We start from the raw sequence: 57671 nt of genomic DNA, 5'->3' as shown, positions 1-57671 counted from the left end.
GTCCCCGCCCTCCTCGGAGGAAGCTGGGATGACCAACATGGAGTCGCCCATTTCGCCGAGCTCTTCTGCAAGGCCGGCGAGAAAATCCACCGACGCAGGGTCTTCAAAAGCGAATGGGAGGTGCTCGGTGAACAGCACGCCGATGGCGCCAACCCGGCGCATGCGCAGACCCCGAGCCATTGGGTCCGGCCCCGGATAGCCAAGCCGCTCCGCAGTTTCCAGGATGTGCTCGCGCAACTTCTCTGAGAGCTGGTCAGGGCGGTTGTAAGCATTGGACACAGTCGTGCGCGAGACCCCAAGTTCTGCTGCGATGGAAGCCAAGGTGCCACGACGACGCCGACTTTGCACGGAATACCGACCCTTCTTGAAAAACCAACAGCGACTGCCCGCTCAGATATCTTCGTCCAGCTACCTCAGGTAGAAAACCTCGATTTTATGGAAAAGAACTACAACGAGCATCACACGCATCTAATCGCGGACAACTTTACCCAACGAATGTGCGCGACTGTCATTTCGGCCACTCCGGCAGAGGCCCGCCTTGTGACTGGGTCTCCGCAGCCCCTACTATGTTCTTTGAACTAAAAGACAACTGTTTTCAATAGCGGTTAATGCTCAGGAGCTGAATAAAAGGAATAATTCAGCCCGCAACAGGATTGGATACATACATGAAGGCACGCTTTTCCACGCGCATCGCGGCGCTAGTCGCCAGCGCCGGCCTCGTCGCAGGTCTCGGCGCATGCTCCAGCAATGATGACAGCGCTACGTCCGCGGGCAAGTCCGAAGACACCATTAAGGTGGTCACCTCCACCAAGGTCTGGGCAGACGTCGCCGACGCAGTCACCGACGACGAGAAGGTCTCCATCGACCCGATTATCGCGTCCAACGACATCGACCCTCACTCCTACGAACCGGCCGCAGCCGACATGGCAAAGGTAGAGGACGCCGATATTCTCGTCGCAGGTGGCGGGCATTACGACGCATGGCTGACCTCCTCTCTGCGTGACGCAAAGGACAAGGTCATCATCTCTGCGCTGCCGCAGGAAGAAGGCCACGACCACGATCATGACCATGATCACGAGGGCCACGACGACCATGATCACGAGGGCCACGAGCACGACCATGAAGGCCACGAGCATGATGGCGAAGGTCACGACGACCACGAAGGCCACGAGCACCACCACCATGACGGCGAAGCCAACGAACACGTCTGGTACGACACCGATGCGGTTGAAGAAACTGCAGAGCAGCTCGCCGAAGCTCTGACCAAGCTGGGCGCCAAGGCCGACACCAAGGCCGTCGATAAGGAAATCAAGGACATCGAAGAGGCCAAGAGCAAGCTCAAGGCCGCTAAGGTTGCTCAGGTTCACCCGCTGGCCGATGACATCCTGAAGGACACGAAGGTCGAGGACATCACCCCGAAGGGCTACCGTCAGTCCACACTGAATGAGTCCGAGCCGTCGGCAAGCGATGTCAATGAAATGCTGAAGCTGATTGAGTCCGGCGAGTTGGACTACCTCATCGACGCACCGCAGACCCACGACCAGGTCTCGCAGCGACTCGTCGAGGCTGCCAAGGCAAAGGGCGTTAAAATCGTCGATGTTTTTGAGTCGCCGAGCGCTGACCAGTCGTTCTTTGACCTCTACAAGAAAACCCTTTCCGATATGGAGTCCGCATAACTTTGCCCTCACTGACTTTTACTGACGCAGCCGTCGAGCCGCTGTGGTCCGGTCTCAATTTGAATATCGAGCCCGGCGAGTTCTTGGCCATCCTGGGCCCCAATGGCGTCGGCAAATCCACGCTGCTGACCGCTGCCCTTGGCATGCGCCAGCTGACTCACGGTTCAGTAAAAGTCGACGGGAACCTCGGCTACATTCCACAGCAGCGGATGTTCGAGCCCTCACTGCCCATTCGGGTTCGCGACCTCGTCGAGTTGGCGGCCGGCAAGAACCGCTCCGCCACCGACGAAATGCTGGACTTTGTCGGCGCGGGCGGTATTGCAGGCCGTCGCGTCGGCACGCTCTCTGGCGGTCAGCAGCAGCTTGTCCGTCAGGCGCAGGCGCTCGTTTCGGCACCAGATTTTTTGCTTTGCGACGAGCCTCTGCTCTCCCTCGACCCTGCGGCGCAACGGACCACGGTCGAGCGCCTGGACCGGCATCGGAGGGAAAACGACACGGCAGTCGTCTTTGTCACCCACGACATCAACCCCATCCTGGGCGTCTGTGACCGGGTGCTCTACCTGACGCCGCACGGACATGCGGTCGGGTCAGTCGAGGAAATTATCACTTCAGAGACGCTCTCGGAGCTCTACCAAACCAACATTGCGGTTGCCCGTGTCGAGGGAAAGCTGGTTATCGTCTAATGACCCTACTGACTCAGTATTTCTCCGACACCGCTGCTCTGCTCCAAGTCGGGTTCGTCCACAATGCTCTCATCGCGGCAGCTCTACTCGGGCTAATCTCCGGCATCATTTCGCCCCTGATCGTCATGCGACAGATGAGTTTCACGGTCCACGGCACCAGCGAGCTGGCACTTATGGGTGCATCCGCGGCCCTACTACTTGGTGTCAGTGTCAGCAGCGGTGCCATTATCGGTTCGGTGCTCATCGCAATAGTCCTGGCGGCACTGTCGCTTCGAGGGCGCCAAGATGCGGTCGTGGGCGTGGTCTTGAGCTTCGGCATGGGCTTATCGGTGCTGTTTATCCACCTCTACCCCGGCCGGACAAGTACCGCGTTTTCACTTCTCACCGGCCAAATCATTGGTCTGACTGACACTTCTCTATGGACGATGGCCATCGTCGCGGTCATCGTCGTCGGCGGCGTTACCTGGAAATGGCGCCCGCTGCTATTCGCCTCCGCCGACCCCATCATGGCCGCCGCCTGTGGTGTCAACGTGAAGGCGCTATCGATTTACTTCGCGATTCTCACCGGTCTCGTCGCCGCCCAGGGCGTACAGATTGTCGGCTCTCTGCTCGTCATCGCCCTCATCATCACCCCTGGTGCTGCGGCCGCATTCGTCACCGCCTCTCCTGTAAAGGCCATCATCCTGTCGACCATCTTCGCCGAGGTCGCGGCCGTCGGCGGCATTGTTCTCTCACTCGCACCGGGCATCCCGGTCAGCGTTCTAGTGACGACAATCGCATTTGTCATCTACCTGATCTGCTACGCCATCGGAACGGTGCAATCGCGCAAGGCAACGCGTGACGACGTCCAGGCTGCCAAGTGGAGCAAATAGACACATACGCTTTTCGGAGTGGCTTTTAAAACAACAAAAACATCGGGCAGCCCCTCGAGTGACGATTGCGGAGAAGGTGCGCACCTTCCCTCTCGCCACCGAGGGGCTGCCCGTATTTTTGCTGGATTCTCTAAAAGCAGACTCCAATACCCCCAGCTCTTTTTAAGACTGCGAGACTGCCGAAATGGGTTGCCCCGGCAGACAGAAAAACTAACGCTGAGGATGTCGTGGTCTGACATCTCAGTGACCCAAAGCTAGCTGTACAAGCCACCGCTAGGTCCGTGCGCTTCCCTAAACTACGGCCAATTACGCCCCCATTTCTAGGAGCATGATATGCCCGCCCTCCCCTTCAGGAAACTACGGATAATTTTCTGTTGGAAGTGATAATAACGCCGTCATTTCTGCAGCGCACGCCGGAAATAGAATTATCTTTAAAGCGCTGAACTACTGGGGGTAGCCATAAGTACCGGCCGCCATTTAGAACGCAAAATACCCCACGTAAACGCCATTACTATAACGAATTGATAATGGCGCCTACGGGGGTATCAAATGCGCTACTGACTGCTCTTAGCCCGGCGCTGGCGGGCAAACTCACTCAGAGTCACGCCGGCAGCAACGGAAGCGTTGAGCGACTCAACCCAACCGGTCATCGGAATGGACATGATGGTGTCACAGGTATCGCGCACCAGGCGCGAAAGTCCCTTGCCCTCAGAGCCGACGACCATAACCACCGGGGTGGTGCCGTCGTAAGTGTCCAGAGTGTGATCGCCACCGGCATCCAGTCCAACGACCTGGTAACCAGCCTTCTGGAACTGCTTGAGCGAGCGCACCATGTTGGTCGCCCGCGCAACCGGCAGACGCGCAGCAGTACCAGCAGAGGTACGCCAGGCGACGCCCGTAATGGCAGCCGAGCGACGCTCCGGAATCACCACACCGTGACCACCAAAGGCCGCCACCGAGCGAATGACCGCACCCAGGTTACGCGGATCAGTGATGTTATCCAGGCAGACGATAAGGCCCGGCTCACCGGTCTGGGCCACAGAATCAATCAGATCTTCGACAGATGCGTACTTGTACGGCGGAATCTGCAGGCCGATACCCTGGTGCATGGTGTTGCCGGTCATGGTGTCCAACTCGTGGCGGGGTACCTCGCGAATCGGGATACCACGGGAGTTAGCAATACGCACTGACTCCTGCAGGCGCTCGTCATTGTCGGTACCCAGCGCCACAATCAGCGCGGCCGCTGGCACCTTTGCATGCAGGCACTCCACGACCGGGTTACGGCCAACTACCAGCTCGGTGCCATCCCCCTTGCGCTCATGACGCCCCGAGTCACGGCGGCGCTTCTCTTTCGCCCGCTTATGAGCTGCGTGATAAACGCGGTCCTCTGCTTTCGGGGTCGGCCCCTTGCCACGCAAGCCACGCTTTTGGCCACCGGAGCCGCCAACGTTCTTCTTGCTTGCCTTGCGCACTGCACCACGACGACCGTTGCCTGCCATAGCTACCTGCTTCCTGTTGTTAATAGTTTTCTTTAGCCTAAAGCCAGCTTTTCAGCCCTAGTCAGCGACAGACCATGCTGGACCATCCGCGGTATCAGTTACCTCGATACCCGCTTCCTTCAGACGGTCGCGCACAGCATCAGCCGTAGCCCAGTCCTTCTCTGCACGAGCCCGGGTGCGTTCCTCCAACTGGTGCTCAACCAGCACACCGAGCGCATGCATTGCCGCATCGGAACCGGAATCGGAGGTTGCCCACTGCTCATTCAGCGGATCGAACCCAAGGACTGCGGCCATAGCGCGGACAGCACCGGCAATCTCCTTGGCCTTGGTCTCGTCGCCGTCGGCAAGCGCCTGATTGCCTCCACGAACAGCGTTGTGGATTTCTGCGAGCGCGCGCGGGACAGCGAGGTCGTCGTCGAGCGCTGCTTCGAACGCCGGCGTCCACTCACCGATTTCGATATCGCCGAGCTTATCGACGGCACGGTGCATAAACGCCTCGATACGACGGTAGCCCGCTGCCGCTTCCTGCAGAGCCTCCTCGGAGTACTCCAGCACGGAGCGGTAGTGCGCACTACCGAGGTAGTAACGCAGCTCAACCGGACGAACCATGGTCAGGATATGCGGCACGGACAACACGTTACCGAGCGACTTCGACATTTTTTCGCCGGCCATTGTGACCCAGTGGTTGTGCATCCAGTAGCGAGCAAAGCCGTCGCCGGCTGCGTGCGACTGCGCAATCTCGTTTTCATGATGCGGGAACTGCAGGTCGAGGCCGCCACAGTGGATGTCGAACTCCGAGCCCAAGTAGTAGGTGGCCATGGCGGAGCACTCCAGGTGCCAGCCCGGCCGGCCATTGCCCCACGGCGTCGGCCACGAGGGCTCGCCCGGCTTGGCAGCCTTCCACAGTGCGAAATCGTGCGCACCGCGCTTGCCCGGAGTATTGGTCTCGCCCTGCTCCATCTCGTCGACGCGGTTGCCGGACAGGCTGCCGTAGTCGCTGCCTTCAGCCTTGGACCAGGCATCCACGTCGAAATAGACGCTGCCATCGACAGCGTAGGCGAAGCCGTTATCCATCAGACGCTGCATATACTCCACCATCTGAGTGACATGCCCGGTAGCGCGCGGCTCAACGCTCGGCGGGAGAACACCGAGCTGGTTGTAAGCCCAGGTAAATTCGCGCTCAAAGCGAGAGACCCACTCCCACCAAGGACGGCCGTGCTCGGCGGCCTTGTTCAAAATCTTGTCATCGATATCGGTGACGTTGCGCACAAAGGCGACGTCATACCCCTTGGCGATCAGCCAACGGCGCAAGATATCAAAGGCCACGCCGGAGCGAACATGGCCAATGTGCGGCTGAGCCTGCGGGGTCGCACCGCACAGGTAAATGGAGGCATGCCCCTCGCGGAGAGGCTCAAAATCCTTCAGTTGGCGGGTTGCGGTATCGAAGATTTGAAAAGTCACAGCCCCGAGCATAGCGGGGAAATAGATACGGGTGAAAAAGAGAAAACGGCTAGCGCACACGGGCAATGTATGTGCGCTAGCCGTTAACCGGAAAAGTGCAGAAAATCCCTACTGGAAGGAACCGAGGAAGGGAAACGACTTATGCGTCTGCGTCCAGGTCCACCGGCTTATCGTCGGCCTCGTCCTTCTTCTCACCGGCGGTACCTTCCTGTGCCAGCGCGCGGTGACGCTCGATAGTGGCATCGACGCGGGCAAAAACTTCCTCGACCTTGGCCTCATCAACGCCGTCGGCAAGCGCGAGCTCACCGACGAGAACCTGGCGAGCCTTGCTCAACATACGCTTTTCGCCGGCGGACAGACCGCGATCCTGATCGCGGCGCCACAGGTCACGAACTACCTCAGCGACCTTGTTAATGTCGCCCGAACCCAGGCGCTCCTGGTTGGCCTTGTAGCGACGGGACCAGTTGCCGGCCTCTTCTACGTCGGTCTCACGCAGAACGGAGAAGACCTTCAGCAGCCCCTCTTCACCGACAACATCGCGGACACCGACCAGCTCGGCATTCTTGGCGGGCACCTGGATATTCAGATCACTCTGCAGAATCTGCAGTACGAGGTACTGAACGGTCTCACCGTTAAGCTCTCGTTCAATGATGTTTTCGATTTTCGCAGCTCCGTGGTGCGGATAAACTACGGTATCCCCAATGCTGAATTCCATGTAATGCACACGCCCTTTCCAACGGCCTTCCACCCTATCATGTCCCCCCATGATTTTACGGGTAGTATGAGAACATCTTAGGAAGACACTAAGGTGTTCTTTAAATACTGAAAATCCTATCGCCCATCCTCAAGCTACTGGAGGAAATCTAGTCATGGCCTTCAAGTCCGTACTTCGCCGCAGCGCCCTCATCACCGTCTCCGCAGCATCCGCAGTTGCACTTGCTGCTTGTGGCGCCGGTCAGATTTCGCAGACCGCAAATCAGCACCCGGCTGTAGACGGTGCGATGAACGGCGGCGAAGATGCTGCCGGCAAGGGTGCTGAGAACACCAACTCGGCTCTTGGCTTCGTCAACATCCGCGACGCTCATATCCTGGTTGACCCGGAGGCTGGTACCGCTGGTCTGAAGTTCTCCGCCAGCAACCAGCAGCGCGCTACCGAGTCGGTCTACAAGCTGAAGTCCGTCACCGTTGAAGGTATCGGCGAGGTTGAGCTGAAGAAGGTCGCTGAGACACCTTCCTTCGCTAAGGCTGCAAAGGGCGAGGACTCCCTGCCGCGTGAGTGCCAGATTGTTGCCGGCCCGAAGTCCGTCATCGATCCGCTGGCTAAGACCGCCAAGGACAACACCGGCTGCATCGCGTACTACACCAATGAGCTGGACCCGAGCACCCTGGTTGGCGACAAGAGCAGCGCTGCTGGCCAGAACCGCGAGGCCACCTTCGAGTTCACTGACCCGCAGGGCCAGACCAACACCTACGACCTGGACATCACCATCTCTGCTGACATTCTGGAAGCTGGCGCACCGAACCGCGGTGCTGACGGCATGATTGAATCCAAGTAATCGCAGCACAGTGGTGTTCCTGCGCTGTTCGCGCGCAGCGCACTTTTAGGCGCTGGTACAGCGCAGTCCTGTCCCGCAAATAACGCGAGGAGCTTCATCGAGCGGGCATGGGCGATTGGTCGCTTGATACGGGCCACGGCGGTACAGTCAGTCCTTGACACATGTCATTGACTCTGCCCTGGCCCGTTCTCGCGTATCTGGGGCAATTTTTTAGCGACATTTCCCGCACATCCCGCACCAAACGTTGTCGGGTCTGTCGCCCCCTCGTTTGAAGCAAAGGCGGTTGCACCGTGGCCAAGACCAAAGACGAAGCCTACGAATGCTCGGCATGCGGTTGGCAGGTGTCGAAATGGGTTGGTCAATGTCCCAACTGCAAAGAGTGGGGCACACTGGAGAAGGTCACTATCCGCTCCAGCAGAGGGAAGTCCGGCTCCACCCTTGAGGACAAAATCGCCACCCGGGCAGCCAAGCAACGTCGCCGGAGTGCTGCCACAACGGAGCCCGGCACGCGAGGTGACCGTCGTAAAGCATCTTCCACTTCCGTCGCGGCTGAGAGCCAGCGTTTAGCACAGCGCGCGCTTGACGACGATGCGGAGGAACGTTTCCTCGCCGAGACATCCGCAACAGATCGAATCCCCACTTCTTCTTCTGAGCTGACGGCCATTACCGGGATTTCCGCCAAAGCTGCGCACGCGGTGCGCACGGGCATCGGTGAGCTGGATCGGGTGCTCGGTTCGGGTATTGTGCCGGGTTCGTTGGTGCTCTTGGCCGGCGAGCCGGGGGTTGGTAAGTCGACGTTGCTGCTTGAAGTGGCCTATCGCTGCGCGGACGGCGATTTGGGGCCGACACTTTACGTCACAGGTGAGGAGTCGGTCGGTCAGGTGCGACTGCGTGCCGAGCGCACTGGCGCGCTGTCGGACTCGCTGTACCTGTCGGCGGTGTCGAATATCGAGGACGTCATCGATCTGACGCTAGAGCTCTCCCCCGGTCTGCTCATTGTGGACTCCGTGCAGACGATGCGTGCCGACGTCGAAGGTGCTCGCGGTGGCGTTGCTCAGGCCCGCGCCGTAACCTCTGCCCTGGCGGCGTTGGCAAAGGAGACCGGGACTGCGATTTTCTTGGTAGGGCACGTGACCAAGGACGGCAATGTGGCCGGCCCGCGCACGATGGAACACCTCGTTGATGTGGTACTCAACTTCGAAGGCGATAGACACTCGGGGCTACGCTTCTTGCGGGGTCTGAAAAACCGCTTCGGCAGCACCGATGAGGTGGGCTGCTTCGAGCAGACCGCGGGCGGTATTGCGGAAGTTGAGGATCCCTCGGGGCTGTTTTTGCATCACCGAACACCGACCTCGGGAACTGCAATTACCGTGGCCATGGATGGCCGCAGACCGCTGCTGGCGGAGGTGCAGGGCCTGGTAATCAACACCGAGGCACATAATCCACGACGCAATGTCTCTGGTCTCGACCCGAGGCGCGTGCCGATGGTCGCGGCCGTGCTGACTGAACACGGTAACTTCAAGCAGTTGGCCCGCATGGAGATGTACGTGTCCACCGTCGGCGGAATGACGCTGTCGGAGCCGGCCGCGGACCTGGCGATTGCGCTGGCACTGGCCTCATCCATGACTAAGCGGACCTTCCAGGACAAAACCATTGCACTCGGCGAACTGGGGTTGGCCGGCGAAGTGCGGCGAGTGACCGATTTGGAGTGGCGCCTTAAGGAAGCTCATCGAATGGGCTTCGACACGGCAATTGTGCCCAGAGGCGCAAAAGGCCCGGCAGGGATGCAGCTGCTGGAAGCAGCCACCGTTGCCGAGGCCATTGAGCTTGGGTTAGGAGCTAAGCGCTAGCGCATGTTGAACGTGTAGGCGTCAGAGTTGTTGTCACCAATCACGCCGTAGAAGATGTACGACCCGGAGGGAACTGGGACCCGGTCTTCTTCGGAGCACTTGTTCGGCGCCGAGGTCAGACGCGACCAGGTGGCGGCATAGTTGACTTCCTCGCCCGGTGCCAATACCAGTTCACCGTGGCCTTCGGAGTCATTGCAATCCACATCCGACCAGACTCGCTCATACGTTGCCAGGTCGTACACCTCGAAGCGCAACTGCTGCTCATCAAGGTTCACGCGGCATTCACCGCCGGTGGGATTGTGGACGGTAATCGCCAGAGTCGGCTGCTCATCGCCGTAGTTCGGCTGATCCGAGGTGGCCGTCACCTGCAGATCTGCAAGGGTACAGTCCTTTTTGCTCGCAAGCGCCGCCTGAGCGTCATCCTTCGCGGAGTCTTCGCCTTCCTTGTCGCCCTTCTTGGCGTCCTTGTCAGACTTGTCGTTCTCCGAGTCCTTGTCAGACTTAGGCGCGTAAGGTTCCTTGGGCTGTTCCGGAGGAGTCACCTCTTTCCCGTCATCCCTGGTGACATTCACCGGTTCAGAATCCTCGCTGTCCCGGTTTACCAGTGCGGAAATACCCCAGCCCAGGAGAACGAGGATGATAACGAGCAACACCGCCGCGGCGATACGCCGACGCCGGTAGATTTCTGGAGGCAGCTTATTGGTCACACATTTAGGTTAGCGGGTTCTCGCTGACTCCATGGGTAACGACGGTCTCAGCGCGTCCGTCCTCCAAGCGGTACCGCATACCGACAACGCCTACCTCGCCGGTCTCCAGTCGCGACGAAATCTCCGGAGAGCGATCAATAATGTGATTAACAATCTCGCGCACGTGGCGACGCTCAAATTCGTCGATTTCAGTCTCGCCATCCTTGCGAGCCGCCAGCAGCGACGGGGTGACCTTTTCAATCAGCACACGCTGGAAACCACCCGGCAGTTCGCCACCATCCAGTGCATTCTTCGCCGCAGCCACAGCGCCGCAGGACTCGTGACCGAGAACAATCACCAGCGGAACTCCAAGACCATCAACTGCGAATTCCAGCGAAGCCAGCACCGACAGGTCAGTAATCTCACCGGCAGTACGGATTACAAATACATCGCCCAAGCCCTGATCGAAAATAATCTCCACCGGAGCGCGGGAATCCGAGCAAGCCAGCACAACGGCCTTCGGCTTCTGCCCCTGCGTCAGCTGCTTACGACGAACCAAGTCCTGGCGAGGATGCGCAGTCTTGCTCTCGCAGAAGCGGAGGTTTCCGCGCACCATCGATTGCCATACACTCTCAGGAGTCCTCTCAGAATTGCTCATAGCTATATTGTGCAACGACTCTGCTGTTTATGGGAAAGCGAGAATGTAGATTGACCTCTGCAATTAACCAATCCGACGACTTCGACGAACACGTCGATGCCGCCTTACGTGATTGGTATCGCACCAACATGCGGCCACTTCCCTGGCGCGAAGAAGGCACTTCACCATGGGCTGTGCTCGTCAGCGAAGTGATGAGTCAACAGACTCCCGTCGCCCGCGTCATCCCCTCCTGGCGCGCCTGGCTGGAAAAATGGCCCACCCCAGCCGATTTGGCAGTCGCGCCCAAGGATGAAGTCCTACGTATGTGGGGAAAACTCGGCTACCCCCGACGTGCACTCCGGCTGCGTGAATGCGCAGAAAAGATCGTCGAAAAGCACGACGGCGAAGTACCAAGCGACGTGAACACACTGTTAGCCCTTCCGGGGGTAGGAGACTACACCGCTCGGGCAGTAGCGGCGTTTGCCTTTGGCGTGCGTACGCCGGTGGTGGACATCAACGTGCGCCGCGTACTCCGGCGACACCGTCAGGGCACGTACCTACCCGGCATCGCCAAACGCGCCGACATGACGCTCGTCGAAGAGTTCCTACCACTCGACCCCACGACTGCGGCCGAGACTTCCGTCGCACTCATGGAACTCGGCGCTACCGTCTGTCGAACGACACCCGAGTGCGAGGTCTGCCCCATCGCCACCAGTTGCGCATGGATTGCCGCCGGTCGCCCCGAACCCGAAGACCACGAAATCGCCGCTGCTAAACGGCGTGTGCAGAAGTTCGAAGGCACCGACCGTCAAGTCCGGGGCTTGCTTCTCGACGTGCTCCGCGCCGCCGACTCCCCCGTCGAACAGGCCGCTCTGGATGCGGTCTGGGATGATGCGCATCAGCGTTCCCGCGCACTGTTTTCCCTGCTTGACGACGGACTTGCGGAGCAAACCTCCGATGGCCGCTTCCAGTTGCCCCGTTAAAGCCGAGGCAATGCTCCGGTAAAGACCAGATTCGAACAAGTGCGTTGCCTAGAATTAGACACATGAATGCCACGCCCCATCGACCTCAGCGCCAGCGCTGTCTCTTTGGGGCTAGTAAGCGCAGAATTGCGCTGAGCACAGTGCTTGGAGTTGCTCTTCTGGGCTCTAGCGTGGGAACGCTCGGTGGTTGCTCGGCGGTGGATGGTCTAGGAGCGACTGGCTTCGGTTCTTCGGATTCTGACTCTTCTACGGTGAAGCGATTGCCTCCGGGGCAGGTAATTACGAAGACGCCATTTCCGGTCAATACGCCCGCACGCGCACAGCGGGTCGTGTTTTCCTCCACAGGTGCACGCGACCACCGCCAGACAGCCGTGTCCGGCACGATTTTGCAGCCCTACGCCCGATGGTCAGAGAAATCCCCGCGCCCACTGGCAGTAATTGCACCTGGAACTCTCGGCATGGCTGATAACTGTGCCAGTTCGGTCGCCCTGCGTTACGAAGCGCCTCCGACGCCTCCGGCACCTCAGCTGCTGGCACAGGGATGGAATGTTGCCATTGTGGATTACCAGGGGCTCGGCACGCCTGGGGTACATCCGTATCTCAACCGTGAGATTGCCGGGAATAACACGCTCGATATGGCGCGAGCGGCTATTGAGACTTTACAACTACCTGCAGATACTCCCATTGCGCTGTTCGGCTACTCACAGGGCGGAGGCGCCACCGCTGCAGCCGCCGAGCTAGCCGATGCGTACGCCTCGGAGCTGAACATCCGCGCTGTTTACGCCGGGGCTATTCCGGCCGATCTCACCGACACTGCACTGCATATTCGCGGCTCGGCGCTGGCGGGGCTCGTCGGTTACTTCATGAACGGCTTGATTGCAGAGTACCCAGAGACAAAAGAACCGATCGAGCGCATGCTGAGCCCGCTGGGGCAGGATTTCCTGAAGCTCACGGCCGATGAATGCATTGGCGCCACTGTCGAACGTTGGCCCCGCAATGACACCAAGGCATTCACGGCCAACGACTTAGGAATAGCGGAAAATCTGCGCTCGCCGGAGCTCTCCCCCGTCGTTCGGCGCCACGTGGAAGAACAAGCTCTGGGGACAAAGACTCCCAGTATGCCCGTATTCGTTACCCATAACGCATTGGATGATGTGCTACCCGTGACGTCGGCACGCGAACTTGTGCAGAAATGGCAAAAGGCCGGCTCCGACATCACCTACGTGGAGGTCGATACTGACCTCGGTGATGGGACGCACGGCCTTGCCTACGTGCTCACCCACGAAGAGATGCTTGCGTGGGTGAATCAGAAAATGGGGTACTAGCGGCGACAACCGCCGCTTTCCTCCATCTAGCAAGTACAGCTACTTTTTCTTCCAGCGACCACGGAAGGTCAAGCCCTTGCCCAGTCGGACGGTGTAACCGCCACGGCTGTTAATGGTCACCGGACCGATACGCTTCGAACCAGAGACTCCCGAACCCGAGTAGTTCAGCCACGTGTCCTTGTCCAGGTTCTGCTTCTTGCGAAATTGGATCCCCATTTAGTTCTCTCCCTCGGAGTTATCAGATTCGGTCTCTGCCTCGGCAGTGGCCTGATCGACAGTAGCTTTGATGTCGCCAGATCCAAACGCTCAGGATACCGTCAGCACTGCCGAGAACGCCCGTCATCTTCCTCAGAATCGGCCAAGGCACCGCCCATCGGCATCAACGTTACCGACCTTGCCCCATATTGGTGAAGGTAACTTCGCCTTGCAGATGCCCCTTGAACTCGCCGTTCCTGCGCCATAGATGCCTCAATCCGTTATTTGTGACCGATTCTAATGAGCTCATGAAACCGGCCGCTGCCACGGCATCCCGAACAATGACGACAGCTAGTTAGTGCAGACCGTCTAAGGATGAGAATGGTTCCTCGGCCACGATGTCATGCAAGGGCACGCGAACCCAAGGTGAATCACTGTGTGCGAGCAACTCGGTGAGCCGTTGCGATTGGTCTTTCATCGCAGCGGCAACGTCGGGCTCACCATCACTCGCCCAGATCATTCGTCCCCACCAGAAGCTTGCGGCTACGTCAGCCCACGACACGAAGTAGCGCTGCAACGCCGCCACGGCCTTATCGGAAATCTGAAGGAACTCTTCTGGAGAGATCCATCCCAGCTCCGTTGCCGCACCACCAACGCTGTGAATTCGGATTATGTCCCATGCGCGAGTAGTGGCGGGCAATGCCGGGGCTGCTGCTTTGGCAAAGTTTTCGGAGCGCAACATCCGTACGAGGTAGCGGAACTTATGTTCTGCACCACGCGGATCCACGCCTTGGACAACAAAGAAGTCTTTCAGAAACTCGATCCGCTCCTCCATCTCTGCCTCGAGCTCGTTCTCAGAGATGTCCTTCACTGCATATGCGAGCGGTAAAAGCAGGTCATTTTCCACGTGCTGGCCACCTTCGAGCAGAGCATCAATAACCTGATACGCTTCCTGTGCACCAGTGACCCCCCAGTTTTGCTCGAGAGATGTTTTGTAGTACTTGGCCGCCCTTGCGTTGATGGCCTCAACCCCTAGCGGGGTCGCAAACGCCTTATTGCTCTTGTACACCATTCCCCAAGAGTGGCGGCGCACCTCATCTTTGCTCGGCGCCGGTTCCGGCCATGGGAACTTTGTAAGGCGGTAGATCCAAGTATCATCAAACTTTGCTGGCGTGAACGTTGAGCTCATACCCACAGAACGTACCGAGGTTTCGGGGTTGAGTCAGCGTTACTTCACACACCACCCCACACCTGGGGTGAGTTATGCCATAGCACTGAACGGCAGGCGCGGTTTTTATTGTGTTGCTAGTCTCGTGTGCATGACAGGACCCCAAATTGCATTGACCGACCGGCCAGATCTCGGTGCCGCACTTGAACGTACCGGTAATTCCGGGATTGTGCGCACTGCCGCCGTCGCTGTTGTAGAAGGTCTTGGTGTCGACGAGATTGTGCTCGAGGCCGCCGCCACGAAAGCAAGTGGGGTGGATGGTGCCGCGTTTGTCACCAACCGCAGGATCCTCGTGACCGCCGATAAGAAGGATCCATCCCATTTTGAGTTCCTTGAACTTGACAACCTGGGCAACGTCACAGTTCTGCCTTACAAGGGCGGCTGGGCCGTCGTGGCCCAGCTCTACAACACATATAAAGTGTGGAGCGGTTTCACAGAAAAGGCTGCGAAACGTGTGCAATTTGCCGCCCAGTGGGCTCTGACCGCAGGCCGAGAGGCACGAACTGAGGCCTCGCGTGCAGTGTCGTCAACTGAGCTGTTTGAGCGATGGAAAGAAAACAAGCACCGTCTCAATCGCAATAGCTTGGAAGAGTTTGCAGAGTCGATGCGCTCCCTGTACTCCGACATTGATTCACGGTGGTGGACTGAAAAATGATTCGACTTGCATACCCGGGTTCGCCCGACCGCTTAAATGGGCCAGAAGACACATCACACATCGAGCAAAACCTGGCTATTGCGCAAAATGGCTATCGCCATTACATCAAGCATGGCTCGTTACTAGAAACTGGAGCGTCTCCAGCAAATACGACGGCCGCCTCAAGGTCGAACGCCAGCGCGGGCACGACAGGTGCCCAGACCAGCGGCGCATCGAAAGGTCTCAGTGTAAAGAAGCAGCTATTACTCCTTCCCTTAGTGATAGCGGGCATCGTGGTGCTAGCGATTGCCTACGTTGCAGCTAAAGACGCGCTCTTTAGTGACAAGTCAGACGAGTCCGCTGCTCCCGCACAGTCCGCCGCTGAAGCACCTGCCGATCCCGGCGCTTCCAACGGTGGCGCCACCGGTGCCACTGGTGGGGATACCGCTGGCGGCCTCACCCCTGCCGACCACGCACCCGAACCGATTGCTAGTTTCGTGCGGGCCTGCACAGACTATGAAGTGGTGTTTAGCTACTATGGTGCGGATAGCGCCCCTGCCCCACAGGCAATGGGTACCAACTGTTCCGTGGATACTACGAAGGCACCCGACGTTGGTTACGTAGTCTTCACCGATGACCCTGCCGCCACCGCCGCCGTTCGTGACGGCAAGCCCGTCTTGGATGCCGTTGAGATTCCGGCAGAATCAACGCGCGGTTCCACATTCAAGGCGCAGAGAGTGGAGTCCCTCATCACAGTTGCGGAAATCCTCCCAGAGGACCAGGGAATCGTTGAGTACATGATCAAAAATGATGACCCCGAAGTGGCAAAGAAAGCATTGGTCGACCTCGGCGTGGCCAAGTAGAACTACAACTATCCGCGCTTTTAGGAAAGACCGCATATAGACACACTGCCGCCCCAGTTCCTCCCATAATGGAGTCGGAACTGGGGCGGCAGTGTTCGTTGGTACTGCTAGCGGCTAAACCTCTTAGAGCGACTGGCCAGCACCCGCACCAGCCGGTGGCGGGTTGTGGCCGTCGTCATCGGAGTCGACCTCTGCCTCGGCAGCGGCTTGGTCAGCAGCACCTTCGATGTCGTCGGCTTCAACGCTCAGGGTGCCGTCAGCATTTCCGAGAACGTCCTTGTCTTCCTCGGAGTCAGCCAGAGCACCGCCGTCGGCATCAACGTTACCGGCCTTGCCCTTGTTGGTGAAGGTGAACTTCGCCTTGTCGACGTCCTTGGACTCGCCATCCCAGCCTTCGACATCGATGAAGACGGTCTCGCCGAGACCAACCTCACCGTAGAGAATCTTCTCGGAGAGCTGATCCTCAATCTCGCGCTGGATCGTGCGACGCAGCGGACGGGCACCGAGCACTGGATCAAAGCCACGCTTGGCCAGCAGGTTCTTGGCGCGGTCGGAAATCTCCATGGTGATGCGCTTCTCGTCGAGCTGGTCGCTGACGCGGGCCAGCATGAGGTCGACCATCTGGACAATCTCAGCCTGGCTCAGCTGCTTGAAGACCACAATCTCGTCGATACGGTTCAGGAACTCCGGACGGAAGTGCTTCTTCAGCTCGTCGTGGACCTTGTCCTTCATCCGCTCGTACTTGCCATCTTCATCGGCCTCGCCGACACCCGAGAAGCCCATACCAACAGCCTTGGAAATGTCGCTGGTACCCAGGTTCGAGGTGAAGATCAGAACCGTGTTCTTGAAGTCCACCACTCGACCCTGCGAGTCAGTCAGACGACCGTCTTCCAGGACCTGCAGCAAGGTGTTGTAAATCTCCTTGTGGGCCTTCTCAATCTCGTCGAAAAGCACGACGGAGAACGGCTTGCGGCGCACCTTCTCGGTGAGCTGGCCGCCCTCTTCGTAGCCGACGTATCCGGGAGGAGCACCGAAGAGACGAGAAGCAGTGAAGCGGTCGTGGAACTCACCCATATCAATCTGAATGAGTGCGTCTTCCTCACCAAAGAGGAACTCGGCCAGAGCCTTCGACAGCTCGGTCTTACCAACACCGGACGGACCAGCGAAGATGAACGAACCGGACGGACGCTTCGGGTCCTTCAGGCCAGCACGGGTACGACGAATAGCGCGGGAGACAGCACTGACAGCCTCTTCCTGACCGATGATGCGCTTGTGCAGCTCATCCTCCATGCGCAGCAGACGCGAGGACTCTTCCTCGGTGAGCTTGAACACCGGAATGCCAGTCCAGGAAGCCAGGACCTCCGCAATCTGTTCCTCGCCAATCTCAGCGATGGTGTCGGACTCGCCCGCACGCCACTTCTTCTCGCGCTCGCGGCGCTCTTCGCCCAGCTTGCGCTCCTTGTCGCGCAGACCAGCTGCCTTCTCGAAGTCCTGCTCGTCGATGGCGGCTTCCTTCTGGCGGCGCACATCGGCAATCTTGGAGTCGATCTCCTGCAGGTCAGCCGGGGCAGTCATGCGCTTGATGCGCATACGAGCACCGGCCTCGTCAATAAGGTCAACAGCCTTATCCGGCAGGAAGCGGTCGTTGATGTAACGATCCGAGAGGGTAGCTGCCGCAACCAGCGCCTTGTCCGAGATGGATACGCGGTGGTGAGCCTCGTACTTATCGCGAACACCACGCAGAATCTCGATAGTGAGATCCACGCTCGGCTCCGGCACGTTCACCGGCTGGAAACGACGCTCGAGAGCGGCGTCCTTCTCGATGTGCTTACGGTACTCATCCAAAGTGGTAGCACCGATGGTCTGCAGCTCACCGCGAGCCAGCTTCGGCTTCAGAATCGAGGCCGCGTCAATTGCGCCCTCTGCAGCACCGGCACCGACCAGCGTGTGAATCTCGTCAATAAACAGAATGATGTCACCGCGCTGGTTAATCTCCTTGAGCACCTTCTTCAGACGCTCCTCGAAGTCACCGCGGTAACGGGAACCCGCAACCAGGGAACCCAGGTCGAGGGAGTAAAGCTGCTTATCCTTCAGTGTCTCCGGCACACGGCCGTTGACGATGTCCAGCGCGAGGCCTTCCACAACGGCGGTCTTACCAACGCCCGGCTCGCCAATCAGCACAGGATTGTTCTTGGTACGGCGAGAAAGAACCTGCATAATGCGCTCGATTTCCTTCTCACGGCCAATGACCGGATCCAGCTTGCCCTCACGTGCAGCCACGGTCAGGTTACGACCGAACTGATCGAGCACCAGCGAACCGGACTGGTGGTTACCCTCCTGCACACGAGCGCCGGAAGTAGCACCGACTGGACGCTGCTCCGGAGAACCATCGGACTCATCGCCCTGGAAACCGCTGAGCAGCTGAATAACCTGCTGACGTACGCGCGGCAGGTCAGCGCCGAGCTTAACCAGTACCTGAGCGGCAACACCTTCGCCCTCACGAATCAGTCCAAGCAGCAGGTGCTCAGTACCGATGTACTTGTGACCCAGCTGCAGAGCCTCGCGCAGAGAGTACTCCAGCACCTTCTTTGCACGCGGAGTAAACGGCACGTGACCGCTCGGCGGCTGGGAGCCACGACCAATAATGTCGACTACCTCAGAGCGCACAGCATCCAGGGAAATGCCCATGGACTCGAGCGCCTTGGCAGCCACACCGTCGCCTTCACTAATCAGGCCGAGCAGGATGTGCTCCGTGCCGATGTAATTGTGATTGAGCTCGCGTGCCTCATCCTGTGCCAGGACGACAACGCGACGTGCTCGGTCCGTAAACCTCTCGAACATCACTGCCCTTTCAAGTGTCTATTTTTGCCGTAATTCAATAAAGGTTGTTTCACCTAGCTTAAACGCGACGCGTCGCAGATTAATCCCTATAGCCGTACGCCAATAGCGAACAGTCTGGTCAAGAGAGGTACAACGGCAGTTTCATCCTGGAACGGACACCTAGTTGTTCACGCGGTCGTCGTGGCCGTCATCCCGGTCGTCGTCATCATCGTCGTGGTCATCATCATGATCGTCGTCATCGCGATCATTGCGATTGTCGTCCACACTCTCGGTCGAAGTCACCGTAGTGGTCTCGTCAGGTGCCGGATCGACGTCATCGCTATCGCCACATGCTGCAAGACCGAAAGCCGCACCGGTTGCGGCTGCTCCGACCACGGCAACTCGGGCTGCCGAAATGCGTAGGAAAGTTTGACTCTTGAGAGTGGACTTCATGGGTTCCCCTAGGACATATCGAATGGCTTCACCCTCCGCTACGGCGACGAGGGCGAAGTTGAATTGGAACATCTCTCAAGAACTTTTTCTAGAGAAATTACCTCAAAACGGAGCCTCTAAGTGCGGCGACAACATCGCTCGAGATAAAAAAGCCCCACACCTTTGAACGTATTCCCTAGTCACGCAACATATCTTCACAATCATTCGTTTCTGATAAAAAAATTTTGCAAAAAGCTACACAAAAGTGACCTAGGACACTTATTCTTACTGTAAAAGAAACTAAATCGGCGGTCCTACCGATGAGGTTTCGCCTGATTAGGCCTCTCCGAAGACCACAGGACATGAACCACGGAAGATGAGTGACTATGACATCTGATCCACAGACCTCGATTCTCAATAAGGTGCGCAAAGCTTCGCGAGCTACCTCGGACCTCGTTCTCGGTCTCGCACCGGTGACGCAAGCTGGTGTCCTCGGCTCGATGGGACCCGGCGCGGCTGGTAAGGCATTAAATTCCATCTACCGCTGGGACTTCCTGCCAGCTGGTCTCCTCGGCATCGCAGCCGGCCGCGATCCGCACCACACCGCGATTATTGATGACGGCGGCTCGCTGACCTACGAGGAGCTGCACGAGCGCTCCACTGCCCTGGCGCGGGCACTCCGCCACGGCGATATTCAGCAGCGCAACCGCATCGGTGTGCTGGCTCGCAATCACCGCGGTTTCATTATGGCTCTGTGCGCCCACGGTCGCCTCGGCACCGACCTGGTGCTGCTCAATACTGGCGCCGCTGCCGAGCAGACTCTAGCTGTAATTCGCGAGCAGAAGATTGACTTCCTGTTCATTGATGAGGAATTCACTCACATGCTGCCGGAGGACTTCGATGAATGCCCGGTCGCAGTGTCGTGGTTTGAAAACTACGGTGATACCTCCTGTGTTCGCGAGGGCTGGACCTCCATGCAGGAGATGCTGAAGACTGCACCGCCGGCAAAGTGGCCGACCGCCGAGCTGCCAAGCCGCCCGCGCCGTGGCCGCGTTATTATTCTGACTTCCGGAACCACCGGCACTCCAAAGGGTGCCAAGCGTCCGGAGCCGCGCAGCTGGATGCCGGCATCTTCCATCATGAGTCGAATTCCGCTGCGTCAGCGCCGCCCGGCTTACCTTGCGGCTCCGCTGTTCCACACTTGGGGCTTCGCAACCGCACAGCTGTGCATCGCACTGCGTTCCACCATGATTATGCGCCGCAAGTTCGATCCAGCCGACAGCCTCCGCATTATCGAACAGCACTCTCCGCACACCATCTTCCTGGTGCCGACCATGCTGCAGCGCATGATTGAGATTCTCCCAGACAACTACGACATCGGCGCGACATCACTGAAGGTCATCGCATCCTGTGGTTCGGCCATTCCGGAGGGAATTGTCACCAAGACCCTCGAGCGCTTCGGACCGGTTCTCTACAACCAGTACGGCTCCACCGAGGTCAGCTGGGCAACCATTGCTACCCCGGATGAGCTCAAGGCAAATCCGACCACGGCAGGTCGCGCACCGCTGGGCACTCGTGTCCAGATTCTCGACGAAGACGGCAACCGCGTCGCCGACGGCGAGACCGGTCGTATCTTCGTGGGCAACAACATGCTATACGAGGGCTACACCCGCCCGGGTGCGGACAAGCAGGTCATCGACGGCATGGTCTGCACCGGTGACCTGGGTCGAATGGAAAACGGCCTGCTCTACATCTCCGGTCGCGAGGACGACATGATTGTCTCCGGCGGTGAGAACGTCTTCCCACGTCAGACCGAAGATGCACTCAGCCAGCTCGAAGGCATCCGCGAGTGCGCAGTCGCAGGTGTTCCGGATGAGCGCTTCGGTCAGGCTCTGGTCGCCTGGGTTGTCCGCGACGATTCACCTGAGGGCCGCGCCCTGACTAATGAGCAGATTCGCACATACGTCAAGCAGCGCCTCAGCCGCTTCGCTGTTCCGCGTGAGACCGTGTTCCTCGATGAACTGCCACGCAACGCAGTCGGCAAGGTGGTTCCTCGCCACCTGCCGAAGCCGTGGGAGAATGCCGCCGAGGAGAAGGCTGCTTAGGGCGCAGGGACCGTCGTAAAGCGAACGGCAGACACGAAAAGGACGCGGTACAAACTTCCATTGTGGAAGTTACCGCGTCCTTTTTGCGCGTCCTAGGAAGAACCAGCGCTGATTAGCCTGCGTTCAAAACACCGTAGTCCGTGACGGGTTCCCGGAAAATTTCTTCGCCATCCTGGGTCACGGTTACCGCATTCGGAGTGACGGTATACGTGTAGCCACCATTCTTTGCGACAGCACGGTTCCCGGAGAAACTATCTACTGTGTATGCATCCGGACTATCCGAAATCTCACCGAAGTCACCGATGTAATGGCGCTGCTGGCGGTTATTGGAATTCTCGCAAATCACGGCCTTACCCGACGACGTCTCCGCCAGCACACGCGCGTAATACCCACCCGAGCAGCGAGCGGTACTGCCAACCCAACCTTTGGCGTCGATATCATCGCGATCCATACCGAACGCGCGGAGACCAAAATTTCCCCTCTGCGTAGTGGTAGGAGCGCTGCTCTCCGGCTGCTTCGTCGTTTCTGGCTCGACGGTCTGGGTATAGGTTTCCGTGTGCGTCTCCACCGGCGCCGGGGACGCAGTGCTTGACGACGAGTCCCCTGCCGCAACCGTATCGGGAGACTGCGGGGAATTATCGGAGGAATTATTCAGGTAGTACGCGCCACCGATACCGGCGACCGCTGCAAGTGCGACACCGACGATGCCCAAGACCACGTACAGACCGTTGTTGCTCTTCTGCTCAGGTGCCGGAGCCTGCTGATAAGCCGGATACTGCTGGGGGTAACCGCCCTGGTTCGGCCCCTGCGTTTGGTACTGGTACTGAGGCTGGTACTGGCCTTGAGCCCCACCCTGTGGCTGCTCCCAGGCAGATGTTGCATAACCGTCCTGCTCCCAATCCTGCGGGGAGGACGAACGCGGGTTGTACTGGTCGGTCATCGCTAAATTCCTTATTACTTCAGAGCCACACTTGTGCTCGGCAATAACGTGGCGGCTTGCGGCTACGCCCCACAGCGGAACTTGCCACTACGTATTTTCCATTAACACTATGCATTGCCCAGCGTACCCTGCTTGAAGCTAGGACTAGCTCAGAGCGGCACTTTGTTCTTGAAGAAATTGACGTAGTTCCGATCGGAGATCTTTCCCAGCATAAACTCTGGCTCCAACCCGAACATCGACCAACGAGTCTTCGTTGACCAGGACAGAGACTGAGGTGTCGTAGTGCGGTGGTAGCTAATTTGGTAACCGTCAGTGTGAACTCGAATCTGTGTGTATCCACCCGGATAGCCGAGTGCCGCACCCCGCTCACAGAAGTCCGTATCCCCGTAGTCAGCGATACCACGGCGGCTGCGGTGCGTATGACCAGCGAACACGCCTTTGGCACCCGGCGTGGCGGCCAGAATCTCCTGAAAAATCTTGGCCTGCTGCGCCTCGACCATGAATGCCTCACCACCGAAATGCGAACGCACCGCATCCTGAGTAAACGGGTGATGCGCAAACAAAATTGTCGGACGCTCTGGATCGTCTGCGAGTTCGGCACGCAATGCACGCATCTGCCGCTCATTAATACGTCCACCTGCATAACCAAACTCGGCGGTATCAACACCGATGAGGCGCACTTCGCCGACGCGAGTCGACCAGTGCTGCTGCGTCGGCACAAGACGCTGGCTGAAGTAATCCGGAACCGCGGTCTTGCCTTTGCGGATTCCGCGTCCCCGGAAACCATTGATATTGGGTAGCCCGGGCGGGTGCACATCGTGATTACCACGGGTGACAAACCAGTTTTTCCCAAACTCACCGAAAGTATCCAAAACCCTGATGAGTTCGTCATACTCCTCAGGGCGGTTGCTATCCGTGCAATCGCCATTGATGACGAGAGTGTCTAACCCGGCAGCCTTTACCGTGTCCACCAGACCCTGCAATTGCATAGAGGCAAAAGGCTGCTCTCCCGGACCGGAGGAAAGACCGAGGTTGCCAATGCGAATGCCGTCATGATTGGGCTTACCAATGTGTGTGTCATTCGTCAGCGCGAACGTCGCCAAATGTGCACCCTCCAGCGCTGGCAGAGTGCTTACGACGCCTGTCTTCTCCGGTGCCGTTTTGCTCATGGTGATATTCAGCGACGGAACCGCGCGACAGTTGTGTGACCAGCACTCAAAGCGGTACTCCCGTCCCGGCTCCAACCCGTCAATGACCACATGGTGGTAGCCCGACTCTGAGTACCCCTCGTGCACGAGCTCTAACTGCGTTGAATCCGCAGGACCAAGCAGCACCCGCTCATCCGAAGGAACGGTCGGCTTAATGAAGCCATACGCTGTCTGCACTCCCGGAGCATATGTTGCCCATGTAAATGCCACTGACGTGTCTGTGACAGTGATGACCTCCAAGTCGCTAGCCAGTACCTGCCACGACTTGGAATCCGACTGGGTAAGCCCCAGACCCGACGTGACGTACTCCAGGCCGTACGCTCCCGAGGTTTTCGCGACGGCCATTGAACTTGCAGCAAGAGTTGCAACAGATAGGTAGGCCCGGCGGGAAATGCTCATGTCCAATAAGCCTAGAACCTAAAGATGAAAATTAGATGAACTCTCCCTCTAATCTCAGAAAAATAGGAACGCAACGACAAGAGACACACGGCCAAAACAGCGCAAAATAAAACACCGCCCTACCAAGTCATGGCAGGACGGTGTTTTAAGAAATGTGGCTTGAGCATCTTTGTGAGCTTTTACCGGCTCACCAGTATGTAGATTGCTCTGAAACTGTAACTACTTCAGTTCCTTGGAGGACAGGCCCAGGGTGCGGCGAGCAACGACCAGCTGCTGAATCTGCTGGGTACCTTCGAAGATGTCCAGGATCTTGACGTCGCGGGACCACTTCTCCAGCAGGTTACGCTCAGAGTAACCGAAGGTACCTGCCAGCTGAACGGCACGGAGGCAAATCTCGGTGCCTGCACGGCCGGCCTTGGCCTTACACTCGGAAGCTTCCAGAGTGTTCGGCTGCTTGTTGTCAGCCATCCACGCAGCGCGCAGAGCCAGGAGGTATGCAGCCTCCCAATCGGACTCCAGCTTCAGGTACTCAGCTGCAGCAGCGCTCTGGGTGTGTGCCGGTGCATCGTAGTCAATCTCGATGCCAGCCTCTTCCAGGATGCGACGCAGCTCTTCCAGCGAAGCACGGGAGACACCGATGGCCATACCCGCAACCAGCGGACGAGTGTTGTCGAAGGTCGCCATTGCGCCGGCGAAGGACTTCTTAACATCAATGTCCGGGGAACCCAGCAGGTTCTCCTTCGGAACGCGGACGTTGTCCAGGCGGAGCACTGCAGTATCCGAGGAACGAATACCCAGCTTCTCTTCCAGACGCTCCACGGTGAAGCCCGGAGTGCCCTTCTTCACCAGGAAGGATTTGATGGCAGCACGGCCCTTGGACTTGTCCAGGGTCGCCCACACAACGACGGAGTCGGAACGCTCACCAGCAGTGACGAAGATCTTCTCACCGTTGATGACGTACTCATCACCATCGAGCTTGGCGGTGGTGGAAACTGCGGAGGAGTCAGAACCAAAGGACGGCTCGGTAATTGCCATGGAAGCCCAGGTCTTACCGAAAGCCTCCAGCTGCTCATCAGTAGCAACAGCTGCGATGGCTGCGTTACCCAGACCCTGGTACGGCAGAGACAGGGTCAGACCCACGTCACCCCAGCAGGTCTCAATAACGTTGAGCAGCGAAGCCATGTTGCCACCGTTCTTTACACCGGTGCGCTTCGGCTTCTTATCGTCGCCACGTCCACCAGAAGCACCGGAGAAGCCACGGCCACCATCTGCCATGCCGTCCATCATGGAGGCAAGGGTGTCGAGTTCCTTCGGGTACTCGTGCTCAGCGAGATCGTACTTACGGGAAATCGGTCGGAAGATCTCAGCGGCGGCCTGATGCGACTGGGACGCGCCCGCCTTGAGGAACTTCGGCAGTTCGAGGTTAATCATTTTCTTTCCTCTTAATTCTTTTCGGCTGAAGTATCTAGCGGTTTACAGAACGACGATGCCTTCGGCGACACCAATTGCGCGGAGGTCACGGTACCAACGCTCAACCGGGTGCTCCTTGGTGAAGCCGTGTCCGCCGAGCAGCTGCACACCGTCGGAACCAATCTTCATACCCTTTTCAGTGGCGAAGGTCTTAGCCAGAGCTGCCTCGCGAGCGAAGCCGCGACCCTGGTCAGCGCGGGAAGCACCGCGGAGGGTGATCATGCGGAGACCATCGAGCTCAATCTTGATGTCGGCGACCATGAAGGCCACTGCCTGGCGGTGGGAAATCGGCTCGCCGAATGCCTGACGCTCGTTGACGTAAGGAATGACGTAGTCGAGAACTGCCTGAGAAGTACCCATTGCAAGAGCTGCCCAGCCGAGGCGGGAACGACGCAGAATGTCGAGGTATGCCTCTTCACGATCTGCAGCCGAGGTGCTAGCGCCGCCGAGAATGTTCTCAGCCGGAACCTTGACGTCCTTCAGGATGACGCGCCCCATTGCGGCACCGCGCAGACCCATGGACGGGTCAGCCTCAACGTGGAGCCCCTCAGTGTCGGACTCAACGATAACCAGAGCCGGCTTACCCTCGAGCTCAACACCGATGATGAACAGCTCAGCTGCGCCGGCGTTCGGAACGAAGGACTTAACACCGTTGAGGACCAGCGAATCGCCCTCGCGCTTTGCGGTGGTTTCAGGCTTGCGTGCGTCGAAAAGCGGGCGCGGCTCTGCGAGCACAACAGCGGCAGCCGGGACGTTCTCGCCAGCGAATGCCGGCAGGTAGGTCTTCTGCTGCGAGTCGGAGCCGTGAGCGGTCAGGGTGGCAGCGACACCGGCCGGAGCCAGCACTGCCAGAGCCAGACCCATGTCACCGTAGGACAGAGCCTCCGCGACCAGCGCGTTGGTGGTGACGTCCTCGCCGGTAGCGATGCCCTCGAAAGCCTCCGGGACGTTGATCATAGTGACGCCCAGCTCAGAAGCCTCAGAGACGAGGTTCTCCGGCGGAGTTGCCTCGTGGTCGGACTTATAAGCAACCTCGCGCAGACGAGACTCAGCGAATTCCTTAACCGTCTCGACGATCATCTGCTGATCCTCGGTCGGGGTGAGGTCGAAGAGCTTCTTTGCCTTCTCCTCGGCTGCGGCCTCCTGTGCAGCCTGGGCTTCCTCAGCCGGACGCTCCGGCTTACCGGAACCGGAAATCTTCTTAAACTGACGGTTCGCGGCACCAAGGGTCTTAAAACCGGACTTGGTGGACTGGTACACCACGCGGTCGATCTTTGGCTGAAGGTCGTACTTCTGGGCGAAGTCCGAACCAGTAATCGACGTGATGAACCGCATTGCCGCTCCGATAGCGTCGCGACCAGGGTTATTGCGGCCGACAGTCGAATCTTCGCGGTTCTTCTTCTCGCTCATGTGATCATGGCCTTTCGAGTCAGAACTATTACTGGCATAACAATAAAACAATCACGTGACCGTTGTCACAAGAATTGAAAAAACATTGCCAAGTAACAGAAAACTTTCAGGCTTCTAACTTGTCAGGCGATAACGCGGTTAACAACGTAGTTGCGATCAGAGAGCTCACCAAGCAGAGCCTCGGGCTCGAAACCGTACATCGCCCAACGGGCACGCGCAGTCCACGCAAGCGCATCTTCGCTGCTCAAACGGTGAAAGTTAACCTGGTAGCCACCGGAGTAGACATGCAGCAGTGTGTAGCCACCGGGGTATGCTTTGCACGCGCCGGTCTCCAAATAATCAACGCCGGCCCCAACATCACCGCGAGTACGCTTTGCACGGTGGGTGTGACCTGCCCCCGCGAAGAATACACCCGGAGCGTCGTTAAGCAGCTGCTGCAAACGTCGTGCATCAGCGCTGTTGAGAATGAAGGTGGGCCCGGCAGCATGTGTCCAACCAGCCTCGGAAGTAATTGGGTGATGAGCCAGCACAACCGTCGGCTTACTGGGGTCACGCTGCAATTCCCGCTCCAGTGCATCGAACTGTTCCGGGCTAATTTCGCCGCCGGACTCATCCAACTTCGATGAATCCAGCCCTATGACACGGACCGGCCCCTGCTGAGTGACCCACAGTTCCTGCCGCGGACGCCCCAGGAGAACACCGAAGGGATCGCGATGATTCTCGGTACCCTCCAAAACCGGGAATTCGTCGTAGCCAGCAGATGGATCGGCATCCGGCTTATGCGGACGATCATGATTGCCGCGGGTGACAAACCACTGCCGCTCCTGAGCACCAAAAGTATTCATAATCTCGGCAAATCGACGCACCTCCGCCGGACGTGCTTCCGACGTGGCATCACCGTTGACGAAAACCTTTTCAATCCCCATCCCCCGCAGCTCGGCGAGCGCAGCCGTCAGCATGACCTCGGGATACGGCGCGGCACCCGGTTCAGAAAAGATAGGAGCGGGGAAATCGCCGGTGATAATACCGTGCCCATTTTCGCCAATATGCGCGTCATTAAGGATGGCAATCGTGGTCAGGTACTCCCCTTCCGGAGCGACCAACGTCGTGAACTGTCCAGTTTGCTCGGGTGCATTGGGGAGGTTTCGGGTAATTAATCCCGGCTCGGCGACCAGCCCATTCGATCGACATTCGAAACGGTACGTGGTTCCAGGCCGCAGCTTATCGACGGTCACAAAGTGGTAGCCAACCTGCGCCTCGTCCTTATGCACCACGGGCAGCTCGCCGCCCTCATCAGCGCCGACTGGCACGAGCGCAACTTCAGTGTCGGCCGGTGCCAGCGGGGCCAGCTTCCCCCACGCTGGATGTGGGCCTGCATACGTCGCCCACGAAAATGTCACCGACGTATCGGTCACAGTCACGACTTCCAGGTCCGTTACCACAAGACCGCTGGTCAAACCTGTGAATGGAAACGGCGCCTGGTTCGGAGCCGCCGATGCAACTGCTCGCGTCCCGACGCTATTGACGGCCACCTCTACGGCACCCGCACTCGCTACTGCTCCCGCTGCTGCTCCCAAGCGCAATACGGATCGCCGATCAATTTTCTTATTCCCATTTACCGAATTCACGGGTGAAGAAATTACGGGATAAAAATAATCCCGGTGATAACACCGGGATAACTACACATGAATTCAGTCGCTTACGCTTCCGGCTTCACGATCGGGAACAGCACGGTTTCGCGAATGCCAAGGCCGGTCAGGGCCATCAGCAGGCGGTCAATGCCCATGCCCACACCGGTCGTCGGCGGCATGCCCTGCTCCATTGCGTGCAGGAAGTCCTCATCCAGAACCATGGCCTCGTCGTCACCGCCAGCGGCCAGTCGCGCCTGATCCTCAAAGCGCTCACGCTGGACAACCGGGTCAACCAGCTCGGAGTAGCCGGTAGCCAGCTCGAAGCCACGGACGTAAAGATCCCACTTCTCGGTCACGCCAGGCTTGGAGCGGTGCTGACGAGTCAGCGGAGAGGTCTCGACCGGGAAGTCGCGGACAAAGATAGGACCGTCGAGCTGGTCTTCACAGAGCAGCTCCCAGATTTCCTCAACCAGCTTGCCGTGGCCCCAGCCGCCCTTCTCCGGAACCTCAAGGCCAATCACATCGGCGATTGCCTTGAGCTCCTCGACGGTCGAGTCAATAGTGACTTCCGGCTGACCAGGGAACTTGCGAGCAAGTGCCTCGTTCAGCGACGGGTACATCTCAATCTGCTTCCACTCGCCGCCAAAGTCGAACTCCGTACCGTCGGCAAGCGTAACAGTCGTCGAACCGAAGACCGCGACGCAGATTTCCTGAATGACCTCGCGGACGGTGCGGGCGGAGTCATCGTAGGTGCCGAATGCCTCGTAGTACTCCAGCATCGCGAACTCCGGGCTGTGCGAGGAGTCGATACCCTCGTTGCGGAAGTTACGGTTGATCTCAAAGACTCGCTCCATACCGCCGACGACGCAGCGCTTGAGGAAAAGCTCCGGCGCGATACGCAGGTAGAGATCGATGTCCAAAGCGTTGGAATGAGTCACGAACGGACGTGCAGCTGCACCGCCGTGCAGAGTCTGCAGCATCGGGGTTTCGACCTCGAGGAAACCGCGACGCTCAAGTGCGTGGCGCAGCTCGCGGATGACCTTGATGCGAGTCAGTGCGTTAGTACGAGCCTGCTCACGCATAATCAGGTCCGTGTAGCGGTGACGCACGCGGCTGTCCTCGGACAGATCAGCGAACGACACCGGCAGCGGACGCAGAGCCTTCGAGGCCATCTGCCACTCGGTAGCCATCACAGACAACTCGCCGCGGCGCGAAGAAATTACGCGGCCAGTAATGAGGACGAAGTCGCCCATATCTACGTCCGACTTCCAAGCAGCCAGGGCGTCCTCGCCGACCTCAGCCTTGGAAAGCATGGCCTGCAGGGTCGTGCCGTCACCCTCCTGCAGAGCGGCAAAGCAGAGCTTGCCGGTGTTACGAATAAACATGACACGACCAATGACGGTCACGACATCCTGAGTCTCCTCGCCAGCCTCGAGGTGGCCCCACTCTTCACGGACATCCTTGAGAGAGTGAGTACGGGGAACCTCAACCGGGTACGGCTGAATTCCAGCCTCGAGCAGGCGGTCACGCTTCTCGCGGCGAATGCGCAGCTGCTCAGGAACGGTGGCGGTGTTTTCAGGGGTCTTCTTCGCGTCAGTCACGGCTATAAAGGTTAGCCGACTACACCGCCGACCTGCTAGTTGAGTGCCCTTTAGACGCCAATCTTCTTGCCATCAGTGCGTACAACCTGAACGACGGCCGGGCGTGGCTGCTCCTTGCCGCCGTCCGGCCAGTGCGAGGTCGGGTTGGTGGTCGGGTCCGGGTTGTCGCCGACCGGGTGACCCTGATCCGTCTCGATTTCGCCCGGGTGCTGGACGTTGACCATCACGCGGTTGGAGAAGATCTGCGGACCACAGGTCTCTGCAGCAACCGGAACAGTCAGGAAGCACTTGGTCTCACCACGACGCTCGCCTTCGACAGCCACGGCGAACAGGCCGTCGTTGGAGTCCAGGGCGTTGCCGTCGGTGGAAACCCACAGGTTGCCGTACTCGTCAAAGGCGACGTTGTCCGGGCAGGAAATTGGCGAGACCGATTCCTTGTCGAAGCCACCGAAGTAGGTGTAAGCCTCGTTCGGGTCACCACAGACCAGCAGGAGGTTCCACTTGCCCTTGGTACCGGCGTGGTCATCTTCCATCTCCAGAACAAGGCCATTCTTGTTCTCGGTGATTGGTGCGACCTCGACGGCGTCGGCAAGCGGGCGCCCTGCACCATCCTTGCGTTCCTTGCCCTTGTCGTCCTTCGCGCCAGCCTTACCGCGGTACTTGTTGTTGGTCAGCGCCGCGTAGACCTTACCGGTCTTCGGGGACGGCTCGATATCCTCCGGGCGATCCATACGGGTCGCACCGACCTTGTCACCGGCGATGCGGGTGTAGATGCAGACCTCTTCGGCGGTCATGCCATCAACGTGGGACTCGTGCTTGCCGTCTGCCTTGGCGGTCATCAGCGGAAGCCACTCAATGTCACCGTCGAAACGGCCGTCCTTCGGCAGCTCACCGGAGCCGTCAATCTCGGACTCGGAATTACCGTTGAACTTACCGACGTAGAGCGTGCCCTCGGACAGAATGCCCATGTTGTGCTTGAGGTCCCCTTCCTTAATCTTGCGGGAGGAGACGAACTTGTAGATGTACTCGAAACGCTCGTCGTCGCCGGAGTAGCACACAACCGTGCCGTCGTCGGTGACGTAGATCTGACCAGCTTCATGCTTGAAACGGCCCAGTGCGGTGTGCTTGACCGGGGTGGAGTTCGGGTCAGATGGGTCAATCTCTACCAGCCAGAAGAAGCGGTTCGGCTCATTCGGCTCCTTGGAGACATCGAAGCGGTCGTAGTACTTCTCCCACGCGCGGTCGGACAGCTCTTCATTCTTGACCGAGTAGCGCTTGAGCTTCTTAACTGCGTCCTCGTCCTTGAGCTTGCCAACGTTGCCGAAGTACTGGTCAACGTTCTCCTCACCGGACAGGTAGGTACCCCACGGAGTAACACCACCGGAGCAGTTGTTCAAAGTTCCCTCGACCTTCATACCGGTCGGGTCAGCCTTGGTCTTCAGCAGATCGTGACCAGCAGCCGGGCCGTCAACTGTGAATTCGGTGAAGCCAGTGATGCGACGGTTACGCTTGTCGCTGAGAATTGGCTTCAGGAATCCCTTGTCATCCTCTTCCACAGCAAGGATGGTCTGGCCGTGGGCAGCCAGTCCGATGTCGACCTGCTCCTTAGTGGCATCTTCTTTCTTGTAGGCACGGAACATCATCGGCTCGGTGGTGTACTCGTGCGAGCAAACGTACAGCAGTGTGCCGTCTTCAGCCTTAATCAGGCCAGCGAAGTCATTGTTGAAGCCGAACTGCTTCAGCTGGTTTTCCGGAGTCTGCTTGTCAAAGTCGAACTCCGGGCCACCCTCGTGGATTGGGTCGCCCCAGCGAATCAGAACATTCTGCTCGTAGCCGTCCGGGATAACGACTGCGTCTTCCGTGTTCGGCTTGACGGCTTCGAAACGCATACCCTCCGGCGATTCGTCCTTGCTACCGTCACCGGCAGCAGCGGTACCGGAGGCGTCGGAGCCACCTGCGGCGCTGCCCGAATCATCAGAGGAGCAAGCGGCCAGCACGGCGCCACCGCCGACCGCAAGAGCACTAGCACCAGTGACCTTCAGTGCCGCGCGACGGGAGAATGCGCGCTGGGAGAACGCCTCCTTCGCAACATCACCGAAGTACTGGTTGTCCGAGAACTCGTTCGGAGCATCGTCAGCACAGGCATTACCACACTTGTAAGTGCAGGTCAGAGAGCTGCGAGAGGTAGCAAAAGGATTTGTCAGCAGATTCTTGCCAATACGAACCACGGGGAGACCGCCTTTGTATAGCTTCGACTAGGTGAGGAAATGGAAAACTAAAACTTTTAGATCCTCTAAGAAGCTAAGGACGTTGCGTTACCTTTCGGTTTCTAAAAATCAACTCGCCAATGAGCTTTAGCTGACGGTCTAATGACTTGCGCTTTAACGCAAAGTGAACACCCTGGTGTTGCGGTTCTCCGGCTCGACTCTTCTCTCCAACTACGCAGTCGAGCCCCAGCTCTGCGGGCTACGTGGACTAGCCCTGGTTCTCCGGGCTACGCGGATTCTTCAAATCAGAACCCTCCGGCACATCCGCCGGGTCATTGCCACTTTCCAGAATCTTGTTGTCCTCATCGACGAAGATGACATTCGGCTTGTACGTACGCGCCTCAGCGTCATCCATCATTCCGTAGCCGATGATAATAACCAGATCACCCGGCGATATCAGACGAGCGGCGGCACCATTGATAGAAATGATGCCCGAGCCGCGCTCTCCGGTAATGCAGTAAGTAGTAAGCCGGTTGCCATTATTGATATCGACGATGTCGACGGCTTCACCTTCAAGCAGGTCGGCCGCTTCCATCAAATCAGCGTCAATCGTGCACGATCCAACGTAGTGAAGATCAGCCTGAGTCACCGTGGCACGGTGAATCTTGGACTTCAACATAGTGCGAAACATGAAAAAGGTAGGTCCCTTCCTGGATTCGTCCCCTGGATGCTTGCCTACCGCGGCACCCCTTAGCGTGGCAGGTTGTTAGTCGGCACACTATAATACGACAACTTCCCAGCCACGAAAAACTACTTCGAAAAGCCGTCCTACTCGCTGTCCTGCTCAACGCCAAAGCCGGCGTTCTTCAGAGTTTCTCTGCTGGACTCATCTTTCAGACGAGCATCTCGAGCAGCACGAACCTTTTCCTGCAGCTCAGCCAACTCAGCGGCCTCTTCCTCAGTCAATTCGCCGTCCAGCCCCGCCGCCGACAGAGCCGCCGACGCAATTTCGGCGTCCTTCTGCCCGAGCTGCCCGAAACCGTTTGCCGAATCCGGGCGCGGCGCACCCAGAATCAAGCCAACATTATCAATGAGACGAGTAGTGCCGACCTTCGCAGCAACCAGCAGGCGAGCTTCAGTCTCCTGGCCGTCGCCGCGCAACGCCTCGTCGGAAAGCGGGGCGAGCGCAGCGTCACGCAGCTCCAAGTAATCCAACTCGACTTCAGGCTGGCTGGCGAGCACACCACGCGCGGTTTCCAGCACAGCATCCGCACCACGGTCCGCGACAAAAGCACCAGCAGTCAGCGCGGCGGACAGGGTTACTGCGAGATTGCGCTGCTCCTCGGACAGATAGCGGTTGCGGGAGCTCATAGCCAACCCGTCGGCCTCGCGAATCACCGGTACACCGTGCAACTGCACCGGCATATTCAGGTCAGTGACCATCTGCTGCATCAGGCACAGCTGCTGGTAGTCCTTCTCACCAAAAACGGCATCAGTGCAGTTGGTGATGTTGAAAAGCTTGTTGACCACCGTCAACGCACCGGCAAAGTGCCCCGGGCGAGTAGCACCTTCGAGCTCCGAAGCCAGCGGCCCCGGCTGCACGGTCGTGCGGAAACCGTTGGGGTACATCTCCTTCGCGTTCGGCGCAAAGACCAGCTCAGCACCGACAGCGCGGAGCTTCTCAACGTCTTCCTCCAGAGTCCGCGGGTAGGCGTCAAAGTCCTCCCCCTCACCGAACTGCAGCGGATTGACGAAAATCGACACCACCACAACAGCGCGCGGCAGCGTCTTCGCGGCCTGTACTAGTTCAAGGTGCCCCTGGTGTAGCGCACCCATCGTAGGTACGAGCACCACCGGCCGCCCGGTCTTCCGCAACGCACGGGTGACCTGCGCGATTCCCGCAATAGTCTTGTGAACAGTTGTCTCTCCGGCGGTATAACCCGTCATGTTTCCTCCGCGTTCAGATCTACCGGACCAAACTTTTCGCCCGACGGCAATACCTTACGCCACATCCCGGATGACCAGAACAGCCAGTCCGCTCAGCTCATCGGCGTAGGTACCGCAAAACCTCGTTGGCGCCGCGCAGCTCGGCGATGCGCTCGGCAAGAGCCAGGTAGGCGGTTCCCATTTCCGGTGCCACCGCTTCAATTTCACGTTCGTGCTTGACGACGGTCCCAAGGTCGTCCCGCGTCACCGGGCCAGTCAGCCCCCGGGAACCCCACCTCAAGGCATTGTCCAATGAAGCTTCCAGCAGTGGACGGAGCAGCTCGGCGGCCTGGCCTCGACGCAGCTCAGCTAGGTCGGTGTCTTCGGCTGCTGCGTCTCCGCCGATAGTGGTTGCCAGCATTTCTACTGCATCGACCACAACTGCGCCCAGACCGTTTGAGCCGTGGGCCATAGCCGCGTGATAAAGGCCGCGGTGACGTTCGTTGATGAACACCGGACGACCGCCGAGTTCACCAATGAGCAGTTCACTGACTGTTTTCGCGAGCTCATCCCCAACAGTGATACCCCATGGGCAACCGGTCAGGAGCTCGGAGTCGTCGTCAAGCCCTGCGAATGTCATTGCGGGATGGGCGGCGATGGTCAGCGCGCCGGTGAGTGCGACCGGATCGAGCACGGCACGCCCGAGGGAACCAGAAGTATGCATGACGATGCGTCCGGGGCCGACATGGCGGGCGACTTCCTCGGCGACCTCTGCGATGGCGCGATCCGGCACGGCGATAACGATGAGCTCGCAGGTGGAAGCTGTGTCGGCAATGCTACTAACCTGTGCGTTCGGGAGACGTAGATGCGCTCGTGTGACAGATTCTGGTGAGCGCGCGACCACGTGAGTGACACGATGCCCACAGTGCTCTAACGCCTGGCCGAGCGCGACCCCGACTTTTCCGGCAGAAATAATCCCCACCGCCAACCGCGGAGCGGTTGTCCGATGGGGATGGGAATCATGCTGGCTTTGCGTCATGACTGACTAGGTTAGACCAAACCAGCTATGTGCAGTGAGTAGGCCGCGCATACTCGGTAAGCGACTAGGCCTCTTCGTCCTCGCGCTGCTCCCTCTTCTTGCGCATCTGCGCCATCAGCTCGGCAACCGTCAGGCTGCCCTTGTTGTCCTCAGCACGGCGCCGACCGTGGCTTGCAGGCTCCTGCTCAGGAGCCTGAGCCGGTTTCTGAGCTGGCTCTTCTGCGAGGTCCTCATCGCGAATGGCCTGCAGCTGGCGAGTCGGAGAGTCCGAGGCATCGTCCGATTCCGGCGCAGCGAATGGGTGCCGTGCACCGTGTGCCTCGTGAGCACCGCCCTGAGAATCATCCTCTGCGGCGTCCTCGGCCGGGGTTTCCTGCCAGTTGATGGCGCGGAAAGAGTTAGTGGAGAACTTCTCCTTGGAAACGGCTTCGTCATCCTTGGAATCGGCGACTTCGTGGACGTCAACCGGCTGGCCAGACGGCGAGAATGTACGGCGCATGTCGGTAGCCTCGGCGTCTTCAACCGGCAAAGCGGAGGAAGCGGAGCCCGTGCCGCCGTGCTGGGTATGAACGCCAACAGTGCCGTTAGCGGTCATCTCAGCGCGGTGGGAAGTCGCGCGTGGTGTCGGCCGGTCGTGACCGGTCGGATCCTTCATCGGCGAGGCCTGCTGTGGCGAGTCGAGCTCACGCAGACGCTCGGCCTGGGCGCGAAGAGCAACCTGCTCGTCGTCGAAATCCTCCCCCATGAACTCAGCAAGCTGGGCACGCAGTGCAAAGACCTCAGCGCGCAGCGCCGCAATGTTGTCATCGTTGTTACCCTCAAGCGAGTCCAGGTAGTTCTGCTCGAGAATCAGCTCCTGCTCACGGTGAGTAGCCAGCTCGCGGTCAAGCTCCACCTTGTGCAGTTCCTCGATTGTCTCCAACCGCTTGCGCTCCAGCGCAATGGTCTTGCGGTATCGAGTCACCAGCACAGCCCCGATAACTGCCGACCACAACGCCAGCAGCACGGCAACCTTCATCCACCCGGCAGAGGAGGCAAAGAGCATGACGATACTGGCAATCACCGCGAGCATCAGCAGCACAACCATGAGAATGACGGCGGTTTTCTCCGTCATACCATCGGTAGAACTGAATTTCGTCACATCATTGCTCTGCTCATCTGCATATGCCGCATCAGCCCCGGAGTTAGCCCCAGCGGAGTAGCTTTCGAAAGCCGAAGAAGGCGACGGAGACGGAGACTCGGCCATATCCGACGAAGTAGCTGCCGCGTCGCCCTGAAAATATGCGGCATCACCCGAGCGCTTCGGGTCATTACCGGCGTTGGAGAGGTCAGTCATAACTCCCACCCTACCGAGTTAGTTCCCATTTCCCCGCTAGGAGGCGAAGAATTTTCGCCATCAGTTGGCAATTGGCAAACTTTTTCCAGCCACAGCCCCGCCGCAGCGAGCAAAATGCCGGATACTGTGCCGACAATCATGATCGGCCCGTCGGCCTGTGCAGCCGCAAGCTCCGTCCACTTCGGCAAAGCCCACAGCACGCCACCGGCGTACAAACCTCCGAGAATCGCCCCCAACCATGCGGATGCCGTACCGACCACCAGCCATCGCGACAACGTTAACGGCTGCACCTGGCTGCGATCCTGCCCGACCTTCCCCTCTTTCAGCACCGACTTAATCCACCGCGCTGCCGCCACACAGACAGCTGTGAGCAACCAGGGAAACCCCAGGTCCCACCAACTTCGTGGCCCGAGCGCACCGAAAAACTGTGCCACGATCATCCATGACGCCAGTGCGAGAACCAGCGCAGATGCAGCCAACGTAATCGGTGAGGTCGGTTTCATCTCTAGGCCTCTTCTCCATCCGCGCTGTCTGCTAGACGCACTGCGTTTACGTCTTCAGGTGCCAGCTTATCGACGAGTGCCGCGACCCGAACTCCCCCCAATTCGGCATCCGGGTCGGCATCGAGCCACGGCACCAGTACAAAGGCACGCTCGGTTGCCCACGGATGCGGCAGGGTCAGAGTCGAATCGTCAGAGATGATCTCCTCGCCGGTGTCCTTGTCGATGACCTGCACAATGTCCACGTCGAGCGCCCGTGGTCCCCAGTGAATTTCGCGCACTCGACCAGCGTCATTTTCCAGTTTCCAACCAGCTTCCAGCAGCTCCATTGGTGTCCGGGACGTATCGACAATGAGCACGGCATTGAGGAAGTCACCCTGCTCTACCCCACCCCAAGGTGGGGTGGCATAAATTTTTGAGGCTGCGACCAATTCATCGGCGAAGAAGGCCTGCACACCAGTTAGGTTTTCTCGCGCGCGGTCCATGTTCGCGCCGATAGAAACAACTGCGCGAATCATGCCAACCGCTTCTTCCGCGAACGGCGGGCTGTTACCGCAGCGTCATCAAAGTCGAGCGGAATGGGCGCATGCGGTTTGTGAATGGTTACTTCCACCGCATGTAACAGTGGGGACAATCCGCGTTCGGCGCGGCCATCGTCGTCGGCAAGCACTGCTTCGGCAATCTCGGTCGCGACGGTTTCGATGAGGTTGCGCGGAGTGCCGGTCAAAATTCCGTGCGCTGTGGCTGCGATGTCGGCGTAGTTGACGGTGTCGTCCAGCTCGTCGCTGGCAGCGGCACCGGAGAAATCCAGCCACAGGGTGACATCACAGATGAAGTCCTGGCCATCGCGGCGCTCGAAGTCGAGACAGCCGTGGTAGCCGCGGGCTTTCAGACCTTTGAGTTCAATGCGATCAGCCACTGTTTCTACTCGTCTCCTTCCAGAGCCGCCTCGGCTGGCGATTCAGCAGGAGACTCATCGTGCTGTGCAGCGCGGTTAGAGCCACCTTCCGGATAGTCGCCGGCCGCGGTGTAACCGGTCAGTGAGCGGCCAAGGTTCCATGCCTGCGCCACCCGCACTGCGTCGAGGTTGTCGGCCACATTGTGAACTCGAACCGCCCATGCGCCCGCCGCTGCGGACAGCGCGGAAATTGCGGTAGTCGCGGCATCAGCCTGCTTTGGCGCGCGAGCCTCACTGCCGACGGCGGCGGCGAAACGCTTGCGGGAAGCACCGACCAACAGGGGGAAACCGAGGTCAATAAGCTCCGGCAGGCCGTGGAGGAGCGCCCAATTGTCATCGGCGTTTTTGGCAAAGCCCAGGCCTGGATCCAGGACAATATTTTCCTCGACGATGCCGGCGCCCATGGCACCGTCGACAAGCTGAAGCAGGTGCTCACGGACATCGGCGACAATGCCGTCCGGGTGAGTTTCGGCGCGTCCAGAAGCGGAGCCGAAGCGATCGGTCTTCCAGTGCATCAGGCAGATGGGCACATCGGCATCGGCGCAGACTGCGTACATGTTGGGGTCTGCGAGACCGCCGGAGACATCGTTGATGAACACCGCGCCCTCGGCGATTGCTGCCTCTGCGACACTTGCGCGCATAGTATCGACGCTGATCAGGTGCCCGTCTGCCGCGAGCTCACGGACCACCGGCACGACTCGGGCAATTTCCTCATCCTCGGAAACGCGGTGTGCGCCGGGGCGAGTGGACTCGCCACCGATGTCGAGAATATGTGCGCCTTCAGCGAGCAGCTCGTGCGCATGGGCAATCGCCGCGTCGAAGGTCTTGTACAGGCCGCCATCGGAAAAGCTGTCCTCGGTGACGTTGACAATGCCCATCACTTTGCAGAGCTGATTCTCGATACCCATCTCCGCCGGCTGTCCTGCCTGCGCTTGCAAGGGGGATTCAGTCACCTTGTTGTCCAGCCTTTCCAATCGACCATTTAACTGTTGCGTTAGCTCTTGCGGATGAGCGCCATTGCCTCTGCGCGCGAACGGGCATCCGTCTTGAAGCCACCGCGGACGGCTGAGGTCACCGTGCGCGCACCCGGTTTGCGGATACCGCGCATGGCCATGCAGAGATGCTCCGCTTCAATGACGACGATCGCCGAGGCCGGATCCAGCCGCTCCACCAAGGCATCCGCAACCTGACTGGTCAGACGTTCCTGCACCTGCGGGCGCTTCGCATAGCCATCGACCAGACGAGCGAGCTTGGACAAGCCCGTCACACGACCGTCCTTGCCCGGGATGTAACCAATGTGGGCAACGCCGAAGAACGGCACCAAATGGTGCTCACAGGTGGAGTAAATCGGGATGTCCTTCACCAAAACGAGTTCTTGATGATCCTCGTTGAAGGTCTTTGCCAGCACCTCAGACGGATCTTCAAACAGGCCCGCGAAAACCTCACGGTAGGCTCGCGCCACTCGCGCCGGTGTCTCCTTCAGGCCTTCCCTGTCGGGATCCTCACCGACGGCAATCAACAGTTCACGAACCGCAGCCTCGGCCCGCCCCTGATCGAATTCGCGCTCCATGATGTGTACTTATCGCTCCTCGTTGGTGTCCGGCTTGTCCTGCCAGGCGCTGTTGTCTTCGTTTCGCTTGACGACGCCGTCCTTATCCGAATCGTGCATCTGTGCCCCCTTGTCATCGGAATTGTCGGCGTTCTTCGGGTTTTCCGGACGTTCTGTGTGTTCCGGCTGCTCGTTATCCGGCAGGCGGAATCCGCGCAGCTCCTGCTGTTGTCCTGCCGACGGCATCACCGTAGTCGGGGTGGCATCGCTGCCAGAGTTGTCCTGGCGGTGACGTCCGCCCTGCCTGTCCCACGGCATCTTCGGAGGGGCAGGGATATTCGCGGGGCCGTTGCCACCGTTACTACCCGTACCGGTTGCCTTCGAGCCGAAGTCCGGCGCACCTGCCGGGTAGTTAGCAGTGCCCGGGTGCTGGCCACGCGCGTTGCCCTGGCCTTCCTGCGAACCCGGCTGGTTCTGCCCATCAGGGCGAGGAGTCGGCGCAGGCGCCGGTGCCGGTGCGGGAGCCGAACTGTGCGTGCTGCCGGTATCCTTCGGCGGCCAACCTGGAGCGGTCCAACCAGCCGGCGGTGGGGTGCCACCGTAAACCGGAACATTCGGTCGGTCCTGCTGGGCGCCCGGCAAACCCGGGACACTAGCATTACCGGCACCAGCGGAGCCTGCCGGCCCCTGACCATTGCCGTTGTTGCCCGCGTCCTGGTTCTCCGGTTCGCGGCGGCGCACCGGCGCGAAGATGTTGACACGCTTCGGCGGTTCCTCGCCGCGCTCGATTGCCAACTCCACCGGTGTCTTCACCGGCTCGCGGCCATCGGCCGGGTGCTTAGTGTCGCTATCGAAGAAGTTCAGGCGCTCACGGGGAACGACATCGGTGAAGATAACTTCCAGATCCGGACGACGCAGAGTCTCCTTCTCCAGCAGTTTCTCAGCCAGAACATCGAGAGTGTCGCGGTTTTCCTTCAAGATGGCGTAGGCCTCGTCATGAGCCTTATTGATCAGCAAACGAACCTGCTGATCAATGGTTGCTGCCACCTCCGGAGAGTAGTCCAAAGAGCCGCTGCCACCGCGGCCGACGAACGGGTCGCCCTGCTCCTCCCCGTACTTCACCGGGCCGAGCTCCGGCGACATGCCGTACTCGGTCACCATGGCGCGAGCAATCTTGGTGGCCTGCTCGATATCGGCAGAAGCACCGGTAGTCGGCAATCCGAACACCAGCTCCTCGGCAGCGCGACCACCCATGGCGAAGACCAGACGGGCAAAGAGCTCTGGCAGGTTATACATGCCCTTGTCGTCCTCGGGGACGGTCAGCGCATGTCCACCAGTGCGACCGCGAGCCAAGATGGTGACCTTGTAAACACGCTCAATGTCCTTCAGCGCCCACGCAGCCAGGGTGTGGCCACCCTCGTGGTAGGCGGTGACCTTCTTCTCCTGCTCGGAAATCACCTTGGAGGTACGGCGCGGACCGCCGATAACTCGGTCGACTGCCTCTTCCAACGCATCCGCAGTAATGATGTTGCCGTTGACGCGAGCAGTCAGCAGCGCAGCTTCATTCAGCACGTTCTGCAGATCAGCACCGCTCATACCGGCGGTGCGCTTCGCCAGCGACGTCAGATCCGCATCCGGCCCAAGCGGCTTGTTCCGGGCGTGGACCTTCAGAATTGCCTCGCGGCCCTTCAGGTCTGGTGCGCCCACCGGAATCTGTCGGTCAAAACGGCCCGGACGCAGCAGCGCCGGGTCGAGAATATCCGGACGGTTGGTCGCAGCCATGATGATCACACCCTGACGATCACCAAAACCATCCATCTCCACCAGCAGCTGGTTCAGGGTTTGCTCACGCTCATCATGGCCGCCGCCCATACCGGCACCACGCTGGCGACCGACGGCGTCAATCTCGTCGATGAAGATAATGCACGGGCTGTTTTCCTTGGCCTGATTAAACAGGTCACGGACACGAGAGGCACCGACACCGACGAACATTTCAACGAAGTCCGAACCCGAGATGGTGTAGAAAGGCACTCCTGCCTCACCAGCGACGGCGCGGGCCAGCAAGGTCTTACCGGTACCGGGAGGACCGTAGAGCAGAACACCACGCGGAATCTTCGCGCCGAGCTCTTCGTAGCGAGCTGGGTGCTGCAGGAAATCCCTAATCTCGTCGAGCTCCTGGACGGCCTCATCGGCACCAGCAACATCCTCGAACGTATTGGTCGGGGTCTCCTTGTTCAGCAGCTTGGCGCGGTTGCCACCAAAGCCGAACATGCCGTTCTTGCCGCCTTGCATGCGGCTGAAGAAGTACATGATGACGAAGAAGAAGATCACCATCGGCAGCAGGAAGCCCAAGGTGGACATCAGGAAGGAATCCTGCGTGACCTTGGTATCGAACTTCTCCATACCCTTGGCGGCGGTGACCTTGTCAAAGACTTGGTCGGTCGCACGCGCTGGGTACTTGGTCATCACCTTCGTGACGTCCTCAGTACCTTCGACCTCCACGCCCTTCTTCAGGGTGAGGCGAATTCGCTGTTCACGATCGTCAATCTGAGCTTCCGTGACATTGCCCTTATCCAACTGGGTCAGGGCAACGGACGTATCCACCTCGCGGTATTCCCGGGAATCATCCGCCAGCTGAGTAATAGCAAAGAGGATAATCAGGATGATGCCGGCAACGGTGGCAAACCGGAACACCTTTTTCTTGTCCATACAGTGGGTTCGCTTTTCGCTCTCTACATCTATTAGTTGCTTTTATTAATTGTACGCATCAACGAGTTCTTCTCGAAGACACATCAATGACACAACGTGGGGCCAGGGCTCATGGCACCTGACCCCACAGTAGGCATAACGCATCGCAACCGAAAAAAGTTTCCAACTCCTACTTTTCACAGCTAGAAGACAGCTAGAACTGCGGGAGGGTAAGCGCGCAATGCCCGTCGTCAAGCATCGGCACTGTGCAATAAGCGCCGAAGACAGACCTAGCCCTGGTAAACGCGCGGGTGAAGCGTGCCGACGTACGGCAAATCGCGGTAGCGCTCGGCGTAATCCAGGCCGTAACCGATGACGAACTCGTTCGGAATGTCGAAGCCAACATCCGCAACATCCAGGCTGGTGCGCACAGCCTCTGGCTTACGCAACAGCGTAATGACCTCCAGGGAGCGCGGATTACGGTTGCGCAGGTTCTTCATCAACCAGGACAGGGTCAGGCCGGAGTCAATGATGTCCTCGACAATCACGACATCGCGTCCCTCAATATCGCGATCCAGGTCCTTCAAAATACGCACCACGCCTGACGACGAGGTGGAGTTTCCGTAACTGGAAACCGCCATGAACTCCATCTGGCTGGGAATGCTGAGCTGACGAGCAAAGTCAGTCAGGAAGAACACCGCACCCTTGAGCACTGCGACCAGAATCAGATCGCTGTCGGCATCCTTGTACTTCTCATTCACACGATGCGCCATCTCGGCAATGCGAGCATGCAGCTCCTCTTCGCCAATGAGAACTGCCTCTACCTCATCGCCGTAGGGGTTTGCGGGGACGTTGAAATCCTTCACATCATGCATCGCATTTCCTTTCCGCACTTCTATGGCGGCGTGTCGATGGAGCGTAACTGCCCCAGTGCAAGTTCAGGGTTATGGCAACCGATTGTTCTCAGCCGCCGGAAGTTGGATTGCGGCACCCTTCTTAAGGCACCGCGGGACGATTCATTACCAATTGTAGAGTGCCATCTTTTCGCTCAACGACCAACCTGGCATTTCTGTCAGCACCATCGCGACCGCGGGTCACCGGCACTTCGCCCTGGCCGTGATAGCGGTGCACGAGCGCCATCACCATGTCGATCTGTTTACTGCTGGGCTCCGCACCCGCCTGCCGCAACCAACGTGCGAGGACACGCACCGCGATGGCGTCGTCAAGCTCAGCCACCCCTCGCACAGACAGGCTCCCGCTTGCCGACGCCTCTTCCTCCCCCAGCAGCGCATGCAGAGCCGAATCGGCGTGAGCGTCCAAAAAGTCATTGTCGACTGCTGCAATCGCCGCAGTCTTAGCGAGATTTTCCGCAACTCCCGGACCCAGCTCCTGCTCCAGCAGCGGCAAAATCGTCTTTCGAACCCGGACGCGGGCGTAATGGTCGTCATGGTTGTGCGGGTCGTGCCACACCTTCAAGCCCAGCTCTTCGCAGCAGAGCTGAGTATCTGAGCGTCGCACACCGAGCAGCGGGCGCAGAATCCGAGTCCCGTCAGACCACGTGAGGTTGTCGCGGATGGCGGACAGCGCTTGCGGACCGCCTCCCCTGGCCAGCCGCAGCAAAACTGTTTCCGCCTGGTCGTCCAAGGTGTGGGCGAGCATCAGCGCCGCACCTCGAGATTGGGCGACCTCCCGTAGCACTGCGTGTCGTGCCAAACGCGCCTCATATTCGGGACCACGGTCGGAATTGTTGTTGATATCGACCGCGATAACCTCGGCCGTAGCCCCCATCCCCCGAGCAATGTGGGCGGCGCGCTCGGCAACTTTTGCAGAGCCCTGCTGAAGCTGATGATTAACTACGACGGCGTGGACTTTGCGGCCGGCCAGCGCACCCTTGGGCCCGAGAGCTTCCGCACAGGCCCCGGCGGTCAGGGCCAGCGAATCCGCACCACCGGAAAGCCCAATGACGACACCGCTGCCCAATTCCTGCCCCACCTGCTGCACTATCGCGCGGACAGCTTGCCGAATGATGAGGAAATGAGGGCTGCGGTCCGGCCAAAAAGGTCTAGCCAACGCGCCCACCACTTGCGATGGTTTCCATCGCGGTAAGCAGAATTCGCTCCTGGGTCGGGCGCGCAATCAGTTGCACCGGCAACCCAGAGGTCGGTTCCACAACGATGCCAGCCGGGAATCCCAGGTAATTCCACGTCGAGACGTAGGGAGTGAAACGCAGATTGGACAGCAGGTTCACAATCCAGGGCATGCGATGCCACGCGCGGATTCGCGGTGGGTTCTTGGCCAGAGCCGGGGTAATCAAGATGGTGTCACCCGGTAGCTCACGCTCGATGCGAGCGCCATCGCGTGCCACTTGGCGGCCATTGATTGTGAAACGCAGCAAGCGACCAATGCCGGCGTGGACTCGATTGCGCCACTCCAGGTGATCAGGGCGCGGCTCGTCGCGAAGCTGATCCGCCACCCCCGCAGTCCAGCGCGCGAGCATCGGCAGTGGGTTCAGCGGGTACGGCATGTTCTTTTCCGAGACGGCAAAGCCCTTGTCCGCGAATACTCTCGCCGCCTGTTGCGCCGCATCGACGTACTCCGGTGCAGCCTTCAAACCGAATACGGGCGCAGTGGTGTCCACGCTGACGGCGAAGTTTTCAGGCAGGGTCTTCGCCGGATTCTCCGCATCCACCATGCCATTTGTGAGGATCTTGGTAATCAGGCGCAAGTCCTCGTTGTTGACTGTGAGCACCCCTTGGACAGACATTCCGTACCAGTCATTGCCGCCCACGCGCCCCGGCATTGTTCCCGGGGTCGCCTTCAGGGTCGAAAGCCCGCAGCACGCTGCAGGGATACGCAGTGACCCCATGCCGTCGTTGCCCTGCGCAAACGGAACCATCCCAGCGGCGACAGCCGCTGCGGATCCGCCGGAGGACCCACCCGGAGTGTGCCCCGGCAGAATCGGATTGTCGACGGCCAGCCCCGGCAGCGTCGTCGTCCCCCACGTACAGAACTGCGGATTCACCGTAGTTCCCACCGCGATTGCACCGGCACTAGTCAACTGCTGGACAAACGGGTTCTCTAGAGCGGTGTTTTCCTTCAGCGCAAATGGCACACCTGCAAGCGGCAACTCCGAGAGTTTCTCGCTTTGCTCGAGTTCCCGCGCAGCCTGCAGAGCCCTATCCACCCACACTTCACGGAAGGCATGAATCCCTCCATCCAGTCTGGCGATAGCGTCGAGACTGCGCTGCACGCTGTCCACCGGGCTTAGCTTTCCCTCGCGGACCTGTGCGGCAATCTCGTGAACGGTTGGCAAGTTCCTAATCGCGGAAGTGTGAGAGGCCATTGCGGATTCATCTCCTCAAATTATTTTCAGTGGTAAATGAATCTCAGTTTAGATATCTGCCAGTGCGCTCGCTGCTTTATCCGCCGCAGCTCTTGCTGGCAACAGGCTCGCTTCATTGGAAATAAATGCGAACGTCAGCACCTGCCCCGACTTCGTCACCACATACCCCGCCAGCGCCGAGGCTTTATTCAGCGTGCCTGTCTTCGCACGGACGATGCCCGCCCCGGACTGACCAGCAAAGCGCGTCGCCAGAGTGCCGGACACTGCCGCCACCGGCAGGCTGTCCAACAGTGGGCGCAACCGCAACGCAGTGCTTTCCGACGACTCCTGCGACTCCGCCAGTCCTCCCTGCTCAGCCGATTCCACCGGCCCCGCGGCCGAATTGAGCACCTCGGAGAGATGCTGCGGAGAAATACGGTTATCCGTGCTCAGGCCGCTGGAGTCCGACAGCACCGCGCCATCGAGAGGAAAACCGTGCTCCGCGAGAGTGTCACGCACGGCACGTGCGGCCCCCTCAAAGGTCGGCGGCAGACCGCGAGAGATAGCCACCTCACGGGCAATGGACTCTGCGAGCACGTTGTCGCTGTAAATCATCATCTCGTGCACACGGGTAACTAGCGGAGCCGACTGCACGAGCGCAACAATGTCTGGGTCCAGAGGTAGTGACTGACCATCCTTGGCTGCATCCCTCAGGCTGCCTCCGTTTTCCGCACCAAGCGCCTTGGCCAGCGCATCAGCTGCATCCGCAGCGGGCGTGGCGCTGCGCTGCGATTCTTCATTCGTCGGATCGATACGACCGGCATCCATCATCACCGACTCCACCGGTGCGATGTAGCCGTCCTCCAACCCCTCGCGCTCCCAGGTCTCGTGGAAACTCTCGGTGAATAGAGAGTTGTCGAGATAAACCTTGCCGACCCCCTCCGGAATGACCACGGAAATCTTTTTCGCCAACTCAGCGATTGAAGCCGAGTCCTGGAAGAACCCTTCCCCGTCCTTGCTTAAGGTAGGGTCGCCCCCGCCGTGCAAAACGATGTCATTAGTCCCCGTAACCCGGGAGACGCGGGTGGAAACCCGATGATCTTCACCTAAGTCCAACAGTGCGGCAGACGCGGTGAGAATCTTCATGCTGGACGCCGGCAAGGCCACCGCGGTGTCATTGATCCCCCACAGTTTCTGGCCGGTCGAAGCATCGCTGACAATTCCATGCAGCTCACCGAAGGCTGGATCAGCCGCAGCAGCGTCCATGATGGCGCTGACTTTTTGGGCCAGAGTGCCGTCGTCAAGCGAAGACTGCGCAGCCGTCACGGGAACAGAAGCTTGACTGACGGCGGGCGGCGCATCGACCACAATCTGACGATTGTTATTGACGACAACCGCTACGCCGCTGCCCGCTGCGATAACGAGAACACCGGCGATGGCACCGCCGATTTTCAGTCCGCGCGATTTCTTGGATGTGCCGGATTTTACGGAACTGGGCGATTTTTGCGTGCCCTTAGCGGCGGTTTTGGAGCTGTCAGAGTCGGTACTACCCACGGTCACAAACACCTTCTTCCTGGAAACAAAACCTCACTTAAGGTGCACAAATAAACGATTTTGAGCGGGTTTCGCATAAGATAGCCGTCAGAGAAGTGTACACCGATTATAAGGAGTCATCACCGTGAGCGTTGAGGTCACTATTGAGATCCCGAAGGGTCAGCGCAACAAGTACGAAGTCGACCACGAGACCGGCAAGGTCTACCTCGACCGCTACCTGTTCACCCCAATGGCCTACCCGGCCGACTACGGCTTCATCGATGAAACCCTCGGCGAAGATGGCGATCCGTTGGACGCTCTCGTGATTCTGCCGGAGCCGGTTTTCCCGGGCGTTATTGTCAAGGCTCGTCCGCTCGGCGTTTTCAAGATGACCGACGAGGCCGGCGGCGACGACAAGCTGCTGTGCGTCCTGGATGATGTCCGCTTCGACCACTACCAGGACATCGATGATGTTTCCCAGTTCACCAAGGACGAGATTGAGCACTTCTTCGTCCACTACAAGGACCTGGAGCCGGGCAAGGAAGTTTCCGGTTCGGGCTGGGGCGACAAGGCTGAGGCTGAGCGCATCCTGACTGAGGCTATCGAGCGCCACAAGTAAGAGCCACAAGTAAGAATTGCGCTAGCCAACCTCCCTTCCTGGGGCTCGCACCTTTGACGCAGTTCCTGTGATTCAGCGCTACGGCCGTCGGAGTTTTCCTCCGGCGGCCTTTGTGCTTCCGGCGATAAGGCCAGATTGCGTATAGTGCGCACTATGGAAACCGTAAACGTATCTGAAGTACCCGAAGACGCACAGATCATTGATGTCCGCTCACAGATGGAGTGGGATGACGGCCACGCCACCGGCGCCGTTCACATCCCCATGGAAGAGATTCCGTCCCGCTACGGCGAGCTAGATTTGGATTCCGACATTTACCTGATGTGCCGCTCCGGTGGACGTGCCGCTCAGGTTTCTTCCTGGTTGGAGAAGAACGGTATCGACACCATCGTCATCACCGGCGGCATGATCGACTGGGAGCACTTCGGCCGCCCAATGGAGAAGGCCAACTAAATCAACTACAACTGCCCTGCCTACCTGCAGGGCAGTTTTTCTTTTATCTACCCACCCCAAAGCACCGACCTTCTAACAATCCGCAGGCAAACAGGGACATTATTAGTTGGCCATGTCCCATTATTGATGGTTCCCCAGATTGTCTAGTATGGGAAGTATGTCTGATTCATCCGTACTTTCCTCGGCGGACTCAGCCGACACCAGCGGTGGTGTGGCACCCGACGTAGACGCGAAGGTGCCTGCTGTCGACGCACAGAGCAGCACCAAGGCGAAGAAGGCTCGCAAGGGAGCGAAAGCGAAAAACAAGGCCAGCGCTAAGTCCAAGTGCAAGCCCGGCTCCGCAAGCGAACTCGCCGTCACACCGGCCGCCCTGCGCAAATCCGCGTCCTGGTGCCTGGCACAGCTCGATGCGGCTGTCCGCGCCAGTGTCAACGCGGCTCTGGGCCGCACTCAGATTGAGTCGATTTCCATCCGCGGGTATTGGGTTCTGGAGGCTATCGCCGATGGCGGCGACATGGCTCAAACCGAGCTGAGCGCGCTGCTCGGCATGGACCGCTCTGACATGGTTCGCCTGATTGACTCTCTGGAGTCGGCAAATCTAGTCGAACGCACCCGAGACTCCAAGGATCGACGCCGCCAGCTCATCGCGCTGACAGAAACGGGCAACACCACCCGCGCATCTCTGCGACGCTCACTCCGCAGAGCCGAACGCGCCGCCGTCGCCGAATGCGCACCCGAGGTACGCGCGCTGCTTGCATCGCTTGCCGACGACTCCGCTGCAAGCCCCGAAACCGATGCCGGCGCGAAGAACCCCGAGACCACTACCCCAGAGGTCACGGCCACTGAGACAGACACCAAGGACATGGCGGAGAATAAGACGCAGGCGACGTCGTCAAGCGATGCCCCGCGTCCTAAACGTAAGAAGTCGAAGAAGAAAAAGCGCAAGAAGAAGAATAAGAAGGGGGCTCTCAAGTGACAACCACTGAAGCGAAGTTCCTACGCGCTACGGAACAGCCGCTTGAGCGCACACTCATTGACATTGTCCGGGCGACCGCGCGAAGGTTCCCCGAGGCTGAGGCCATCGATGACGGCGAGGTTGTCGTCACGTATGCGGAGTTGATCAACGAGATTGATTCCACAGCTACGTGGCTCTACGAACAGGGCATCCGTCGCGGCGACCGCATTGGTGTGCGGATGCCGTCGGGAAGCCGCGAGCTCTACCTGGCAATCTTGTCCATCATGGCCGCCGGAGCCGCCTACGTTCCGGTGGATGCGGATGACCCCGACGAGCGTGCAGAAATGGTCTTCGGCGAGGCCGGTATCGCCGGTTACTTCGATGCTGAAGGCCTGCATTTGGCTGGCTCCACGGCACGTAATCGCCCCCGCCCGCTGGACTCCGATGCCGACTCCGACGAGGAAGAGACGGAACCGACACCGCCGAGCGCACGCGAGATCATCTCGCAGGAGCCCACTCCGGACGACGACTGCTGGATTATTTTCACCTCTGGCTCCACCGGCAAGCCCAAGGGCGTGGCGGTCACCCACCGCAGCGCCGCCGCTTTTGTCGATGCGGAGGCCCGCTGGTTCTTGGCGAACCACCCGGAAGGACCGCTCGGCCCGGATGACCGCGTTCTCGCCGGCTTGTCCGTCGCCTTCGACGCCTCCTGTGAGGAAATGTGGCTGGCCTGGCGAAATGGAGCTTGCCTGGTGCCAGCCCCGCGTTCACTGGTGCGCTCCGGCGTGGACCTGGGGCCATGGTTGATTTCCCGCCACATCACCGCTGTTTCCACGGTGCCGACACTGGCCGGCCTGTGGCCTGCCGAGGCGCTCGACAGCGTGCGCCTGCTCATCGTTGGCGGCGAGGCCTGCCCGCAAGAGCTGGTCGAGCGTCTGTCCACCCCAGAGCGCGAAATGTGGAACACCTACGGCCCCACCGAGGCCACCGTCGTGGCCTCCGGCATCGAGCTGAAGCCCGGCAAGCCCGTAACCATCGGTTTTCCTCTGGACGGCTGGGACCTCACCGTCATCGACGAAGAGGGCAACCCCGTCCCACCGGGCACCAAGGGCGAGCTGGTCATCGGCGGCGTGGGACTCGCACGCTATCTGGATCCGGAGAAGGACGCCGAGAAGTACGCACCGCTGCCAGCCCTCGGCTGGGAGCGTGCGTATCGCACCGGCGACCACGTCATCATGGACGAGGCCGGACTGTACTTCACCGGCCGCGTCGACGATCAGGTGAAAATCGGCGGTCGGCGAATTGAGCTCGGCGAGGTCGAGGCGCACCTGGCTGCCCTCCCCGGCGCTACTCAGGCGACTGTCGTGGTGCAGAAGACCGGTGCTGGCGATTCCATCCTGGTCGGCTACGTCGGCGCCGGTGGCGACGCCGCAGCCATGGACTATGACAAGTGCATGGACACTCTCCGCGATGCCATGCCAGCCGCGATGGTGCCACGCCTGCACATCATGGATGAGCTGCCGGTTCGTACCTCCGGCAAGGTCGACAAGGCGGCGTTGCCGTGGCCCCTGCCTGCGCGTGCGGGTGAGGGCGCCGTCGACAAGCTGAGCCCTGTGGAGAAGTGGCTGTCCGACATCTGGGCGGACGTGCTGTCCGTACCTGCGCCCGGCGCGGCCTCGGACTTCTTCGCCCTGGGCGGCACGTCCTTGGCGGCGGCGAGCGTCATTGCGCGCATTCGCCAGCGCGCCCCACAGGTCGCCGTGCGCGATCTCTACGACCACCCGCGCCTGGGAAATCTCGCTGAAGAGCTGGTCGCGCGCGGTTTCATCAGCGACGACATGCTTGCCGACGACACCAGCGACCCCACCGCTCACCTGGAAAAGGTGCCCGAGCCGACGCCTGTCTCCCGTAAGACCCGTTGGGCCCAGGTGGGCCTCATGGTGCCATTGCAGTGGGCACGTGGCATGCGCTGGGTAACGTGGCTTGCGATTATCAACTGGGTTATCGGCGGACCGCTGGCGCTACCAGGCTGGTTGGTGGCCGTACTGGCCGTGCTGTTCCTGACCCCGCTGGGGGTCATGCCCATCAACGCGGCGACGACACGCCTGCTCACGCGCAACATCACCGCGGGTGATTACCCGCGTGGCGGTTCGGTACACCTGCGGCTATGGGCGGCCGAACGCCTGGCGGAGAGCTCTGGCGCCCACTCTGTGGCGGGCGCTCCGTTCGTGCTGTGGTACGCCCGCATGCTGGGTGCCCGCATTGGTAAGGGTGTGAATCTGCACGCGCTGCCGCCGGTGACGGGTCTGGTCAAACTGGATGATTACTGCTCGATCGAGCCGGAGGTAGACCTGTCCGGATACTGGGTCGATGGCGATGTCGTCCACGTCGGCGAGGTCACTATTGGCAAGCACGCCCGCATCGGTGCCCGTTCAACGCTGCTGCCCGGCGCGCGTATTGGCAATGACGCTCACATCGAGGCGGGTTCCACCGTCACCGGCGAGAAGAAGGTCAAGGCTGGCGCGCGCTGGTCGGGTTCCCCGGCTCGCAAGGTCGGTCGGTCCAAGCACCGCTTCCCGGAGGAAGTTCCGCCGGCTCGCCGCCACTGGGTGGCTATCTACGGTCTCACCGCTGTCTTGCTGACATTGGTGCCGCTGTCCGCTGCGGTCGCGATGGCTGCTGTCATCGGTTGGGGCACGGGGCTTATCGACGGCACCACCGAGCTAGCCACCTCGAATCTCTGGTCAACGCTGGGCAGTGCCGTGCTGTGGACTATTCCCGCCACCTTCGTCGGTGTTGCGGTGTATGCCCTGCTGACGCTGATTCTCGTGCGCCTGTTCAGCATCGGTCTGAAGCCGGGAGTGTTCCCGGTGCGTTCGCGCGTGGGTTGGCAGTCCTGGGCGACAATTCGCCTGATGGACGCTGCCCGTCACGACCTATTTTTCATCTACGCCTCCATGCTGACGCCGCTGTGGCTGCGTGCACTGGGCGCCCAAATTGGTCACGACAGCGAAGTCTCCACCGCGATCGGTATTCCGAAGTTCTTGCACGTCAAGGACGAGTCCTTCTTGGCTGACGACACCATGGTCGGCAGCTACGAGCTCGGCGGTGGTTGGCTGCTGGTGGGCGACTCCCGCATCGGCAAGCGCGCCTTCCTGGGCAACTCCGGCATCACGCTTCCGGAACGCAAGCTGGCGAAGAACTCGCTGGTGGCCGTGCTGTCCTCTACCCCGAAGAAGACCAAGTCCGGCTCCAACTGGTGGGGTTCGCCGCCAGAGCGCATGCGCCGCGTGGGCACCGTCTCCAGCGATGAGTCAGCGCAGACCTACCGTCCGACTACGGGATTGAAGGTCGCCCGCGGCATTGTCGAAACGCTGCGCATCCTGGCGCCGATGGTCTCTCTCATGCTGGCAACAATCACGTTGTTGAGTCTGCAGGGAATTGGCATGTTCACCGCGGAGTTGGTCACTGCAGGTGGCGTCAACGCTGCCCTGCTCGGCCTGGTGGTCGCGTGGCTGCTCTCCCCTGCCGTGCTGCTGATTGTTGGTGTGCTGGGGCTGTTGGTCACGGTCGTGGCCAAGTGGGTGTGCGTCGGCAAGCACAAGCCCGGTGATCACCCATTGTGGAGCAAGTTCGTCTGGCTCAACGAGCTGCAGGATGCATTCGTCGAAATGGTCGCCGCGCCGTGGTACCTGAACCCGGCGATGGCCACCGGCGGTATCGCACGCGCGATGCGTCTGCTCGGCGCAAACGTCGGCCACGGCGTGTGGCTGGAGACGTACTGGCTGCCCGAGACCGACCTGGTCACCATCGCGCGGGGTGCCTCTGTCGGCCGCGGTTGTGTCGTTCAGACGCACCTGTTCACCGACCGTGTGATGACGCTCGACACCGTCCACATCGGACACGGCTCCGTGCTGGGACCGCACTCAGTCGCACTGCCGGCATCTGTGCTTGACGACGGCTGCCGCGTCGAACCCGGTTCTCTCGTCATGCGCGGTGACCATGTTCCTGCGCACACCTCCTGGCGAGGTAACCCAATTGAGCCAGTGGTGGCCAAGAAGTAGCCCGGATTGAGTGGGGGGCTTAGGTAGGAGCCTGGTAGGCACAACGGGCTGCAAATGTGAAACTGTGAGAGTTTATGACACTTTCAAGCCATTTTTCGGACAATTTTTGCTATAAACGCGGTCAGTAACTCCATTGGCCCGCTGCCAGCCATAACCGAGGTCACTAACTCGCATTGGGGCTAAGTAGGGCTAAGTAGCAAAAGGTGCCCACCCGGCGACACGCCGAGCGGACACACTTTTTGCTACTTAACCCACTATTTATTTTGCGGCTATGCAGTTCGCGACTTACTCTGCTAGCTGCAACCGAGCCTGCTGAGCTGCGGCTACCAATACTTTCAGTGAAGCCGTAACCTCTTCCCAACCTCGGGTCTTTAGACCACAGTCCGGATTAATCCACAGCAGGTTGGGGTCAACGCTTTCAAGCGCATCTTCCACGAGCTGGTTGACTTCTCCGTCCGTCGGCACGCGAGGCGAGTGGATGTCCCAGACACCTGGACCAATCCCGCGAACGTATCCCTCATCTTTCAGCGCTGCGAGCACCTGCATACCGTTGCGAGCTGCTTCGATGGACGTGACATCGGCGTTGAGATCATCGACGGTGTCGATAAGCTCATTGAAGTCCGAGTAGCACATATGCGTGTGAATCTGAATGTCGTCAGCCACACCAGAGGTAGCCAGACGGAAGGAACCTACGGCCCACTTCAGGTAGGCGGGCTGGTCCGCTTCATTCAGGGGCAGCAACTCGCGAATGGCTGGCTCATCGACCTGCACGATTTGCGCTCCAGCGGCCACGAGATCTGCAATCTCATCGCGCAAAACCAGCGCAACGTTATCCGCAGTGTCACCGATGGGCTGGTCATCACGGACAAACGACCATGCCAACATGGTCACCGGCCCGGTGAGCATTCCCTTGACGGGAAGGTCAGTCATGTTTGCCGCTGCCTTGTACCACTGCACCGTCATTGGCTCTGGCCTGGTGATATCACCGTAGAGAATCGGCGGCCGCACGCAGCGGGAACCATAGCTTTGGACCCAGCCATTGGCGGTCGCGAGGTAGCCGTCCAGCTGCTCCGAGAAGTACTGCACCATGTCATTGCGCTCAGGTTCGCCGTGAACGAGCACATCGAGTCCCAATTCTTCCTGCTGCTCAATGGAGCATCGAATTTCAGCGAGCATTGCTGATTCGTAGTCGACTGGGGTGAGCTCTCCCGCGCGCAACTGCGCACGTGCACGACGAATGCTATTGGTCTGCGGGAAGGAACCGATTGTGGTGGTCGGCAGCGGAGGCAGGTTAAGGGCCTCAGCCTGAGCCGCCTGGCGAGCTGCAAACGAGGAACGAGTCCGGTCGCTCTCCTCGATTGCTGCCAAAGCTTCACGAACTTCAGGCTTAACAATCCGCTTCGATTCTGCCCTTGATGCCAGTGCTGCCCGGGACTCCCTCAACGCCTTCAAATCCGCGGCATCGAGTTGGCGGTCATTCAACCTGGCATCAAGCGCCCTCGCCAAGAGGGTCACCTCGCCGATTTTCTCATCCCCGAAGGCCAGCCACTGCAGCACCTCGGCATCTTCTTCGCTCGGGTTTTCCGAGGCCAGGGAGTACGGGACGTGTAGCAGCGAACAGCTAGTCGACACCGCGATGGGGCCTCGGACTGCCAGCTTCTCCAGCGTCGCCAGGGCTGCATCCAAGTCGGTGCGCCACACATTACGCCCATCAACAATGCCAGCAACCAGCAGTTCCTTGCCGGTCCAATGCGGCAACTCAAAGCTACCTGCTACCAGGTCGCAACCAATGGCCTGCACGCCTGTGCCAGAAAGGGTTTCCAGCGCCTGATCACCATCACCAAAGTAGGTCTGCACCCACAACTTGGTATTCGCAGACTCCGCCACGCCGGCCAACTTCTCGTAGGCCTGGCGAATCCTAGCAAGAGTCACTTCATCGAGGTCAGTGACCAATACTGGCTCATCGAGCTGAATCCACTCAAAGCCCTTATCCCCCAGTTGAGCGATGATTTCCGCGTACGCATCGGTCAACTTTTCCAAAAGGCCAAGTGGGTTCGAATCATCGTCGGTACGCGACAGGCTCAAGTAGGTCACAGGACCAATCAAATGAGGGCGCAGCATGGTGGTGGCGCCATTGTTCAAGCTGCAGGAATCGTCCAACCAGTCAGTGAGGTCAGAGGTAAATTCAGTATCGGCTGACAGCTCCGGAACAATGTAGTGGTAATTAGTGTCGAACCACTTGGTCATTGCGGATGCCGGTTGCGTCTTCGTACCGCGAGCGGCGGCGAAGTAGTGGTTGATCCATTCCGGTAGGTTGGAACCGTCCGTTTTCGGGACATTCTGGAAGCGGGCTGGAAGCACTCCGAGCAGCGCCGATGTATCCAGCATGGAGTCGTAGAACGAGCGCCCAATTGTCGGAACCGAGTCGATTCCTGCCTTCAGCGCTGCGCCAATGTAGCTATTGACAGTGTTGCGCGCCGTAGCGGCCAGCAGGCCGCCGGTCGCCGGGTCGCGCCAGTAGTTTTCCAGAGCTCTTTTGAGCTCACGATTACGCCCTATCCGCGGAATGCCCGCGAGGGTTGCGTGAATTGCCATGATCTCGTGATTTCCTCGTCAGTCGTGATCAGCATCGGATATGAAATTGCACAACCGGCAGGCATTCGGACTTGTCATCACTGCAAGATTGGTTATCAACGCGTCGGATAAACCAAAGCTCTGGCAGTGATGCTTACCGTTGCGGGACAGTTCCGGACTTGCACCGGGATTCCCCTGCATAACTCGAAGGTCTTATGCGCGCTAGGCTCAAAACACACCTTGCGCGGAAAACGTGCGATATGCAGCACTTTCCTTAATGAACACCTTCGAGGCGGCTGTGGATGTGAAGTATATCGCAATATACAAATATCTCATTCACTTAGCCCCCTCCCCGAGCCTTTGCTTTGATGCTCTCCTGCTGGGGCCAAAGTGATTAAGCTCGTAGTCATAAAAGCTATTTATCCCACCTCTTTTCAAGGAGTGACCTCGAGTGACACAGGCTTCCGAAATTACTCTGAGGGGCGCCAAGATTCCGTTCGATGGCCCGGTCCAGTCAGGCGTTGAACAGCCCGGTCAGGCACATCTTCGCCTTGTCGCATTCGATTTGAAGGACAGCGTCGACGCAGTAGATTTGAGGGAACTGTTCTCCTCGCTTACCGACGTTGCCCGCCACCTCACCCAAGGCCAGGACATCGAGGGGTATCTGGAACCGGAAATGGTCGCAGCCACTGCAAACCTGACTATCACAGCCGGTTTCGGTGAGCGCATCTTCGACGTCCTCGGCAAACCAGAGCGCAAGCCGGCTGGTCTGCACGATATCCCGTCATTCCAACATGACATGCTCCGCCCTGAGTGGGGTCAGTCTGACTTCGCCCTGCAGTTGTGCGGTGATGACCTCGTCACCATTACGGCCGCGTCCCGTCTACTGGAAAAGAAAGCGGCTCCGTGGGCTCGCGTGAAGTGGTTCCAGAAAGGCTTCTCCTACGCCTGGGGTTCGCAACCACACGGCGCTACTCCCCGCAATCCGCTGGGTCAGCTTGACGGCACCGTCAACCCGTCCACTCCAGATGAATGGTCCGAACAGGTGTGGATCGACTCCAAGGACAAGGCGATTAACAACTCCTGCGTGATGGTTGTTCGCCGTATTGCGCTCGACTTGAACAATTGGGAGGAGCTCAGCACCGACGAACGCTCCATCGTTATCGGTCGTGACTTCCACACCGGCGCTCCTCTTTCCGGCGGTAACGACGAGTTCGATGAAGAGGACATGGACGCCGTCGATGACCAGGGCGAGTACCTCATCCACCGCCAGTCTCACTTGGCACTGTCCCGTGAGCAGGATGGCCAGCCTGACGACGCCCTGCGTCGCCGCGCCTATGCATACGAAGACCAGCCCGGTGAGCCGGCCTTCCCGTTCGAAGGACCGAACGTTGGCCTGGTCTGGGTTGCATTCCAGAAGAACCCGGACAACCAATTCAGTGCAATCCAGGCCCGTTTGGATCGCGGCGATTTGCTCAATGAGTGGAACCGTCACATCGGCTCCGCTGTGTATTGGATCGCCCCTGGCACTACCCCGGATTCCTACTGGGGTCAGGAGCTGATTGAGGGGTAGAGGCTGCAAGCTGGCTGCGAAAAACTGACTTGGCGGGCTAAGGCCTGACGGACTAAAAAGCTGACGGGCTGCAAATGTGAAACTGACCTAGTTTATGACACTTTCGGGCCAATTTTCTGGCCGTTTTTGACATAAACTCAGTCACTAACTTGCACTGGCCCGCCGTCGTCAGCCGTAAGGGGGGTTAAGTGACAAAAAGTGTGTCCGCTCGGTG

The 57671-nt window shown here is 59.4% G+C and carries 46 protein-coding genes, 1 pseudogene and 1 riboswitch (1 of these 48 running past the window's edge); of the genes and pseudogenes, 15 read left to right on the top strand and 32 right to left on the bottom strand.

Annotated features, from left to right (window positions below):
* On the bottom strand, positions 1–348 hold the 5' portion of the coding sequence (locus HMPREF2547_RS04765; RefSeq protein WP_070604895.1) for a LacI family DNA-binding transcriptional regulator. The gene continues 759 nt to the left of window position 1, outside the view; 348 of the gene's 1107 nt are visible here — the first part of the coding sequence; the start codon lies at positions 346–348; the stop codon falls past the left edge of the window.
* A gap of 317 nt (positions 349–665) precedes the next feature.
* Here HMPREF2547_RS04765 and HMPREF2547_RS04760 point away from each other — a divergent pair, with 317 nt between their 5' ends.
* The 3 genes from HMPREF2547_RS04760 to HMPREF2547_RS04750 are packed head-to-tail and all read left to right on the top strand — an operon-like array spanning position 666 to position 3231.
* Positions 666–1676, top strand: coding sequence for a metal ABC transporter solute-binding protein, Zn/Mn family (locus tag HMPREF2547_RS04760; protein WP_070604892.1), 1011 nt, complete (start codon positions 666–668; stop codon positions 1674–1676).
* Between the two features lie 2 nt (positions 1677–1678).
* Positions 1679–2359, top strand: coding sequence for a metal ABC transporter ATP-binding protein (locus tag HMPREF2547_RS04755; protein WP_016421445.1), 681 nt, complete (start codon positions 1679–1681; stop codon positions 2357–2359).
* The gene (locus tag HMPREF2547_RS04750; protein WP_016421446.1) at positions 2359–3231 is read left to right on the top strand and encodes a metal ABC transporter permease; all 873 of its coding nucleotides are present in this window, start codon (positions 2359–2361) and stop codon (positions 3229–3231) included. Before HMPREF2547_RS04755 ends, HMPREF2547_RS04750 begins: the two co-directional genes overlap by 1 nt.
* Before the next feature lie 554 nt (positions 3232–3785).
* Here the strand turns inward: HMPREF2547_RS04750 and rlmB are convergent.
* The 3 genes from rlmB to HMPREF2547_RS04735 all read right to left on the bottom strand — a co-directional run bounded on the left by rlmB (position 3786) and on the right by HMPREF2547_RS04735 (position 6906).
* On the bottom strand, positions 3786–4730 hold the full coding sequence (gene rlmB / locus HMPREF2547_RS04745; RefSeq protein WP_016421447.1) for a 23S rRNA (guanosine(2251)-2'-O)-methyltransferase RlmB: 945 nt from the start codon (positions 4728–4730) through the stop codon (positions 3786–3788).
* Positions 4731–4787: 57 nt separating this feature from the next.
* Positions 4788–6191 (bottom strand): cysteine--tRNA ligase, encoded by a 1404-nt coding sequence (gene cysS / locus HMPREF2547_RS04740; protein WP_042388940.1) that lies wholly within the window; start codon positions 6189–6191, stop codon positions 4788–4790.
* 139 nt (positions 6192–6330) lie between these two features.
* Positions 6331–6906 carry a CarD family transcriptional regulator gene (locus HMPREF2547_RS04735; protein ID WP_016421449.1) on the bottom strand — a complete coding sequence of 192 codons (576 nt, stop codon included), beginning with the start codon at positions 6904–6906 and terminating at the stop codon, positions 6331–6333.
* A gap of 154 nt (positions 6907–7060) precedes the next feature.
* On the opposite strand from HMPREF2547_RS04735, the gene HMPREF2547_RS04730 reads away from it, so the two are divergent.
* Positions 7061–7747, top strand: a complete 687-nt coding sequence (locus HMPREF2547_RS04730; RefSeq protein WP_016421450.1) for a hypothetical protein — start codon at positions 7061–7063, stop codon at positions 7745–7747.
* A 290-nt stretch (positions 7748–8037) separates the two neighbouring features.
* Positions 8038–9597 (top strand): DNA repair protein RadA, encoded by a 1560-nt coding sequence (radA, locus tag HMPREF2547_RS04725; protein ID WP_049180934.1) that lies wholly within the window; start codon positions 8038–8040, stop codon positions 9595–9597.
* Here radA and HMPREF2547_RS04720 read toward each other — a convergent pair.
* Positions 9594–10304, bottom strand: coding sequence for a hypothetical protein (locus tag HMPREF2547_RS04720; RefSeq protein ID WP_038626593.1), 711 nt, complete (start codon positions 10302–10304; stop codon positions 9594–9596). The two genes, radA and HMPREF2547_RS04720, sit on opposite strands and share 4 nt — an antisense overlap.
* A 4-nt stretch (positions 10305–10308) precedes the next feature.
* A complete protein-coding gene (locus HMPREF2547_RS04715; protein WP_038626595.1) occupies positions 10309–10941 on the bottom strand; it encodes a carbonic anhydrase in 633 nt (210 codons plus the stop codon).
* A 29-nt stretch (positions 10942–10970) separates the two neighbouring features.
* Here HMPREF2547_RS04715 and HMPREF2547_RS04710 point away from each other — a divergent pair, with 29 nt between their 5' ends.
* Together HMPREF2547_RS04710 and HMPREF2547_RS04705 are read left to right on the top strand one after the other, a co-directional pair.
* Positions 10971–11903: an HhH-GPD family protein gene (locus HMPREF2547_RS04710; RefSeq protein WP_049194046.1), complete on the top strand. Its 933-nt coding sequence runs from the start codon at positions 10971–10973 to the stop codon at positions 11901–11903.
* Between the two features lie 62 nt (positions 11904–11965).
* Positions 11966–13228: a lipase family protein gene (locus HMPREF2547_RS04705; protein ID WP_224786627.1), complete on the top strand. Its 1263-nt coding sequence runs from the start codon at positions 11966–11968 to the stop codon at positions 13226–13228.
* A 39-nt stretch (positions 13229–13267) separates the two neighbouring features.
* Here the strand turns inward: HMPREF2547_RS04705 and HMPREF2547_RS10855 are convergent, their stop codons facing one another.
* Complete coding sequence (locus HMPREF2547_RS10855) at positions 13268–13444, bottom strand: hypothetical protein (protein WP_005510144.1); 177 nt, start codon at positions 13442–13444, stop codon at positions 13268–13270.
* 334 nt (positions 13445–13778) lie between these two features.
* Positions 13779–14612, bottom strand: coding sequence for a DUF1266 domain-containing protein (locus HMPREF2547_RS04700; protein WP_070604891.1), 834 nt, complete (start codon positions 14610–14612; stop codon positions 13779–13781).
* 130 nt (positions 14613–14742) lie between these two features.
* On the opposite strand from HMPREF2547_RS04700, the gene HMPREF2547_RS04695 reads away from it, so the two are divergent.
* Both HMPREF2547_RS04695 and HMPREF2547_RS04690 read left to right on the top strand, forming a co-directional pair.
* Positions 14743–15306: a hypothetical protein gene (locus HMPREF2547_RS04695; RefSeq protein WP_042388222.1), complete on the top strand. Its 564-nt coding sequence runs from the start codon at positions 14743–14745 to the stop codon at positions 15304–15306.
* A 257-nt stretch (positions 15307–15563) separates the two neighbouring features.
* Positions 15564–16148 carry a hypothetical protein gene (locus HMPREF2547_RS04690; RefSeq protein ID WP_231367153.1) on the top strand — a complete coding sequence of 195 codons (585 nt, stop codon included), beginning with the start codon at positions 15564–15566 and terminating at the stop codon, positions 16146–16148.
* A gap of 123 nt (positions 16149–16271) precedes the next feature.
* On the opposite strand, the gene HMPREF2547_RS04685 is transcribed toward HMPREF2547_RS04690, so the two are convergent.
* The gene (locus HMPREF2547_RS04685; protein WP_048731800.1) at positions 16272–18989 is read right to left on the bottom strand and encodes an ATP-dependent Clp protease ATP-binding subunit; all 2718 of its coding nucleotides are present in this window, start codon (positions 18987–18989) and stop codon (positions 16272–16274) included.
* Between the two features lie 159 nt (positions 18990–19148).
* Positions 19149–19421: a hypothetical protein gene (locus HMPREF2547_RS04680; RefSeq protein WP_187401496.1), complete on the bottom strand. Its 273-nt coding sequence runs from the start codon at positions 19419–19421 to the stop codon at positions 19149–19151.
* Between the two features lie 365 nt (positions 19422–19786).
* Here HMPREF2547_RS04680 and HMPREF2547_RS04675 point away from each other — a divergent pair, with 365 nt between their 5' ends.
* A complete protein-coding gene (locus HMPREF2547_RS04675) occupies positions 19787–21505 on the top strand; it encodes an AMP-binding protein (RefSeq protein WP_016421472.1) in 1719 nt (572 codons plus the stop codon).
* Between the two features lie 112 nt (positions 21506–21617).
* Here HMPREF2547_RS04675 and HMPREF2547_RS10895 read toward each other — a convergent pair whose 3' ends face one another.
* The 21 genes and pseudogenes from HMPREF2547_RS10895 to dacB form a co-directional block, all read right to left on the bottom strand.
* The gene (locus HMPREF2547_RS10895; RefSeq protein ID WP_070604885.1) at positions 21618–22445 is read right to left on the bottom strand and encodes a hypothetical protein; all 828 of its coding nucleotides are present in this window, start codon (positions 22443–22445) and stop codon (positions 21618–21620) included.
* A 149-nt stretch (positions 22446–22594) separates the two neighbouring features.
* Positions 22595–24052: a purple acid phosphatase family protein gene (locus tag HMPREF2547_RS04665; protein ID WP_048731772.1), complete on the bottom strand. Its 1458-nt coding sequence runs from the start codon at positions 24050–24052 to the stop codon at positions 22595–22597.
* Positions 24053–24271: 219 nt separating this feature from the next.
* Positions 24272–25483 (bottom strand): acyl-CoA dehydrogenase family protein, encoded by a 1212-nt coding sequence (locus HMPREF2547_RS04660; RefSeq protein WP_016421475.1) that lies wholly within the window; start codon positions 25481–25483, stop codon positions 24272–24274.
* A gap of 42 nt (positions 25484–25525) precedes the next feature.
* Complete coding sequence (locus tag HMPREF2547_RS04655; protein WP_016421476.1) at positions 25526–26932, bottom strand: acyl-CoA dehydrogenase family protein; 1407 nt, start codon at positions 26930–26932, stop codon at positions 25526–25528.
* Positions 26933–27054: 122 nt separating this feature from the next.
* The gene (locus HMPREF2547_RS04650; RefSeq protein WP_070604882.1) at positions 27055–28560 is read right to left on the bottom strand and encodes a metallophosphoesterase family protein; all 1506 of its coding nucleotides are present in this window, start codon (positions 28558–28560) and stop codon (positions 27055–27057) included.
* Between the two features lie 71 nt (positions 28561–28631).
* Positions 28632–30164 (bottom strand): lysine--tRNA ligase, encoded by a 1533-nt coding sequence (gene lysS / locus HMPREF2547_RS04645; RefSeq protein ID WP_016421478.1) that lies wholly within the window; start codon positions 30162–30164, stop codon positions 28632–28634.
* Between the two features lie 50 nt (positions 30165–30214).
* On the bottom strand, positions 30215–32392 hold the full coding sequence (locus HMPREF2547_RS04640) for a PhoX family protein (RefSeq protein ID WP_048731766.1): 2178 nt from the start codon (positions 32390–32392) through the stop codon (positions 30215–30217).
* 247 nt (positions 32393–32639) lie between these two features.
* Positions 32640–33062, bottom strand: coding sequence for an aspartate 1-decarboxylase (gene panD / locus HMPREF2547_RS04635; protein WP_016421480.1), 423 nt, complete (start codon positions 33060–33062; stop codon positions 32640–32642).
* A gap of 314 nt (positions 33063–33376) precedes the next feature.
* Positions 33377–34318: pseudogene (panC, locus tag HMPREF2547_RS04630) on the bottom strand (pantoate--beta-alanine ligase); the annotation flags it as partial.
* A 97-nt stretch (positions 34319–34415) separates the two neighbouring features.
* Complete coding sequence (locus HMPREF2547_RS04625) at positions 34416–35336, bottom strand: Rossmann-like and DUF2520 domain-containing protein (RefSeq protein ID WP_070429763.1); 921 nt, start codon at positions 35334–35336, stop codon at positions 34416–34418.
* A gap of 64 nt (positions 35337–35400) precedes the next feature.
* Entirely contained in the window at positions 35401–36672 is a 1272-nt protein-coding gene (locus HMPREF2547_RS04620) for a DUF6779 domain-containing protein (protein ID WP_070604879.1), read from the bottom strand.
* The gene (locus tag HMPREF2547_RS04615) at positions 36669–37175 is read right to left on the bottom strand and encodes a DUF3180 domain-containing protein (protein ID WP_049190665.1); all 507 of its coding nucleotides are present in this window, start codon (positions 37173–37175) and stop codon (positions 36669–36671) included. Before HMPREF2547_RS04615 ends, HMPREF2547_RS04620 begins: the two co-directional genes overlap by 4 nt.
* Positions 37176–37177: 2 nt before the next feature.
* The gene (folK, locus tag HMPREF2547_RS04610) at positions 37178–37690 is read right to left on the bottom strand and encodes a 2-amino-4-hydroxy-6-hydroxymethyldihydropteridine diphosphokinase (protein WP_070604877.1); all 513 of its coding nucleotides are present in this window, start codon (positions 37688–37690) and stop codon (positions 37178–37180) included.
* Positions 37687–38091, bottom strand: a complete 405-nt coding sequence (gene folB / locus HMPREF2547_RS04605) for a dihydroneopterin aldolase (RefSeq protein ID WP_016421486.1) — start codon at positions 38089–38091, stop codon at positions 37687–37689. The genes folK and folB overlap by 4 nt, the downstream gene beginning before the upstream one ends.
* A 5-nt stretch (positions 38092–38096) precedes the next feature.
* Positions 38097–39038: a dihydropteroate synthase gene (folP, locus tag HMPREF2547_RS04600; RefSeq protein WP_070604874.1), complete on the bottom strand. Its 942-nt coding sequence runs from the start codon at positions 39036–39038 to the stop codon at positions 38097–38099.
* An 86-nt stretch (positions 39039–39124) separates the two neighbouring features.
* On the bottom strand, positions 39125–39700 hold the full coding sequence (gene folE / locus HMPREF2547_RS04595; RefSeq protein WP_016421488.1) for a GTP cyclohydrolase I FolE: 576 nt from the start codon (positions 39698–39700) through the stop codon (positions 39125–39127).
* A gap of 9 nt (positions 39701–39709) precedes the next feature.
* Positions 39710–42388, bottom strand: a complete 2679-nt coding sequence (gene ftsH / locus HMPREF2547_RS04590) for an ATP-dependent zinc metalloprotease FtsH (protein ID WP_048731751.1) — start codon at positions 42386–42388, stop codon at positions 39710–39712.
* Positions 42389–42657: 269 nt separating this feature from the next.
* A complete protein-coding gene (gene hpt / locus HMPREF2547_RS04585) occupies positions 42658–43242 on the bottom strand; it encodes a hypoxanthine phosphoribosyltransferase (RefSeq protein WP_005510094.1) in 585 nt (194 codons plus the stop codon).
* A 121-nt stretch (positions 43243–43363) separates the two neighbouring features.
* Positions 43364–44437, bottom strand: coding sequence for a tRNA lysidine(34) synthetase TilS (gene tilS, locus HMPREF2547_RS04580; protein ID WP_224783774.1), 1074 nt, complete (start codon positions 44435–44437; stop codon positions 43364–43366).
* Entirely contained in the window at positions 44430–45710 is a 1281-nt protein-coding gene (locus tag HMPREF2547_RS04575) for an amidase family protein (protein WP_070604873.1), read from the bottom strand. Before HMPREF2547_RS04575 ends, tilS begins: the two co-directional genes overlap by 8 nt.
* Before the next feature lie 48 nt (positions 45711–45758).
* On the bottom strand, positions 45759–47243 hold the full coding sequence (gene dacB / locus HMPREF2547_RS04570) for a D-alanyl-D-alanine carboxypeptidase/D-alanyl-D-alanine endopeptidase (protein ID WP_246819625.1): 1485 nt from the start codon (positions 47241–47243) through the stop codon (positions 45759–45761).
* Between the two features lie 124 nt (positions 47244–47367).
* On the opposite strand from dacB, the gene HMPREF2547_RS04565 reads away from it, so the two are divergent.
* The 4 genes from HMPREF2547_RS04565 (at position 47368) to HMPREF2547_RS04550 (ending at position 53310) form a co-directional block, all read left to right on the top strand.
* On the top strand, positions 47368–47841 hold the full coding sequence (locus tag HMPREF2547_RS04565) for an inorganic diphosphatase (RefSeq protein ID WP_049194061.1): 474 nt from the start codon (positions 47368–47370) through the stop codon (positions 47839–47841).
* Positions 47842–47994: 153 nt separating this feature from the next.
* Positions 47995–48291, top strand: a complete 297-nt coding sequence (locus HMPREF2547_RS04560) for a rhodanese-like domain-containing protein (RefSeq protein ID WP_016421494.1) — start codon at positions 47995–47997, stop codon at positions 48289–48291.
* A 157-nt stretch (positions 48292–48448) separates the two neighbouring features.
* Positions 48449–49267, top strand: coding sequence for a MarR family winged helix-turn-helix transcriptional regulator (locus tag HMPREF2547_RS04555; RefSeq protein ID WP_070604866.1), 819 nt, complete (start codon positions 48449–48451; stop codon positions 49265–49267).
* Positions 49264–53310, top strand: a complete 4047-nt coding sequence (locus HMPREF2547_RS04550; RefSeq protein ID WP_070604864.1) for a Pls/PosA family non-ribosomal peptide synthetase — start codon at positions 49264–49266, stop codon at positions 53308–53310. The genes HMPREF2547_RS04555 and HMPREF2547_RS04550 overlap by 4 nt, the downstream gene beginning before the upstream one ends.
* A 285-nt stretch (positions 53311–53595) precedes the next feature.
* Here HMPREF2547_RS04550 and metE read toward each other — a convergent pair whose 3' ends face one another.
* On the bottom strand, positions 53596–55905 hold the full coding sequence (gene metE / locus HMPREF2547_RS04545; RefSeq protein ID WP_070604861.1) for a 5-methyltetrahydropteroyltriglutamate--homocysteine S-methyltransferase: 2310 nt from the start codon (positions 55903–55905) through the stop codon (positions 53596–53598).
* 38 nt (positions 55906–55943) lie between these two features.
* Positions 55944–56126: riboswitch (cobalamin riboswitch) on the bottom strand.
* A 209-nt stretch (positions 56127–56335) separates the two neighbouring features.
* Between metE and HMPREF2547_RS04540 the strand changes: the two genes are divergently transcribed.
* Positions 56336–57457: a Dyp-type peroxidase gene (locus HMPREF2547_RS04540; protein ID WP_070601059.1), complete on the top strand. Its 1122-nt coding sequence runs from the start codon at positions 56336–56338 to the stop codon at positions 57455–57457.
* The last annotated feature ends 214 nt before the right edge of the window (positions 57458–57671 follow it).

It is taken from the genome of Corynebacterium sp. HMSC055G02, from assembly GCF_001809065.1.
Lineage (GTDB): Bacteria > Actinomycetota > Actinomycetes > Mycobacteriales > Mycobacteriaceae > Corynebacterium > Corynebacterium jeikeium_D.
Note: the sequence above shows the minus strand (reverse complement) of the source record. Positions and strands in the feature narration are given on the sequence as shown.

Excerpts from the sequence above, each read along its gene's own strand:
- metE (WP_070604861.1), bottom strand. The coding sequence starts at position 55,905 with ATGGCAATTCACGCAACCCTCGCGGGCATTCCGCGGATAGGGCGTAAT.
- HMPREF2547_RS04680 (WP_187401496.1), bottom strand. The coding sequence starts at position 19,421 with ATGAAGTCCACTCTCAAGAGTCAAACTTTCCTACGCATTTCGGCAGCC.
- HMPREF2547_RS04715 (WP_038626595.1), bottom strand. The coding sequence starts at position 10,941 with ATGAGCAATTCTGAGAGGACTCCTGAGAGTGTATGGCAATCGATGGTG.
- HMPREF2547_RS04675 (WP_016421472.1), top strand. The coding sequence starts at position 19,787 with ATGACATCTGATCCACAGACCTCGATTCTCAATAAGGTGCGCAAAGCT.
- HMPREF2547_RS04700 (WP_070604891.1), bottom strand. The coding sequence starts at position 14,612 with ATGAGCTCAACGTTCACGCCAGCAAAGTTTGATGATACTTGGATCTAC.
- HMPREF2547_RS04620 (WP_070604879.1), bottom strand. The coding sequence starts at position 36,672 with ATGACTGACCTCTCCAACGCCGGTAATGACCCGAAGCGCTCGGGTGAT.
- panD (WP_016421480.1), bottom strand. The coding sequence starts at position 33,062 with ATGTTTCGCACTATGTTGAAGTCCAAGATTCACCGTGCCACGGTGACT.
- HMPREF2547_RS04660 (WP_016421475.1), bottom strand. The coding sequence starts at position 25,483 with ATGATTAACCTCGAACTGCCGAAGTTCCTCAAGGCGGGCGCGTCCCAG.
- folP (WP_070604874.1), bottom strand. The coding sequence starts at position 39,038 with ATGGGTATCGAGAATCAGCTCTGCAAAGTGATGGGCATTGTCAACGTC.
- HMPREF2547_RS04555 (WP_070604866.1), top strand. The coding sequence starts at position 48,449 with ATGTCTGATTCATCCGTACTTTCCTCGGCGGACTCAGCCGACACCAGC.
- HMPREF2547_RS04655 (WP_016421476.1), bottom strand. The coding sequence starts at position 26,932 with ATGAGCGAGAAGAAGAACCGCGAAGATTCGACTGTCGGCCGCAATAAC.
- HMPREF2547_RS04705 (WP_224786627.1), top strand. The coding sequence starts at position 11,966 with ATGAATGCCACGCCCCATCGACCTCAGCGCCAGCGCTGTCTCTTTGGG.
- rlmB (WP_016421447.1), bottom strand. The coding sequence starts at position 4,730 with ATGGCAGGCAACGGTCGTCGTGGTGCAGTGCGCAAGGCAAGCAAGAAG.
- HMPREF2547_RS04760 (WP_070604892.1), top strand. The coding sequence starts at position 666 with ATGAAGGCACGCTTTTCCACGCGCATCGCGGCGCTAGTCGCCAGCGCC.
- HMPREF2547_RS04735 (WP_016421449.1), bottom strand. The coding sequence starts at position 6,906 with ATGGAATTCAGCATTGGGGATACCGTAGTTTATCCGCACCACGGAGCT.
- HMPREF2547_RS10895 (WP_070604885.1), bottom strand. The coding sequence starts at position 22,445 with ATGACCGACCAGTACAACCCGCGTTCGTCCTCCCCGCAGGATTGGGAG.
- HMPREF2547_RS04730 (WP_016421450.1), top strand. The coding sequence starts at position 7,061 with ATGGCCTTCAAGTCCGTACTTCGCCGCAGCGCCCTCATCACCGTCTCC.
- ftsH (WP_048731751.1), bottom strand. The coding sequence starts at position 42,388 with ATGGACAAGAAAAAGGTGTTCCGGTTTGCCACCGTTGCCGGCATCATC.
- HMPREF2547_RS04685 (WP_048731800.1), bottom strand. The coding sequence starts at position 18,989 with ATGTTCGAGAGGTTTACGGACCGAGCACGTCGCGTTGTCGTCCTGGCA.
- HMPREF2547_RS04575 (WP_070604873.1), bottom strand. The coding sequence starts at position 45,710 with ATGGCCTCTCACACTTCCGCGATTAGGAACTTGCCAACCGTTCACGAG.
- HMPREF2547_RS10855 (WP_005510144.1), bottom strand. The coding sequence starts at position 13,444 with ATGGGGATCCAATTTCGCAAGAAGCAGAACCTGGACAAGGACACGTGG.
- HMPREF2547_RS04560 (WP_016421494.1), top strand. The coding sequence starts at position 47,995 with ATGGAAACCGTAAACGTATCTGAAGTACCCGAAGACGCACAGATCATT.
- HMPREF2547_RS04625 (WP_070429763.1), bottom strand. The coding sequence starts at position 35,336 with ATGACGCAAAGCCAGCATGATTCCCATCCCCATCGGACAACCGCTCCG.
- hpt (WP_005510094.1), bottom strand. The coding sequence starts at position 43,242 with ATGCATGATGTGAAGGATTTCAACGTCCCCGCAAACCCCTACGGCGAT.
- folK (WP_070604877.1), bottom strand. The coding sequence starts at position 37,690 with ATGATTCGCGCAGTTGTTTCTATCGGCGCGAACATGGACCGCGCGCGA.
- folE (WP_016421488.1), bottom strand. The coding sequence starts at position 39,700 with ATGGAGCGCGAATTCGATCAGGGGCGGGCCGAGGCTGCGGTTCGTGAA.
- HMPREF2547_RS04750 (WP_016421446.1), top strand. The coding sequence starts at position 2,359 with ATGACCCTACTGACTCAGTATTTCTCCGACACCGCTGCTCTGCTCCAA.
- HMPREF2547_RS04695 (WP_042388222.1), top strand. The coding sequence starts at position 14,743 with ATGACAGGACCCCAAATTGCATTGACCGACCGGCCAGATCTCGGTGCC.
- HMPREF2547_RS04665 (WP_048731772.1), bottom strand. The coding sequence starts at position 24,052 with ATGAGCATTTCCCGCCGGGCCTACCTATCTGTTGCAACTCTTGCTGCA.
- HMPREF2547_RS04710 (WP_049194046.1), top strand. The coding sequence starts at position 10,971 with ATGGGAAAGCGAGAATGTAGATTGACCTCTGCAATTAACCAATCCGAC.
- HMPREF2547_RS04615 (WP_049190665.1), bottom strand. The coding sequence starts at position 37,175 with ATGAAACCGACCTCACCGATTACGTTGGCTGCATCTGCGCTGGTTCTC.